The organism is Streptomyces sp. NPDC001222, assembly GCF_042896945.1.
Classification (GTDB): Bacteria; Actinomycetota; Actinomycetes; order Streptomycetales; family Streptomycetaceae; genus Streptomyces; species Streptomyces gibsoniae.
In genome coordinates this window covers 57,672-115,342 of sequence record NZ_JBIAXT010000004.1, presented here as the reverse complement: position 1 = coordinate 115,342, position 57,671 = coordinate 57,672, and the positions used below count along the sequence as shown (strand labels likewise).

41 protein-coding genes and 3 pseudogenes (2 of these 44 cut by a window edge) are annotated in these 57,671 nt (G+C 71.2%); 29 read left to right on the top strand and 15 right to left on the bottom strand.

The window, feature by feature from the left end; translation table 11 throughout:
* Positions 1-1,132: pseudogene (locus ACFY2Z_RS07945) on the top strand (esterase-like activity of phytase family protein) (it extends 205 nt beyond the left edge of the window).
* A gap of 114 nt (positions 1,133-1,246) precedes the next feature.
* On the opposite strand, the gene ACFY2Z_RS07940 reads toward ACFY2Z_RS07945, so the two are convergent.
* Together ACFY2Z_RS07940 and xylA are read right to left on the bottom strand one after the other, a co-directional pair.
* Positions 1,247-1,654 (bottom strand): hypothetical protein, encoded by a 408-nt coding sequence (locus tag ACFY2Z_RS07940; protein ID WP_390743307.1) that lies wholly within the window; start codon positions 1,652-1,654, stop codon positions 1,247-1,249.
* Positions 1,655-1,785: 131 nt separating this feature from the next.
* Entirely contained in the window at positions 1,786-2,952 is a 1,167-nt protein-coding gene (xylA, locus tag ACFY2Z_RS07935) for a xylose isomerase (RefSeq protein WP_390743306.1), read from the bottom strand.
* 197 nt (positions 2,953-3,149) lie between these two features.
* On the opposite strand from xylA, the gene xylB reads away from it, so the two are divergent.
* The 3 genes from xylB to ACFY2Z_RS07920 all read left to right on the top strand — a co-directional run bounded on the left by xylB (position 3,150) and on the right by ACFY2Z_RS07920 (position 6,866).
* The gene (gene xylB / locus ACFY2Z_RS07930) at positions 3,150-4,595 is read left to right on the top strand and encodes a xylulokinase (RefSeq protein ID WP_390743305.1); all 1,446 of its coding nucleotides are present in this window, start codon (positions 3,150-3,152) and stop codon (positions 4,593-4,595) included.
* A 17-nt stretch (positions 4,596-4,612) separates the two neighbouring features.
* The gene (locus ACFY2Z_RS07925) at positions 4,613-5,821 is read left to right on the top strand and encodes an ROK family protein (RefSeq protein ID WP_390743304.1); all 1,209 of its coding nucleotides are present in this window, start codon (positions 4,613-4,615) and stop codon (positions 5,819-5,821) included.
* 475 nt (positions 5,822-6,296) lie between these two features.
* Positions 6,297-6,866, top strand: a complete 570-nt coding sequence (locus ACFY2Z_RS07920; RefSeq protein WP_390743303.1) for an N-acetylmuramoyl-L-alanine amidase — start codon at positions 6,297-6,299, stop codon at positions 6,864-6,866.
* A 75-nt stretch (positions 6,867-6,941) separates the two neighbouring features.
* On the opposite strand, the gene ACFY2Z_RS07915 is transcribed toward ACFY2Z_RS07920, so the two are convergent.
* The gene (locus ACFY2Z_RS07915) at positions 6,942-8,108 is read right to left on the bottom strand and encodes an RNA-guided endonuclease InsQ/TnpB family protein (protein WP_390743302.1); all 1,167 of its coding nucleotides are present in this window, start codon (positions 8,106-8,108) and stop codon (positions 6,942-6,944) included.
* 400 nt (positions 8,109-8,508) lie between these two features.
* Between ACFY2Z_RS07915 and ACFY2Z_RS07910 the strand changes: the two genes are divergently transcribed.
* The 3 genes from ACFY2Z_RS07910 (at position 8,509) to ACFY2Z_RS07900 (ending at position 12,662) form a co-directional block, all read left to right on the top strand.
* Positions 8,509-9,789 (top strand): GAF domain-containing protein, encoded by a 1,281-nt coding sequence (locus ACFY2Z_RS07910; RefSeq protein WP_390743301.1) that lies wholly within the window; start codon positions 8,509-8,511, stop codon positions 9,787-9,789.
* 153 nt (positions 9,790-9,942) lie between these two features.
* Positions 9,943-11,466 carry an aldehyde dehydrogenase family protein gene (locus ACFY2Z_RS07905; protein WP_390743300.1) on the top strand — a complete coding sequence of 508 codons (1,524 nt, stop codon included), beginning with the start codon at positions 9,943-9,945 and terminating at the stop codon, positions 11,464-11,466.
* 605 nt (positions 11,467-12,071) lie between these two features.
* Positions 12,072-12,662, top strand: coding sequence for an AAA family ATPase (locus ACFY2Z_RS07900; protein WP_390743299.1), 591 nt, complete (start codon positions 12,072-12,074; stop codon positions 12,660-12,662).
* 21 nt (positions 12,663-12,683) lie between these two features.
* Here the strand turns inward: ACFY2Z_RS07900 and ACFY2Z_RS07895 are convergent, their stop codons facing one another.
* Positions 12,684-13,976: a phosphatase PAP2 family protein gene (locus ACFY2Z_RS07895; RefSeq protein WP_390743298.1), complete on the bottom strand. Its 1,293-nt coding sequence runs from the start codon at positions 13,974-13,976 to the stop codon at positions 12,684-12,686.
* A gap of 366 nt (positions 13,977-14,342) precedes the next feature.
* On the opposite strand from ACFY2Z_RS07895, the gene ACFY2Z_RS07890 reads away from it, so the two are divergent.
* Together ACFY2Z_RS07890 and ACFY2Z_RS07885 are read left to right on the top strand one after the other, a co-directional pair.
* Positions 14,343-15,389 carry an amidohydrolase family protein gene (locus ACFY2Z_RS07890; protein ID WP_390743297.1) on the top strand — a complete coding sequence of 349 codons (1,047 nt, stop codon included), beginning with the start codon at positions 14,343-14,345 and terminating at the stop codon, positions 15,387-15,389.
* A gap of 210 nt (positions 15,390-15,599) precedes the next feature.
* Positions 15,600-16,331 (top strand): class I SAM-dependent methyltransferase, encoded by a 732-nt coding sequence (locus ACFY2Z_RS07885; RefSeq protein ID WP_390743296.1) that lies wholly within the window; start codon positions 15,600-15,602, stop codon positions 16,329-16,331.
* 39 nt (positions 16,332-16,370) lie between these two features.
* Here ACFY2Z_RS07885 and ACFY2Z_RS07880 read toward each other — a convergent pair.
* From ACFY2Z_RS07880 to ACFY2Z_RS07870, 3 genes and pseudogenes are all read right to left on the bottom strand, one after another.
* Positions 16,371-16,938 (bottom strand): annotated as a pseudogene (locus tag ACFY2Z_RS07880) (hypothetical protein).
* Positions 16,939-17,088: 150 nt separating this feature from the next.
* Positions 17,089-17,457, bottom strand: a complete 369-nt coding sequence (locus ACFY2Z_RS07875) for a VOC family protein (protein ID WP_390743295.1) — start codon at positions 17,455-17,457, stop codon at positions 17,089-17,091.
* 157 nt (positions 17,458-17,614) lie between these two features.
* Entirely contained in the window at positions 17,615-18,256 is a 642-nt protein-coding gene (locus ACFY2Z_RS07870) for a class I SAM-dependent DNA methyltransferase (protein WP_390743294.1), read from the bottom strand.
* 218 nt (positions 18,257-18,474) lie between these two features.
* On the opposite strand from ACFY2Z_RS07870, the gene ACFY2Z_RS07865 reads away from it, so the two are divergent.
* From ACFY2Z_RS07865 to ACFY2Z_RS07855, 3 genes are all read left to right on the top strand, one after another.
* Positions 18,475-18,972, top strand: a complete 498-nt coding sequence (locus tag ACFY2Z_RS07865; RefSeq protein ID WP_390743293.1) for a MarR family winged helix-turn-helix transcriptional regulator — start codon at positions 18,475-18,477, stop codon at positions 18,970-18,972.
* Between the two features lie 151 nt (positions 18,973-19,123).
* On the top strand, positions 19,124-19,921 hold the full coding sequence (locus ACFY2Z_RS07860) for an SDR family NAD(P)-dependent oxidoreductase (RefSeq protein WP_390743292.1): 798 nt from the start codon (positions 19,124-19,126) through the stop codon (positions 19,919-19,921).
* 91 nt (positions 19,922-20,012) lie between these two features.
* A complete protein-coding gene (locus tag ACFY2Z_RS07855) occupies positions 20,013-21,080 on the top strand; it encodes an MBL fold metallo-hydrolase (protein ID WP_390743291.1) in 1,068 nt (355 codons plus the stop codon).
* A gap of 123 nt (positions 21,081-21,203) precedes the next feature.
* On the opposite strand, the gene ACFY2Z_RS07850 is transcribed toward ACFY2Z_RS07855, so the two are convergent.
* The 3 genes from ACFY2Z_RS07850 to ACFY2Z_RS07840 form a co-directional block, all read right to left on the bottom strand.
* On the bottom strand, positions 21,204-22,160 hold the full coding sequence (locus ACFY2Z_RS07850) for an SDR family NAD(P)-dependent oxidoreductase (RefSeq protein ID WP_390743290.1): 957 nt from the start codon (positions 22,158-22,160) through the stop codon (positions 21,204-21,206).
* A 136-nt stretch (positions 22,161-22,296) separates the two neighbouring features.
* Entirely contained in the window at positions 22,297-23,184 is an 888-nt protein-coding gene (locus tag ACFY2Z_RS07845) for an MBL fold metallo-hydrolase (protein ID WP_390743289.1), read from the bottom strand.
* A 91-nt stretch (positions 23,185-23,275) separates the two neighbouring features.
* Positions 23,276-24,259: an aldo/keto reductase gene (locus ACFY2Z_RS07840; protein WP_390743288.1), complete on the bottom strand. Its 984-nt coding sequence runs from the start codon at positions 24,257-24,259 to the stop codon at positions 23,276-23,278.
* Positions 24,260-24,360: 101 nt separating this feature from the next.
* On the opposite strand from ACFY2Z_RS07840, the gene ACFY2Z_RS07835 reads away from it, so the two are divergent.
* Positions 24,361-24,948 (top strand): TetR family transcriptional regulator, encoded by a 588-nt coding sequence (locus ACFY2Z_RS07835; RefSeq protein WP_390743287.1) that lies wholly within the window; start codon positions 24,361-24,363, stop codon positions 24,946-24,948.
* Between the two features lie 335 nt (positions 24,949-25,283).
* Here the strand turns inward: ACFY2Z_RS07835 and ACFY2Z_RS07830 are convergent, their stop codons facing one another.
* A complete protein-coding gene (locus ACFY2Z_RS07830) occupies positions 25,284-25,781 on the bottom strand; it encodes a MarR family winged helix-turn-helix transcriptional regulator (protein WP_390743286.1) in 498 nt (165 codons plus the stop codon).
* 119 nt (positions 25,782-25,900) lie between these two features.
* Between ACFY2Z_RS07830 and ACFY2Z_RS07825 the strand changes: the two genes are divergently transcribed.
* Positions 25,901-26,668, top strand: coding sequence for a pirin family protein (locus tag ACFY2Z_RS07825; RefSeq protein ID WP_390743285.1), 768 nt, complete (start codon positions 25,901-25,903; stop codon positions 26,666-26,668).
* Positions 26,669-26,702: 34 nt separating this feature from the next.
* On the opposite strand, the gene mdlC is transcribed toward ACFY2Z_RS07825, so the two are convergent.
* Together mdlC and ACFY2Z_RS07815 are read right to left on the bottom strand one after the other, a co-directional pair.
* On the bottom strand, positions 26,703-28,313 hold the full coding sequence (gene mdlC, locus ACFY2Z_RS07820) for a benzoylformate decarboxylase (RefSeq protein WP_390743284.1): 1,611 nt from the start codon (positions 28,311-28,313) through the stop codon (positions 26,703-26,705).
* Between the two features lie 32 nt (positions 28,314-28,345).
* Positions 28,346-29,506 carry an alpha-hydroxy-acid oxidizing protein gene (locus tag ACFY2Z_RS07815; RefSeq protein ID WP_390743527.1) on the bottom strand — a complete coding sequence of 387 codons (1,161 nt, stop codon included), beginning with the start codon at positions 29,504-29,506 and terminating at the stop codon, positions 28,346-28,348.
* A 108-nt stretch (positions 29,507-29,614) separates the two neighbouring features.
* Between ACFY2Z_RS07815 and ACFY2Z_RS07810 the strand changes: the two genes are divergently transcribed.
* Positions 29,615-30,652 (top strand): Lrp/AsnC family transcriptional regulator, encoded by a 1,038-nt coding sequence (locus ACFY2Z_RS07810; RefSeq protein ID WP_390743283.1) that lies wholly within the window; start codon positions 29,615-29,617, stop codon positions 30,650-30,652.
* A 125-nt stretch (positions 30,653-30,777) separates the two neighbouring features.
* Here the strand turns inward: ACFY2Z_RS07810 and ACFY2Z_RS07805 are convergent.
* Together ACFY2Z_RS07805 and ACFY2Z_RS07800 are read right to left on the bottom strand one after the other, a co-directional pair.
* Positions 30,778-30,891: pseudogene (locus ACFY2Z_RS07805) on the bottom strand (hypothetical protein); the annotation flags it as partial.
* Between the two features lie 184 nt (positions 30,892-31,075).
* Positions 31,076-31,996, bottom strand: coding sequence for a LysR family transcriptional regulator (locus ACFY2Z_RS07800; RefSeq protein ID WP_390743282.1), 921 nt, complete (start codon positions 31,994-31,996; stop codon positions 31,076-31,078).
* Between the two features lie 232 nt (positions 31,997-32,228).
* On the opposite strand from ACFY2Z_RS07800, the gene ACFY2Z_RS07795 reads away from it, so the two are divergent.
* The 14 genes from ACFY2Z_RS07795 to ACFY2Z_RS07730 all read left to right on the top strand — a co-directional run.
* Positions 32,229-33,128: an SDR family oxidoreductase gene (locus tag ACFY2Z_RS07795; protein ID WP_390743281.1), complete on the top strand. Its 900-nt coding sequence runs from the start codon at positions 32,229-32,231 to the stop codon at positions 33,126-33,128.
* A gap of 232 nt (positions 33,129-33,360) precedes the next feature.
* On the top strand, positions 33,361-34,344 hold the full coding sequence (locus ACFY2Z_RS07790; protein ID WP_390743280.1) for a DUF6891 domain-containing protein: 984 nt from the start codon (positions 33,361-33,363) through the stop codon (positions 34,342-34,344).
* 280 nt (positions 34,345-34,624) lie between these two features.
* On the top strand, positions 34,625-38,614 hold the full coding sequence (gene eccCa, locus ACFY2Z_RS07785; protein ID WP_390743279.1) for a type VII secretion protein EccCa: 3,990 nt from the start codon (positions 34,625-34,627) through the stop codon (positions 38,612-38,614).
* Positions 38,615-38,708: 94 nt separating this feature from the next.
* Positions 38,709-40,103: a type VII secretion integral membrane protein EccD gene (gene eccD, locus ACFY2Z_RS07780; RefSeq protein ID WP_390743278.1), complete on the top strand. Its 1,395-nt coding sequence runs from the start codon at positions 38,709-38,711 to the stop codon at positions 40,101-40,103.
* A gap of 13 nt (positions 40,104-40,116) precedes the next feature.
* On the top strand, positions 40,117-41,610 hold the full coding sequence (gene eccB / locus ACFY2Z_RS07775) for a type VII secretion protein EccB (protein WP_390743277.1): 1,494 nt from the start codon (positions 40,117-40,119) through the stop codon (positions 41,608-41,610).
* Between the two features lie 4 nt (positions 41,611-41,614).
* On the top strand, positions 41,615-45,025 hold the full coding sequence (locus ACFY2Z_RS07770; protein WP_390743276.1) for a hypothetical protein: 3,411 nt from the start codon (positions 41,615-41,617) through the stop codon (positions 45,023-45,025).
* Complete coding sequence (locus tag ACFY2Z_RS07765; protein ID WP_390743275.1) at positions 45,022-48,453, top strand: right-handed parallel beta-helix repeat-containing protein; 3,432 nt, start codon at positions 45,022-45,024, stop codon at positions 48,451-48,453. The genes ACFY2Z_RS07770 and ACFY2Z_RS07765 overlap by 4 nt, the downstream gene beginning before the upstream one ends.
* A gap of 157 nt (positions 48,454-48,610) precedes the next feature.
* On the top strand, positions 48,611-48,952 hold the full coding sequence (locus tag ACFY2Z_RS07760; protein ID WP_311695618.1) for a WXG100 family type VII secretion target: 342 nt from the start codon (positions 48,611-48,613) through the stop codon (positions 48,950-48,952).
* Positions 48,953-49,007: 55 nt separating this feature from the next.
* Complete coding sequence (locus ACFY2Z_RS07755) at positions 49,008-49,295, top strand: WXG100 family type VII secretion target (RefSeq protein WP_311695616.1); 288 nt, start codon at positions 49,008-49,010, stop codon at positions 49,293-49,295.
* A gap of 6 nt (positions 49,296-49,301) precedes the next feature.
* Positions 49,302-49,865 carry a hypothetical protein gene (locus ACFY2Z_RS07750; RefSeq protein WP_390743274.1) on the top strand — a complete coding sequence of 188 codons (564 nt, stop codon included), beginning with the start codon at positions 49,302-49,304 and terminating at the stop codon, positions 49,863-49,865.
* Positions 49,866-49,954: 89 nt separating this feature from the next.
* Positions 49,955-53,140 (top strand): hypothetical protein, encoded by a 3,186-nt coding sequence (locus ACFY2Z_RS07745; protein ID WP_390743273.1) that lies wholly within the window; start codon positions 49,955-49,957, stop codon positions 53,138-53,140.
* A 61-nt stretch (positions 53,141-53,201) separates the two neighbouring features.
* Positions 53,202-53,642 (top strand): YbaB/EbfC family nucleoid-associated protein, encoded by a 441-nt coding sequence (locus ACFY2Z_RS07740; RefSeq protein ID WP_390743272.1) that lies wholly within the window; start codon positions 53,202-53,204, stop codon positions 53,640-53,642.
* 48 nt (positions 53,643-53,690) lie between these two features.
* Positions 53,691-54,056 (top strand): WXG100 family type VII secretion target, encoded by a 366-nt coding sequence (locus tag ACFY2Z_RS07735; RefSeq protein ID WP_390743271.1) that lies wholly within the window; start codon positions 53,691-53,693, stop codon positions 54,054-54,056.
* A protein-coding gene (locus tag ACFY2Z_RS07730) for a hypothetical protein (RefSeq protein WP_390743270.1) crosses the window boundary here: on the top strand, positions 54,053-57,671 show its start. 15,230 nt of this gene lie beyond the right edge of the window; only the first 3,619 of its 18,849 coding nucleotides appear in the window; the start codon lies at positions 54,053-54,055; its stop codon lies beyond the right edge, outside the window. Before ACFY2Z_RS07735 ends, ACFY2Z_RS07730 begins: the two co-directional genes overlap by 4 nt.

The following is a 57,671-nucleotide window of genomic DNA, read 5'->3' as shown; positions in this document are numbered from 1 at the left end:
ACGGCATCGAGCTCGGCGGGACAGGCAGCGACATCTACCCGGCGGGCCGCACGGGTGAGTTCTGGACCGTGACGGACCGGGGGCCCAACGGCCAGATCAAGGTGGACGGCAAGAAGCGCCGGACCTTCCCCGTGCCCGGGTTCGACCCGGCGATCGTGAAGATCCGCGTCTGCGGCGACACCGTGAGGGTGCTCGACGCGATCCCGATCACCACCTCCTCCGGCAAGCCCGTCACCGGGTTGTCCAACCAGCAGGGCCGGGACGAGGCGCCGTACTCCTACGACGCTCAGAAGGCGCTGGCGTACAACCCGAACGGCCTCGACACCGAGGGCATCGTGCGGTCCGGTGACGGCAGCTTCTGGCTCGTCGACGAGTACGGGCCGTCGTTGATCCACGTCTCCGCGCGCGGGAAGGCCTCACGAGGTATGTGCCCAAGGGGCTGAACCTGACCGGCACCGACTACCCGGTCGTCGAGGCCCTGCCGTCCGTTCTGCTGCACCGGACGATCAACCGCGGCTTCGAAGGTCTCGCGCAGCTCCCCGACGGCGACCTGGTGATGGCCCTGCAGAGCCCGCTGTCCCTCCCCGACAGGGACGCGGGGGCCGCCTCGCGCACGACCCGGCAGCTGCGCTTCTCCCCGAAGAAGCGTGCCGTGACCGCGGAGTACGCGTACCGGTTCGACCCGGTGGACGTGGTGGACCCGGGCGAGGACGACACGTCCGAGCTGAAGATCTCGTCCGTGGTGGCCGTCGGGGGCGACCGGCTGCTCGTCGAGGAGCGCACCGACAGGGCGGCTCGACTCCAGCTGGTCCGGCTGACCCGGAGTGCGGACATCCTGGGAGGACGCTACGACGACGACACGACCTCTCCCTCCCTGGAGCAGCTCGACGACCCGGCCGCCTCCGGCGTTCCGGTGCCGGCCAAGCGACTGGTCGTCGATCTCGGCAAGGTGAAGGGAGTGCCCGGGAAGATCGAGGGCATCGCCCGCGTCGATCACCACACGCTCGCGCTCATCAACGACAACGACTTCGGGATGACGGACGGTGCGGGCGCTTTCGACGCGCAGGGCCGGCTCGTCGACAGCGGAATCGGGACGACGGTGGTGTACGTGCGGCTGCCCGAAGGCTTCTGAGTCGCATCGCCGTCCGCCACGCGCGCGTGCTCCGCACCTCGAGGGCACGCGCGCGTGGCGCACACGCATGCGTGGCTGCACCGCGAGCGCGCCGCCCGACCGGCACGCGGTTTCTCACGGCGTCGCCTCGGGGTCCGCGAAGAGCGACTGGATAGCGCTCGGGAACCCGCTCGGCAAGACACTCGGAAAGCCGCTGGGCAGCTCGGTGGGGAAGCCCGAGGGAAGCTTCGTCGGCAGCCGCGAGGGCAGGGCGGTGGGCAGGCCGGAGGGGATGCCCGGCGACGGGACGGCCGGGCTGCTCGTACTCCCGCTGCTCTCGGGGGACGGCTTCTGCTTCGAGGATCCGCCGCCGTTGTTCACCACCAGAACAACGGCGACGATCCCCAGCGCCACGATCACGGCGAGCACGAGGAAGACGGCGGGGCGGCGCGAACCGGGCGCTCCGGGCGGCGGACCGAACCCGCCGTCGTCCCAAGGCGTTGTGTCTCCCGGCGGCCGGGGTGGCATGGGCGGCATGGCCATACCGCCAAGAATCACCTCGGGACCGCCACCGCGCCACCCTCGCACGGCAGTTGATACGGACTCATGTCATGGATGGTCCGATTCCGCAGTATTCCGCGCGGATCCCGGCACGCGCCGACGTGCCGCGATGATCAGCCTCGGGCGCCGAGCAGATGGTCCATGGCCAGCTGGTCCAGGCGCTCGAAGGCCATTCCGCGCGCGGCGGCCGACTCCACGTCGAACTCCTCGAAGGCGCTGCGATCCTCCAGCAGCGACTGCAGGCCGTCCGCGGCGGTCGGCTGCGCCAACTCGTCCAGCCGGGAGGCGCGCAGGGCTTCCTGGACCTCGGGGTCCGCACGGAAGGCGGCCGCACGCTCCTTCATGATGAGGTAGTTGCGCATGCACCCCGCCGCCGATGCCCACACGCCGTCGAGGTCCTCGGTCCGAGGCGGCTTGAAGTCGAAGTGGCGCGGCCCGCGGTAACCGGCGCTCTCCAGGAGGTCGACCAGCCAGAAGGCGGCCCGAAGGTCGCCCGCTCCGAAGCGCAGGTCCTGGTCGTACTTGATGCCGGACTGGCCGTTGAGGTCGATGTGGAAGAGCTTGCCCGCCCACAGGGCCTGGGCGATGCCGTGGGGGAAGTTGAGGCCGGCCATCTGCTCGTGCCCCACCTCGGGGTTGACGCCGTACAGCTCGGGGCGCTCCAGGCGCTCGATGAAGGCGAGAGCATGACCGACCGTCGGCAGCAGGATGTCGCCGCGCGGCTCGTTCGGCTTGGGCTCGATGGCGAAGCGCAGGTCGTACCCCTGGGAGATGACGTACTCCCCGAGGAGGTCGAAGGCCTCCTTCATGCGGTCGAGTGCGACGCGCACGTCCTTGGCCGCTCCGGACTCGGCACCTTCCCGGCCGCCCCAGGCGACGTACGTCTCGGCGCCGAGCTCCGCCGCCAGGTCGATGTTGCGGATGGTCTTGCGCAACGCGTATCGGCGGACGTCACGGTCGTTGGCGGTGAAGGCGCCGTCCTTGAAGACGGGGTGGGTGAAGAGGTTGGTGGTGGCCATCGGCACGGTCATGCCACTCGTGTCGAGCGCCTGGCGGAAGCGCTTGATGTGCTCCTCGCGCTCGCTGTCCGAGGACCCGAAGGGGATGAGGTCGTCGTCGTGGAAGGTCACACCGTAGGCGCCGAGCTCGGCAAGGCGCTGCACCGTCTCGACCGGGTCCAGGGCGCGCCGGGTGGCGTCGCCGAACGGGTCCCTTCCCTGCCAGCCGACGGTCCACAGGCCGAAGGTGAACCTGTCCTCGGGGGTGGGCTGGTAGCTCATGCCGCGGCTCCTTGCTCGCTGAGACTATTTCGTCATGGCGCTTAACAAATTAGTATGCGGGGGCATCTCTGGGAAGAGACCATGCGTCCTCGTGTGGGGACTGCGTACGGTGACAAGGGGCGGCCCCGGGCTGCGCCGGTCCCGGCAGGCCCCGCCAACAGGCCAGATCCCGCGAGCCGCGGAAGAGGGAGAGCCCGATGTCAGCAGCCGAGGGTCCGCTCGTCGTCGGGGTGGACTCATCCACCCAGTCCACCAAGGTCCTGGTCGTCGACGCGTCGACCGGACAGGTGGTGGCCGCCGGCCAGGCACCTCACACCGTCTCGTCGGGAGCGGGCCGCGAGAGCGATCCCCGCCAGTGGTGGGACGCCCTGTGCGAGGCCCTGCACCAGTGCGGTGAGGCGGCCCACGAGGCCGCCGCAGTGTCCATCGGCGGCCAGCAGCACGGTCTGGTCACGCTGGACGCGCACGGCGACCCGGTGCGTCCGGCCCTGCTGTGGAACGACGTGCGCTCCGCGCCGCAGGCCCGCCGGCTGGTCGAGGAGCTGGGCGGCCCCAAGGTCTGGGCGGGGCGCACGGGAAGCGTGCCCGGCCCTTCCTTCACGGTCACGAAGTGGGCCTGGCTGGCCGAGCACGAACCCGAGGCGGTCCGCGCGACGAAGGCCGTGCGGCTGCCCCACGACTATCTGACCGAACGCCTCACCGGGGAGGGCACGACCGACCGTGGTGACGCCTCCGGCACCGGCTGGTGGGCCTCCGCGACCGAGTCGTACGACGAGGAGATCCTCGCCCTCGCGGGCCTGGATCCGGCCCTGCTGCCGCGCGTGGTCCGGCCCGGCGAGGTGGCGGGCACCGTGCGCGACGCCCATGACCTGCCTTTCTCCAAGGGCACCCTGGCCGCTCCGGGCACCGGTGACAACGCCGCGGCCGCGCTCGGCCTCGGGCTGCGGTCCGGGACCGCGGTACTGAGCCTCGGCACCTCCGGCACGGTGTACGCCGTCTCGAAGCGGCGGCCCGCGGATCCGACCGGCACCGTCGCGGGCTTCGCGGATGCGCACGGCGACTGGCTGCCGCTGGCCTGCACCCTGAACTGCACCCTCGCCGTCGACCGGATCGCCACTCTGCTGGGTCTCGACCGTGAGGCGGTCGAGCCGGGTGCGGAGGTGACGCTGCTCCCCTACCTCGACGGTGAGCGCACCCCGGACCTCCCGCACGCGTCGGGTCTGCTCCACGGCCTGCGCCACGACACCACCGCGGGGCAACTGCTGCAGGCCGCGTACGACGGCGCGGTGCACTCACTGCTCGGCGCCCTCGACCTGGTGCTCGACGAGGACGCGGACCGCACCGCCCCGCTGCTGCTCATCGGCGGCGGCGCGCGAGGAACGGCGTGGCAGCAGACCGTACGACGACTGTCCGGGCGCCCCGTGCAGGTGCCCGAGGCCCGGGAACTCGTCGCCCTGGGCGCCGCCGCCCAGGCCGCCGGACTGCTGACCGGTGAGGACCCGGCCTCCGTCGCCCGGCGCTGGGACACCGCCCGTGGCCCGGTGCTGGAGGCCGAGGAACGGGACGAGGCGGCCCTGGCCAGGATCGCCGGGGTACTCTCCGACGCGGCCCCGCTGCTGGAGCGGGAGCCGGACCGGCACTGACGGGATCCGAGGGAGGCATGACCGCACCGCTGCACGAAGCCCATCCGAGCGGCCCCGGCAGTCGGGTGCCCGACACCCAGCAGGGCATGCGGCGCCGCAATCTGGCGCGCGTCATGCACGCCGTCAGCGCCGAGGGGCCCCTCTCGCGCGCCGCGGTCGCCTCACGGATCGGTCTGACCCGGGCGGCGGTATCCACGCTGGTCGACGAACTGATCCGGTCGGGACTCCTCGAAGAGCTGGGGCCGGAGCGTCCCGGCCGGGTGGGGCGCCCGGGGTCCGCCCTGGCCGTCAGCGGGAGCGGTCCGGCGGGGATCGGTGCCGAGATCGGGGTGGACCACCTGGCGGTGTGTGCGGTGGATCTGCGCGGGGAGATACGGGCGCGGGCGGTGCGGCACGGAACGAACCGGGGCCGCCCCGCGCAGCCGGTGCTCGGCGAACTGGCCGAACTGGTACGGCAGGTCGTCGCCGAGGCCGACGAAGAGGGCCTGTGGCCTGCGGGCCTGGCGGTCGCGGTGCCGGGTCTGGTGGCGAGCGACGCCCGGACCGTGGTCCGCGCTCCCAACCTCGACTGGCACGCTGTCGACCTGGGCCCGCTGCTACCGTCCGAACTGCCGTTGACCGTGGACAACGAGGCCAACTTCGGTTCCCTCGCGGAACTCTGGCTGGGCGACGACACGCCACGGGACTTCCTGCATGTCTCGGCGGAGATCGGTATCGGTGGTGCGGTCGTCGTGGACGGGCGGCTGCTGCGGGGCACCCGCGGTTTCGCGGGCGAACTGGGGCATGTGCCGGTACGCCCGGAGGGGCCAAGGTGCGCGTGCGGTGGGCGTGGCTGCCTGGAGCAGTACGCCGGCGAGGAAGCCGTGCTGCGTGCGGCCGGGCTGTCGCCGCGCGAGGACCGAGTGGAACTGCTGGCCGAACGCGCCGCGCAGGGTGACCAGGACGTACGCCATGCCCTGCGCGGCGCCGGGACCGCGCTCGGCATCGCGCTGACCGGCGCGGTGAACCTGCTGGACCCGGGGGCCGTTGTGCTCGGCGGGGCACTGGCCGGTCTCGCGCCCTGGCTGCTGCCGTCCCTGGAACGGGAACTGGCGCGCCGCACGGCCGGCCCCGCGTGTGCCGTGACCGTCTCGCGTCTGGGGTCCGAGGGGCCGCTGCTCGGCGCCGCGCATTCGGTGGTCCGGGCGGTGCTCGACGATCCGGCGGGAGTGGCCGGACAGAGGTGAGGGAACCGCCCGAGCCGCCGCCCGGAACCTCGGCCGGCTCGCCTTCCCTCCGACGGGTGGCGGAGATATCCACAGTTTCGCCCTTGTCCACTGAGGGCGCCGCACCTCCGCTGCGCGACCGTTCGGCACCGTAACGTGATGCACACACGCAGCCGACGAGCGGCGGCTGCACGCCAGTGGAATCGGGGGATTCACATGACGGGTGAGACGGTTCACGGCCATACCGGCCACGGCACGCGCGGAAGTCGCGCTGTGCGAGGCCGCTGCTCGGCGCAGCATCCGGGCGGCCGCGCGCACGACGCTGGGCGGGACGGGCGAGATCCGTTATCGGGTCGCGCGAAACGACAGCCGCGCCGAGGCGTTGAGTACACGAGGCACGAGATCGGTACATTTCGGAACTCCGGCTACGAAAGGCGCTCTCTTCGTGGAAAGAGTCGAGTCACAGCAAACGAACTCATTCACCAGCAGACGGCGGTTGCTGAAGGGCGCGGCCCTGGCCGCAGTGCCCTACGTCCTGCTCCCCTCGGCTCCGGCCCGCGCCCGGCCCCGATCCGTCGACCACCCCTTCGCCGACTGGTTCTCGGCGGCCTCCGCCAACTACACGTCCGCGGACCGGCCCGTGAGCCAGCTGCTGGATCGCATCGTCATCCATGTGACGCAGGCGACCTACACCAACACCCTGGACATCTTCAGGAACCCGAGGAAGAAGGTGTCCGCGCACTACGTCGTCCGCTCGGTGGACGGGCACATCGCGCAGTGCGTCCGCGAGCACGACATCGCCTGGCACGCGGGCAATTGGGAGTACAACACCCGCAGCGTCGGCATCGAGCACGAAGGGTGGGTGGAACAGCCGGGTTACTTCACGAACGCCCTGTACGAGGAGTCGGCCAAGCTCACAGCGGCCGTCTGCATGCGGTACGGCATTCCGAAGGATCGGGCCCACATCATCGGCCACTACGAGGTCCCCGGCACGGACCACACGGATCCCGGGCCGAACTGGGACTGGACGCGTTACATGAGACTCGTGAACCTCGCGTCAACTTGATCCGGCCCTGGAGGGCCGGGTTTGGAGGTGGTGCCCAACTGGCTGCTGGGTTGGCTCCTCCGTCCAGTCACCCCTTTATGGGGTGGCAGGGACGCGTGACTCACGCCCCGCAATCCACACGTCTTCGCCGCGGTGGGCGAGGACGCGGGAAGCATTCCGGTCGGCGTGCGCAACGACGCCGCACGACCGGCATACGAACTTGGCCTGGGAGACGCGGTTGAGCCGGTCCACGTGTCCGCACTCCGCGCACTCCTTCGAGGAGTAGGCAGGGTCAACAAACACGAGCGGGACTCCGGCCCGTCGCGCCTTGTAGACGATGAAGTCTCCGAGCTGGGCGAAGGCCCAGGAATGGAGCGCGACCCGTTGGGGCTTGCGGAGCCGTACCCGGGTGCGGATGCCCTTCAGCTCTTCGAGCGAGAGTCCGCGTCCGGTGCGTTCAGCCTCGGTCACGATCGTCTTGGCGATGATGTGGTTGGTGTTCTTGGCGTGGCGCTGTTCCTTGCGGGAACGCGCCTTCAGCCGTCTGCGGGCGGACTTGGTACCCTTGGCCTGAAGCTTCCTGCGCAAGGCGGCCTGCCGCTTGCGGTACCGGTTGAGCTTGCGCCCGGCGGCCTGGTAGCCGGTGGACGTGGTGGCGATGTTGACGATGCCGAGATCCACCCCAGTGAAGCCGTCCGGCTCGTACTGCTCGGCCTGCGGCACTTCACAGGTGGCGATCAGATAGAACGCCCCATTGCGCTGGATCAGGTCCGACTCGCCCTGCCGATACTCCCGAAGGGTCTTGAGCGCGCCGGCGGAGCAGGTGAAGCGGACGTTCTTGATGCGCTTGGCCGTAGTCCAGATCGACACGGTCTGCGCGTCGTACTGCCAGGAAAGGCAGCGGTCGTCGTAGGGCTGCGCCGCCTCGGGCCGGAAGGCGACCGGCTTCGTCTCGGCCTTGGTCCGCCGCTTGGAGCCCGGCTTTCCCAGGTTCCCGGCGCGGATGTTGGCCTTGAGCGTCGTGTAGGAGTCGCGAACCTTCTTGATCACGTGTTGGGCAGCCTGTGCCCCCAGACCACGGGCCTTGAGTTCAGCGTAGGTGTGCTTGCGCAACTCGTACTCACGCGGCACGCCGTGCGCGAAGGCGAATTCCGACACCCAGTTCGCAGCCTCGTTGACCGTGCGCAGGGTCGCCGACAGCGCGGCGGCCTGCTCGGCCTCCGGCGTCAGCTTCACTTGCACGACAATCTTGATACGGGCCATCGTACTAGTTGATCTGTCACCGCGATGGGAACCAAACCCCAATAATCACGGGCTTGACAGCCGTACGGTCATCCACACCTCTCATTCGCCTGGACGCCTGGCTCATCGGCATACCACTGGGGAAGACCCGCACATCGCACTTCTCCACCCTCGACCTGGCAGCCTGATCACCCAGTCTGGTTTGCAGATTTCCCAACGGAGTCGTTCACCCCCGGGGTTCCGCGCTAGATCAAGCTGAGCCGGAAGGCGGCGCCGTGGGCCGGCAGGGCACATGGACACGGGTTCGGGTGCGGTGCGGCTCCCCCGACCTCGTTCGGGCGGAAGCCTGTCGAGACGGTTGTCGGGGGCCCCGCCGGGAGTGACGATGTCCCCGACCCCATCACCGTCCCGGGAGGCCGCATTGACCGATCCGTGGGTGGCGCTGGAGCCGGGGACCGATCCCGTCGAGCGGGTGCGGGAGCTGCGTCGCGCACACGAGACGTTCACCGCGGCGGGCACGGTCGCGCGGAAGGTGCGTCCTGTGGTGGCCGATTCGTGGCGGCGTTCTGCTCGGGCGGGTGTGGGGCCGGACGGCACCGCGCCCGTGGAACTGGTGGGCGGCGACCTCGGCTCCTACCGGGCGGAACACCCGCTGGCACGTGTGATGCCGCTGATCCGCGAGCTGATGGGCCCGTTCGCATCGGACGGCGAACATCTGCTGGCGGTGTGCGACGCACAGGGCAGGCTGCTCTGGGTCGAGGGCGACCCGGCGACACGGCGGCGGGCGGACCGGATGAACTTCGTGCCGGGAGCGCGCTGGGCGGAGTCGGCGGTCGGGACGAACGCGCCGGGGACGGCCGTCGCGGTGGACCGGCCGGTGCAGGTGTTCGCGGCCGAGCACTTCATCCGCCGGGTCCAGCCCTGGACCTGCGCGGCGGCGCCGGTGCACGATCCGCGCACCGGCCGGGTGCTCGGCGCGCTGGACATCACCGGCGGGGACGGGCTCGCGCACCCGCACAGCCTGGGGTTCGTGCAGGCGGTGGCGCGGGCCGCCGAGTCCCAGCTGGCACTGCTCTCGCCGCCCGAGGCTCCGGCGGACACGGTGGAGCTGACCGCCCTGGGGCGCGACGAGGCGCGGCTGCGCACACGCGGCCGGCAGATCCGGCTCAGTCGCCGTCACAGCGAGATCGTGGTGCTGCTGGCCCGGCATCCGGAGGGACTGAGCGGCGACGAACTGTTGTGCGCGCTGTACGAGGACGAGTCGGTGACACCGGTGACGCTGCGCGCCGAGCTGGCACGGCTGCGCCGAATACTCGGGCCCGGCCTGCTGGCCTCTCGTCCGTATCGGCTGACGGCTCCGGTCGAGTCCGATGTCGCGGTCGTGGAACGCCGGTTGGCGGCGGGCGCGCTCGCGGAGGCCGCGGGCGCGTACCCGGGACCGTTGCTGCCGGGCTCGCTGGCACCGGCGGTGGCGCTGCTGCGGCGCAGGCTGGCCGACGGGCTGCGGACGGCGCTCATCGCCCGCCGCGACCCCGACCTGCTGGCCGGCTGGGCTCACGCACCGTGGGGGGAGGACGACCTCGACGTCTGGCGGGCGCTCGCGGCGGTTCGGCCGGCAGCGGCCGTACGGGCGCGCCTCGACGAGCTGGAGTCGGAGCTGGCGGCACCCGTGGGCTGGGCACGTCCGGCGGCACCTCGCTGAGGCGCCGGGCGGCCGAACGCCCGGCAGCGTGCCTCGCGCCCGCACACGCAACGGCCGCGACCGGGACGCAACGTACTCGCAACGTGCGCGTGCCTAGCCTCGCGCCGAGAGCTGCCCAACGGCGGGCAGCGCTTTCCCGGGAGGCAGACCCGTATGACCCGTTACGCAGCGCCCGGCACCGAGGGTGCGATCGTCTCCTACCAGGCGCGGTACGACCACTTCATCGGTGGTGAGTATGTGCCGCCGGCCCGCGGCCAGTACTTCGAGAATCCGACTCCGGTCAACGGGCAGCCGTTCACGGAGATCGCTCGGGGGACCGTGGAGGACGTGGAGCGCGCGCTGGACGCGGCGCACGCCGCCGCGCCCGCTTGGGGCCGTACGTCGGCGACCGAGCGCTCCGACATCCTCCGGAAGATCGCCGACCGGATGGAGGCCAATCTGGAGAAGCTCGCGGTCGCCGAGAGCTGGGAGAACGGGAAGCCGGTCCGGGAGACGCTGGCTGCGGACATCCCGCTCGCCATCGACCACTTCCGCTACTTCGCGGGGGCCGTCCGGGCCCAGGAGGGTTCGCTGGGCGAGCTCGACGACGACACGGTGGCGTACCACTTCCACGAGCCGCTCGGCGTGGTCGCGCAGATCATCCCCTGGAACTTCCCCATCCTCATGGCCACGTGGAAGCTCGCACCGGCCCTGGCGGCCGGCAACGCGGTGGTCCTCAAGCCGGCCGAGCAGACCCCGGCCTCCATCCACTACTGGCTGAGCCTGGTGGCCGACCTGCTGCCGCCGGGCGTGCTGAACATCGTGAACGGCTTCGGTGTGGAGGCGGGCAAGCCGCTGGCCTCCAGCCCGCGCGTCGCCAAGGTCGCGTTCACGGGCGAGACCACGACGGGGCGGCTCATCATGCAGTACGCCTCGGAGAACATCACCCCGGTGACCCTGGAGCTCGGTGGCAAGTCCCCGAACATCTTCTTCGAGGACGTATGGTCGGCGAACGACGACTTCCGCGACAAGGCGCTGGAAGGCTTCACGATGTTCGCGCTCAACCAGGGCGAGGTCTGTACGTGCCCGTCGCGGGCGCTGGTGCAGCGGGGCCACTACGCCGAGTTCATGGAGGCGGCCGTCGCCCGTACGGAGCTGATCAAGGCCGGGCACCCGCTGGACACCGAGACGATGATCGGCGCGCAGGCGTCGAACGACCAGCTTGAGAAGATCCTCTCGTACCTGGACATCGGCCGTCAGGAGGGCGCGAAGGTCCTCACGGGTGGCGAGCGCATCGAGCACGACGGCGAGTTGAAGGGCGGGTACTACGTCCAGCCGACGATCTTCGAGGGCGACAACCGGATGCGGATCTTCCAGGAGGAGATCTTCGGGCCTGTGGTGTCGGTGACGTCGTTCCACGACTTCGACGACGCCATCAAGATCGCCAACGACACGCTGTACGGGCTCGGGGCCGGCGTCTGGACGCGGGACGTCAACACCGCGTACCGCGCGGGCCGCGCCATCCAGGCGGGCCGTGTGTGGACCAACTGCTACCACGCGTACCCGGCACACGCCGCGTTCGGCGGGTACAAGGGCTCGGGCATCGGCCGCGAGACCCACAAGATGATGCTGGAGCACTACCAGCAGACGAAGAACCTTCTGGTGTCGTACTCGCCGAAGAAGCTGGGCTTCTTCTAGACACCGAACAAGGGCGCCTGACCAGGGAAGAGCCGGGCAGGCGCCCTTCTCGGGCTCGGTCTGGGCCGCGAACGGACTGTCAGACGGTGAATCGTCGGGATCGGCGGCCTTCCAATCCGCCGCCCAGGACTCCGGCGGCTCGATCGCGTCCGGGCCGCCGCTGCGGACCCGGGGCTCCTCAGCCGGCACCACGCATGGCCTGATCGACGATTCGAAGTAGTCGAAGCCTTCGGCGTAGACGTTCCGCTCGGTGCCGAACGCAAGCTCCGCTCCGCGTCCCTTGGCGAGGGCGGATCAGGCAGGCGATCACAGCCGGCGCCGGGCTCCCGTTCGTAGGACTCCGTGCGTTCATCCTGTGCCTTCGACCAGCACCAGGACCACGACCGGCTTGCTCACCGCTGGGACGAATCCTCCCAGCCCGCTGCGGCGCCGCCAAGATCACAGCATGCGACCACGCCGCCCCCTATGCTCGAAGTGACGGTCCCCGTCGTACGCATTTCACTCCCGGTCGCCGTCCCCGCGAGACCGGATTCACCGCCCTCCGCCTCGCCCTGACAGGACGACGCCACGAACGGGAGCCCCATGTTGACGTCCGGGCAGGCGCCATGAGCACGACGACCCTGATCGTCGTGAGCGGCGGCCCCGGGACGGGGAAGACCACGCTCGCGCACGAACTCGCGCGTGCCCTCGGCTGCCCCGCCGTCATCCGCGACGAGATCAAGCAGGGCATGGTCATGTCCCACCCCGGCTACCGCGGTGGCGGCGACGACCCGCTCAACCGTCCCACCCTCGGCGCCTTCTTCGCCACGCTGAAGGTGCTTCTGGAGGCCGGGGTCACGCTGGTCGCCGAAGCGGCCTTCCAGGACCGGCTGTGGCGGCCCGGCCTTGAGCCGCTCACCGGCCTCGCGCACCTCCGCGTCATCCGGTGCACCACCGCCGCCGACGTCGCTCACGACCGTATCGTCCGGCGCACCCGGGAAGACGCTCACCGTGCCGCTCACGGCGACCACGATCTGCTCGAGGCCATCGCCGCCGGAGAGCACTCGCTCCAGTCCTTCGTGCCGATCTCCCTGGACGTCCCCACCCTGACCGTGGACACCTCGAACGGATACCGGCCGAGCCTCCGGGACATCGCCGCCTTCGCTCGCGCGTCCACCCGCGACGGTCCGCCACCCGAACACGAGACGGAAAACTGACGCAGGCCAAGAGTCACATCATTACTGGACAGCTCGTAGTTCGGGTTGCGGCTCCGACGGCAGCGCCGGCACAGCCTTCGGCTCCCACAGTTTGATGGTCCGTATGTAGCCGTTGACCACGGAGGTCATCGCCAGGGTGAGAAGTGGTCCGAACACCCAGGGATGTCCGGCCAGCTCCACCGGCAGATAGCGATATGACACCAGGAGCGCGGTGAAGACCGTTGCGCCATAGGCGACAAGCTGGATTCCCGGGCGATCCCAGCCACGCTCGGTCGAGCGCAGCCCTGCCTCGATCGTGACCGCGAACACCACACCGGCAACGATGTCGGCGCCGTAGTGGTAGCCGAATCCCAGCGTTGCGCCGAGCGTGGCGATCAGCCAGAAGGCGCCTGCGAACCGCAGAAACCGTGGGCCCTTGCGGGAATGAATGAAAATCGCGGTGGCCCACGCCGTGTGCAGGCTGGGCATGCAGTTGCGTGGGGTGATCCCGTCGAACGGCATGTGGTGCGGGCTGCCGATGTGCGGCGGCGTGCGCGGCCATACGTCGGCCACCGCCCAGTGTCCGCCGTCGGCGCCGTAGGCGAAGACCGGTCCGACCACCGGGAAGATCATGTAGATGCCCGGCCCGAGGAGACCGATGACCAGAAAGGTGCGCACCAGGTGATGGCGCGGAAAGCGGCGTTCGACCGCCACGTTGCGCAGCTGGAACACCGCGACGGCGACCGCGGCCACCGCGAGCTGGCCGTAGACGAAGTCGAGAAGGTGGGCGCCGATCGGGCCGGTGGCCGCGACCATCCGGCCCACCACCCACGACGGGTTGCCCAGCGCGTGATCGGCGGTTGCCACATACTGGTCGAGCACCGCCGGGCGGGTCTTCGACGTGATGAGGAGCCAGATGTCGCCGGTCTTACGGCCCGCCACCAGCAGCAGGCCCAGCCCGACGCCCTTCAGCAGCAGGACACGTTCCTGGCCGGTGCGACGCGTGACGGCGATGACCGCACAGCCCAACATCACCCACAGCGCGCCGTTGCCGAACGGGTGGCCTTCGGTCACCTCGATGCCGGCCACCCATCGCACCAGCAGGATGACGACGTCGATGCCGACCGCGACACCTGCCGCGATGAACCGCTGCCGCCAGGTGAGCGCCACCATCATCAACGCCAGACTGCCGTACAGCAGAAAGCCGGATTTGGGCGGGAACACCACCTCTCGCACCTGGCTGGCGATCGGTCCCGGCAGGCCGTAGTTACGCGCTGCGATCTCCAGCGCGATCAGGAACCCGAGGGTCACCACACCTGCCGCGGTCCACAGCATGACCCGTGGTTGACGCCACGCGGCGAACGCAGTTCTGAAATTTATTCGCGAAAACACCCGCGATGCTCTAGGTATCAATTGTTTGGCCGATTTGTTAGTTGTCAGTTGATTAGGTCACTCTTCGTGCCGTATAGCCTGGTTTTCCGGTGAAGGACGGGTGATGAGGGCGCTCATCGTGATCCGATCATGCTATCGGAGCGATGCGGGTGGGTTTCGGCCGTCATGGGCAGGGCAAAGTCAGCCGGCCCAGCTCGCAGCCGATCCAGCGCTGGGCTGCCAACACGCCGAATGCGGGGATCAGTTCCGCTCTGGCGACGCACCAGTACGATCAGTGAATCGGCTCATCGGGATGCGGGGGGCTCGCGGGTGGGACTCCAGGTGCGCGGCATCGTGTTGCCGGAGCGGGAAGAGCGCTCCTTCTGGATCGACGGCGACCGGCTACGGACCGAACCGGTCCCCGGCGCGGATCTCGTCGTCGACGGCGGGTGGCTGCTGCCCGGCCTGGTGGACGTGCACACGCACCCGGGCACCGAGGACCTGGACGACCCGTTCAGCGATGAGACGCTCCGCCGGCATCTGACCGACCATCGCGACGCCGGCGTACTGCTGGTGCGGACGCCCGGGTCCGCCGCGCGCATACCGAGTTGGGTGAACGAGGATGCGGGGATGCCGCGGGTTCGCTCAGCCGGCCGTTGGCTGGCCACGCCCGGCCGTTTCTTCCCCGGTTTCGGGCGTGATGTGAGCGAAGCGGACCTGGTGCAGGCGGCCGTCGAGGAGGCGAAGGCGTCCTCCGGCTGGTGCAAGGTCATCGCGGACTGGAAGCACGACGAACCGCCATTGCCTCAGGACGTTCTCACCGCCGTCGTGCAAGCGGTGCACGCGGCCGGCGGTCGCGTGGCCGCTCACTGCCAGACCGCCGAGGGCAGTCGCCATGCCGTCGAGGCAGGCGTCGACAGCCTGGAGCACGGCATGCACCTCGCTCCTGAGCTGATCGACCGGATGGCTTCCCAGGGCACCGTCTTCGTACCGACGCTCAGCGTCTTCGGTGCCGGAGCCGAACGAAGGCGCGCCGAGGAGCCGAGCGCCCGTCGCGACTGGTGGTTGAGCGGTTGGGAGGGCATGCTGCCGAATGTAAGGGCCGCCTACGAGGCCGGAGTCACGGTGCTCGCGGGCACCGACAGCTTCCCGTGCGGCAGGGTCACGTCGGAGGTCGAATGGCTTGTTCGCGCCGGCCTGCCGGTCGAGACTGCGCTGGGGGCGGCGTCATGGGCGGCCAGAGCCTGGCTGGGGCTGCCTGGACTGGTCGACGGAGGCCCCGCCGACCTCGTCGCCTATGACACCGACCCGACTCTCGACGGCTCGGTGCCGGCCCACCCCAGTCGCATCATCCTGCGCGGCCGAGTGATCAGCTGATTCAAGAAAGTCCCCTCGGCCACGCGGAGACTGGCCCTCTGACGGCTTTCCGCGGGGTCTGTGCGCGCCCGCCCCCGGTCCCCCCAAAGGAGTGTCGCCCTCCCATTCCGGAGCTCGTTGTACAGCCACCACGCGCCCTGCCCTCATGCCGTCTGATCTGGTCTTTCGCGTCGCGCCTGCCTAAGCTTCCGTCTCTGGAAAGGGGGCGGAATGCACCGCGACATTCGCACCGTGGACGACGTCTTGAGGCTCCTGGACGGCCTGTTCGCACCGGAGGCCGACCGCTGGACGACGGACGCGGCCTCCTGGTGGGACGACTTCTACAACGACCGCTCGAAGTCTGTGCCGTTCTTCGTGGCGAAGCCGGACGAGAACCTGGTGTCGTACCTCCACCGTGGCCTGATCACTCCGGGCCGTGCCCTCGACCTGGGCTGCGGTCCGGGCCGCAACGCCCTCCGTCTCGCTTCCCTGGGCTTCGAGGTGGACGCCGTCGACCTCTCTCCGACGGCCATCGCCTGGGCCGAGGAACGCGCCCGCGAGGTGGGGGCCGACGTCCGCTTCCGCTGCGGCGACGCCTTCGACCTCACGGCGGACGGTCTTGGCGGCCCCTACGACCTGATCTACGACTCCGGCTGCTTCCACCACCTGCCGCCGCACCGCCGCGTCAGCTATCTCGCCCTCCTCGATCGCACGCTGGCCCCCGGCGGCCATTTCGTGCTCACCTGCTTCGCCTCCGGAGAGATGGGCTCCGAACTCCCCGACGCGGCCTTCTATCGCGAGTCCCGCCTCCACGGCGGCCTCGCCTACACGCCGGAGTCCCTGCGCTGGATCTTCTCCGATCTGACCGAGCTCGAGCTGCGCCGCATGCACGACGAACCACCCGAGTCCCCGTGCTTCGGAGAACCCTTCCTCTGGACGGCCCTGTTCCGCCGCCCCGCCTGAAGGCTGTCCCTACGCCGAGCCATGCGGGCAGGCCTGGGCTCACGAGGTAGCGGCGGGATCGCTGAGGGCGGCGGCGACGTCGGCCAGGGCGGTGAAGTCTCCTGCCGTAGGCCCGTGCGTGGGTGGACGTGGTGGAGTACGGCCCGGGCGCGATGAGTGGCGGTGATCTGGTCCGCATCGGTCTGCTCGTCGTCCACCCAGGCGAAGGGCCGACCGTCGGCGTAGGCGACAAGCGGTGCGGACTTCCCATGAACTCCGTCTGGGCGCTCTCGCATCAGGGCGTCGCCGAAGCCGACGAAACGGCAAGGGCGGAAGGCCGAGGACCGGGCCGATCCACCGGCGGGCCGATCCACCGGTTCGCGTCGCTCATCCAGGCGCCGGCCCAGCACGGCTCGAACCCGAGGGCCGGCAGAGCCCGGCCGTGGGCGGGATTGAGCCACACCACCTCCGGGCGCACGGAGAACCGCGGGACTCCGACCGCGCCGGAGGGGCGTGCCTCGGTCGGGACGTGGACGATGACGTAGTCCTCGGGACACCTACCGGGCGGCGTCGCGTTCGGGTTGCGCGGCCCGTCGACGTCCAGGAACAGCAATGGTCGTCGGCTCACGAAGTCCCCTGCGCAGATGGCCGCCTCATCGCAGCCCAACCCCACCGGCCGGAGTGGCCTCGGCTGTGATGATCTTCGCTTGGGCAACGCGATCACTTGACGAGGGCCCACCAGCAGCCGCATGCAGGGGCGTACGGAGTCGGTGTCGCGTCATTCTCTGACGAGGCAGAAGGGATGTCCGGCCGGATCCGTGAGGACCCGCCATCTGGCCTCGTTCGGCTGGTGCTCCGGTTTGCCCGCGCCCAGTTCCAGCAGCCGGGCCTCCGCCTCGTCCAGGTCGTCGACCGCGAAGTCGAGATGGATCTGCTGGGGCACGGTCTGATCCGGCCAGCGGGGAGCGCGGTAGTCGTCGACTCGCTGGAATCCGATGAAGAACCCGTCCCCACGGTCGAGCCAGGCGAAGTCGTCGCCTGATTTCGGGTGCGGTTCAAGGCCGGTGGCCTGCTGGTAGAACGCCGCCAGAGCCGACGGATCGGCGCAGTCGAGCGTGATCGTGCACAACCTCATCCGCAGGGTCATGGCACCTCCGGGCCGATCAGTGGACCTTCGCGATGCACACCTTAGAGAGCTCCGCCCGCTCACCGCACCACCATTCACGGCTCAGGAGTCGCCGCTCCCACGGTGCGGAGTCCGCCGCACTCCTGGCCATCGATGGCGGCATCCGAGATCACCTGAGTTACTTCTCCAGGCGCATCAGCAGATGACCACGGCGGAACCGTTCCCCCTCACCTGGTTCACGCAGCATCCGGCCGACCTCGATGAAGCCGGCTTCGCCGGCCAGCCCCGCGAGGTTGTCGATCGGCCACCGGTAGGCCGTCGTCACCTTGTGGTCGAACGCCGTGGCCGGCTCACCTTCCGACTCGAAGAAAGCGAGCAGGAGCCGACCATCGGGCGCGAGCACCCGCCTGAACTCGGCGAAGTACGGGGGCAGGCTCTGCGGTGGGGTGTGAATGACCGAATACCAGGACACAATTCCTTGCAGCCGGTCATCAGCCAACTCCAGAGCGTCCATGGAACCGACCTCGAACCGCAGGTCCGGGTACCTCTCGCGGGCAAGATCAATCATCACGGGCGACAGGTCGACACCGAAGACGTCCAGCCCCAGATCCCGCAGGTGTGCAGTCGTACTTCCAGGGCCGCAGCCCAGTTCGGCGACCGGCCCGGGGCCGGCTGCGCGCACGGTTTCGGCGAACGCGGCGAGCACCGCGCGATCCAACGGAAGATCGTCGAGCGCATTGCGGAACAATTCCGCGTAGCGCACGGCGACGGCATCGTAGGCATCAGCTGTCGCACGATGATGCGATGAAAGCTCAGTCACAAGCGAGGACACTAGAGCGTTCCCCGCGCCGACGACTGACTATCGGACAGACCCTGGTGGGGCACACTCCAGCAGACGCTCAGCGGCGGTACGCTCCGTCGACGGGGCGATGCGCCGGGGCGCCCCGTTCACCTGTCCGAATGTACGTCCCTTCACGGCGGTCGGCAGCGGCGAGTGCTGCCCGCCCGCCGGGTGTGCGGCACTGATACGCTCGCGAAATGAGCTCCTCGGACACGTCACCGCCCGCTGGCGAACACGCCGACCCGTGGTTGGCCCCCGCGGAGTTGTCGTCGTGGATGTCCCTGGTCCGGCTGATCACGCGCCTCCCTTGGGCGATCGACGCCCAGCTGCAACGGGAGGCGGAGCTGAGCATGGTCGAGTACATGACGCTCGCCATGCTCGCCGACGCACCCGAGTGGACCTTGCGGATGAGCACCCTCGCGGAGCACACCAGCACCTCCCTGTCCCGGCTGTCGCACCTGGTGAAGCGGCTCGAAGGCCGCGGGTACGTACGACGTGAGCCGGACCCTACGGACGGCCGCTTCACCAATGCGATCCTTCTGCCCGCCGGGATGAGCAAACTGGAGTCGGCCGCCCCGGGCCATGTGGCGTATGTGCGCCATCTGGTCGTCGACAACCTCTCCGGCGAACGGCTGCGCCGACTGGGGCAGGACGCCGAGCGCATCCTCGGACGTATCGACTCCCCCGCCCGCTGAACGGAGTGGCCGTAGCGGTCCGCATATCCGGCCATTGGCGAGTCAGCCCGGCCGATTGACTTGAATATTCAAGTCCATGCGGTCTAGGGTTCGACTTGAAGATTCAACTGGCTGGCATGCGCCGTCGCCTGCCGTCCCGAGGAGAACTCACATGTCAGAAGAATCAGTTGCGGCTGGGACCGCTCCGTGGGCCACCCATCTGGGACGTGTCGCGGTGGTCACCGGCGCGGCGCGCGGTCTGGGAGCGGCCATCGCCCGTGGGTTGGCACGCCGGGGCGCGACCGTCGTCGCGGTGGACCTGACCGCGGCCGAGCGGACAAGACAGGAGATCGAGGAGGCCGGCGGCAGCTGCGTGCCGTTGACCGCCGACGTCTCCGATCCGGCCGCGGTCCGCGCGCTGCACGAGGCGGTGCTGTCCGCCTGCGGGCCGACCGACATCCTGGTGAACAACGCCGGCATCGCCGGGATGGCGAAGCTGGAGGACGTCGACTTCGCCCGGTGGCGCCGCGTCCTGTCTACCAACCTCGACTCCCATTTCCTGATGTCCAGCGCGTTCGCGGCGGACATGCGCGAGCGCGAGTGGGGGCGGATCGTCAACATGAGTTCCTCGGCGATCTACACCAACACCCGGGACATGACCCCGTACCTCGCGAGCAAGGCGGGGATCCTCGGACTCACCAGCGGACTGGCCAACGACCTGGCCTCCTACGGCATCACGGTCAACGCCGTCTCGCCCGCGTTCACCCGCACTCCCCTGATCGACGAGACCGTCGCCGACGGCAGCATGCCGCCCGGCATCGACGCGCTGCTCGCAGACGAGCAGGCGATCAAACGCGTCGCCACGCCCGAGGACATCGTCGGGACGGTGCTGTTCCTCACCGGCGACGACTCCGCGTTCGTCACCGCGAAGTTCATCGCCGCCGACGGCGGCTACACCCGCATCTACTGATCCGGCCCGCCCGAAGGGTCCACGGCCCCCGGCTCATTGGAACCGCACGACCGACCGGCCCACCCACGCCGCACGAAAGGCAGTCACGACCATGTCCGTGCTCGACTCCTCCCCGAACCGCCGTTCGGTCCTGTCCCGCTCCGCGGCGGTCGCAGCCGTCCCGGCGCTCTCCGCCCTTGTGGGCGGCGCCTCGGCCGCACCGGCCTCCGCCGACTCACCCGACCTGCCGGACTACGCCCCGATCCCGCCCTCGGCCATCGGCCCCGCGGTCAACGCGCAGGGCTACCACGTCGGGCTGATCGAACGGAACCTCTACTGGATCACCGACGGCACCTATCAGGCCGCGTTTCTGAGCACCAGGGACGGTGTCGTGCTCTTCGACGCGCCACCGACCATCGGCGGCAATCTGCAGCGCGCCATCGACGAGGTCGCCGCCGCCAACGGCCTGCCCCGCAAGGTCACCCACATCGTGTACTCGCACCACCACGCCGACCACCTCGGCGCCTCGTCCCTCTTCGGCCGCGACGTGGAGCGGATCGGTCATGTCGAGACCCGTCGGCTGCTGCTGCGCGACAACGACCCCACGCGCCCGGCGCCGGACGTCGTCTTCAGGGACCGCAAGACCCTGCACATAGGCGGGGAGCGCATCGAACTCGCCTACCAGGGCACCAACCACACCCCGGACAACATCTACATCCACTTCCCGGACCACGACACGCTCATGCTCGTCGACATCAGCCTGCCCGGCTGGGTGCCGTTCAACAGCTTCAACCTCAACGAGGACGTCCCCGGCTCCATCGCCGCCCCGGCCAAGGCCCTGTCCTACCCGTGGCGCCACCACATCGCCGGGCACATGGGCAGACTCGGCTCCCGCCACGACATGGCCGTCCACCAGCAGTACGTCACCGACATCGTCGACAACGTCAAGGCCGCGATGAACACCGTCGACCCGACCCCGTACTTCACCAGGTACGGCAACAACACCTGGGCCGCCGTGAAGACCTACCAGGACGCGATCGTCGACTACGCCAGCGGCCCGGTCGTCAAGAAGTACACCGGCGTGCTGGCCGCCGCCGACGTCTACACGGCCAGCAACGCCTTTGTGATCCTCGAATCCGTCCGCCTCGACCTCGGCTACGGCTCCCAGGTCCACTCCTGACGGGGAGCCGGGGTGGGGCGTTCCACCGTACAGACACCCTCCCTGCGTGACTTGAAGGCTCAAGCACCATGGCCTCCCGCGCCGAGGTTCGAGCGGGAGGCCATGGCGTGGTGTCGTAGTACGTCAGCCGATGAGCTGCTCGGACAAGGACCACAGCCGGTCGGCGTTCTCACGGTCCAGGGCGTAGGGCGCGACGCCGGCGATGGCACCATCGCGTCCGGCGACCGGCTCGGCCTGCGCACAGTCCTCGTAATAGCGGCCGGTGACGCCCTCCACCGTCGGCGATGCGGCCAACAGCACCGAGGTCGCGGCGCCCTGCTCGACCGACTTCTGAGGCGGCAGTGCGAGTCCCGTCGTCTCGATGAAGTCGGCCAGCTGCTCCGGCCCCATGTACCGGGCGAGGGACGTGTCGCCGATGTTGCCCGGCATCAGCGCGTTGGCGGTGATGCCGTCGCCGGCCCATCGCTCGGCGGCACCGACGGCGAACAGGATGTTGGCGGTCTTCGACTGCCCGTAGGAGGTCCACGGGTCGTAGGGACGGAAGCGATAGTCCAGGTCGTCGAAGACTACCGGTGAGAAGAGGTGGCCGATCGAACTCACCGAGACGATCCGCGCGCCGTCCGCCGCCGCGAGGGCCGGGCGGAGGCCGACGGCGAGGGCGAAGTGACCCAGGTGGTTGACGGCGAACTGCGTCTCCCGGCCGTCAGGCGTGCGGGTGACTTCAGGCAGGGCCATCACTCCGGCGTTGCCGACCAGGATGTGCAACGGTCCGTGCCAGGCGGCCACGAACGCCGCGACCGTCGACCGGTCGGCCAGATCGAGCCGCCCCACGGTCAACTTGCCCGAGGTGGCCGGCAGTTCCGCCGCCAGGCGGGCCGCCACGCGGGCGCCCGCCTCGGTGTCGCGCACGGCCAGGGTGACGTCGGCGCCCGCCGCGGCGAGCGCCCGGGCCGTCTCCACGCCGATTCCGGAACTGGCTCCGGTCACCACGGCCCGGCGGCCGTGCAGGTCGACGCCGTCGATCACCTCGGCGGCGGTGGTGCTTGCCCCGAACGTGTGGGGCGTCTGAGGCACGGACATGAGGCTGTCTCCTGACTTGAGGACGCCGGGGCCTCAACGCGTGTGGCTCGCTTGCCGATTGCGTTCGGCGCCCCGGCGAGGGGGGTTGGTCGAAAGGGCGCGGTCGGACCGCGCCTGGGCCGGGTTGTCCGGTCGGTCACCGGGACGAGGGCGAGGCGTCGACGGGAGCCCACGCGTGCGTGTCGCCCACCGTCGTGACACGGCCGAACACGTCGTCCGTGAAGTGCCCGGCGGCGATCACGGTGTCCGGCCGCCGGAGCACGTGGTCGCGCACCGCTCGGGCCTGATCCGGAGCGACGTCGGAGGAGAACACCAGAGCGGGGTCACCGACCTGCGCCGGGGAGTGAAGGATGTCTCCCACGATGTAGACCGATCCGGCGCTGCCACCGGACGGATCCCGCACGATGATCGCCAGGTGTCCGGGGGTGTGCCCAGGTGTGGCCTCTACGGTCACGCCGGGTGCGATGGTCTCGCCGCTCCTGACGAACTCGACGACGCCGTCGAGCGGCTTGAGCACTGCCTCGGCGTCCGGCCCACCCATGGTCGCCGTCCGCGTCGACCAGTACCGCCACTCGTCCTCCGACATGAGATGGCGTGCCCGGGCGAAGGTGAGGCCGCTGGGAGCGTGCGCTGCGGGCGCGTTCGGGAGTGGTGCGACATCGCTGGTCCAGCCGACGTGGTCGAGGTGCAGATGGGTGTACACCACGGTGTCGATGTCGTCAGGAGTCAGGCCTTCCGCGGCGAGGTTCCGCAGCAGCGAACCGCCCTTGAGCCGGGCGACGCCCGGCACGTCCACGTCGATCTTCCCTACGGCCAGGTCCACCAGAATCCGCTGGTCCCCGGCGTGTACCAGGAAGGATCCGAACGAGAGGACGAGCTGCCCGTCCTCGAGGTGGCCGGGGCGGATCGTCCAGTCCACGCCGGGGAACAGGACGTCGGGATTGTGCGCGCCGAAACCGTCGGGCAGATAGGTGATGGTCGTTGCGCCGATGGTGACGCGGGATCGTACGGCCGGCTGAGGCATGGGGGGACCTTTCGGGGCGTGTGGACTCGGGGCCGTGTGTGTGGGGCCCCGCACGGGGATCTTTGGGATCTTCTGAGTCGCCGGCTGGGTCTCAGCCGTTGAGCGTCCCCATCAGTTCGGGTGCGTAGCGGTCGCCGGTGACCGCGCCGTGCGGGGCGACCGCCTCGATCGCGGCGATGTCCTCCGGGGCGAGGGTCACCTCGGTCGCGGCGACGTTCTCCTCCAGGTGGCGGCGGCGCTTGGTGCCGGGGATGGCGACGGCGCCCTGGTGCAGGACCCAGGCGAGCGCCAGCTGGGAGGGGGTGGTGTCCTTGCCGGACGCGATCCGGCGGACCTCGCGGACGACGTCCAGGTTGCGGTCGAAGTTCTCGCCCTGGAAGCGGGGGTCGGTCCGGCGCCAGTCGTCCTCGGCGAAGTCGTCGGGGCTGGTGATCGCGCCGGACAGGAAGCCGCGCCCCAGCGGGGAGTAGGCGACCAGGCCGATCCCCAGTTCCTCCAGCGTGTCGCGCACCCCGTCCTGTTCGATGCCGCGCTCGAAGAGCGAGTACTCGGTCTGGACCGCGGTGAGCGGGTGGACGGCGTGGGCGCGCCGGATGGTCCGCGCGGAGGCCTCGCACAGGCCGATGTGGCGGATCTTGCCCTTGGAGACCAGCTCGGACAGGGCGCCGACGGTCTCCTCGACGGGCACCTTGGGGTCGATGCGGTGCAGGTAGTACAGGTCGACGTGGTCGGTGCCCAGGTGCCGCAGCGAGCGTTCGAGGGCCCGGCGGACATACTCGGGCCGGCCGTTGAGGTCGAGCATCCGGCCGTCGTCGGTGATCTCGATGCCGGTCTTGGTGGCCAGCACGGCGCTCTCGCGGCGGCCTGCCAGCGCCTTGCCGAGGAGCTGCTCGTTGACGAAGGGGCCGTAGCTCTCGGCGGTGTCCAGCAGGGTGACCCCGAGCTCCAGCGCGCGGTCGATGGTGGCGAGCGACTCGGTCTCGTCGGTGGCGCCGTAGAACGCGCTCATACCCATGCAGCCCAGGCCCTGGTCGCTGACGGTCAGGCCCTGGCTGCCCAGTGCGCGGTGTTCCATAAGGGTTCCTCTGTCATGTAACTAACTGGATAGATACCTGACCGTAAGCCCGTGGGTCAGCGATGTCAATAACTAGATAGTTACTTGCTAGGGTGAGGGACATGTCACGGGACTCCAACGCCACCAAGACCCGGCTGCTCGACGCCGCCTTCACCGAGTTCGCCGCCTACGGCATCGCCGGTGCCCGCGTGGACCGGATCGCCGAGACGGCGGGAGTGAACAAACGGCTGATCTACGTCTACTTCGGCAACAAGGAGCAGCTGTTCGACGAGGTGCTGCAGCGTGCACTGACGGCGGGTGCCGAGTCGGTGCCGTTCGACGTCGACGACCTGCCCGGCTACGCCGGCGCGATCTTCGACCACCTGGTCGCCAGGCCGGATCTCATGCGCCTACGGCTGTGGAAGCTGCTGGAGCGCCCCTCCGCCACGGGCCTTGAGCCGGACGCCTTCCGGCTCAAGGCCTCCGAGGTGGCCGAGGCGCAGCAGCGTGGCGATGTCACCCGGGCAATGGAGTCAACCGATCTCCTGACCATGGTCCTCGCCGTGGCGCAGGCGTGGTTCTGGGCCGCTGAAGGTGCCGACGCGGCGGCGGCCGGCCAGTCCTGGTCGCCGGAGCGGCTGGCCCTGCACCGCTCGGCAGTCGTCGAGGCCGCGCGCCGGATCAGCGAGCCGGAGACCGCGGACGAATAGCGGTTCGGCGGACAGCAGACGCCGGGCCGTGCGGTGGCGGTGCGGCGAGGGGCCGTGACAGCCCGCGCCCTCCCCCGTGCCGACCGCACCGCACTCACCCGAACACGACCTCCGTCGGACGGGACACACACCGACCGTGAACCCGCTCAGGCCAGACCGAGCCACTTGGCGATGACGGAGCCCTCCGCATGGCAGTCGAAGCGCCTGATCTTGCCGTCGACCAGCTCGAACCCAGGCAGTAACTTTAACATTCAAGTTGCTGGAGGGCGCGAGACCGTCAGTGGAGATCAGTCGATCGGCTTGGGGCCCTTTACGAGGCGCGCACCCTGGCGCGCTCAGCGCACGGGCGAGTCGATGCGCTGCAGGATGCGCTCGGCGTCCTGGCCGAGTCGGCGCAGGCGCTCCCCGGACAGGTTGTCCACCATGAGGTGACGGACGTAGGCCACATGGCCGGGCGCGGCCGACTCAAGCTTCCTCATGCCCCCGGACAGGAGGATGGCGTTGGTGAAACGCCCGTCGCCCGGGTCCGGTTCGCGCCGGACGTAGCCACGGCTTTCCAGGCGTCTCACCAGGTGCGACAGCCGGGACAGTGACGAACTGGTGCGCTCGGCCAGCTCACTCATGCGCAAGGTCCACTCGGGGGCCTCGGCCAGCATGGCCATGGCCATGTACTCGATCATGCTCAGACCGGCGTCACGCTGGAGCTGGGCGTCGATGGCCCAGGGGAGCCGGGTGACGAGGCGGACCACCGACAGCCAGGACGCCTGTTCGGCCGGCGTGAGCCACAAGTCGGCATGCGTGTGCGCCTGCGGGGACTTGTCAGGGATGGCCATTTTGAGAGCGTATCAGCAGCGCCGTCACGGACGGAGATCGAGGATCGCCCCATGGCCCCGGGCTCGCCGGACCCTCTCCATCACTTGAACATTCATGTGACGCGGGCATAGTATGAACCATGAACACACTGCTGACACCCAAGATGGACGTGCGCCGGGCCGGCCGGCGGGCGACGAGCCGGCTGTCCTGGCTCTACTCCCGGCACTCGTTCTCCCTCGGCACCCACCGCCCGGATCCCGCCAACACGCACCACGGTCTGCTGCTGGTCAACAACGAGGACCTGGTGCAGCCGGGTACGGGGTTCGACACGCACCCGCACCAGGACATGGAGATCGTCACCTGGGTGCTTCAGGGCTCACTGGTACACCAGGACTCGACCGGCCACTCCGGGGTGATCCATCCCGGTCTGGCCCAGCGGATGAGCGCCGGCACCGGCATCCTGCACTCGGAGAAGAACGACTCCTACCGGTCGACCGACGAACCTCCCACCGACCCGGTGCACTTCGTCCAGATGTGGGTCCTGCCGGACGAGGCCGGCATCACGCCGGGATACGAACAGCTGGAGATCGACGGTGAGTTGCTCTCCGGAGGACTGGTCACGGTGGCGTCCGGCATGGACCGGCACAAAGACGCCACCGCCATCCGGATCCATAACCGGCATGCCGCGCTGTACGCGGCACGGCTGCGGCCCGGACAGCCTGTGGTCCTGCCCGAGGCCCCGTACCTGCATGTGTTCGTCGCTCGCGGCTCGGTGGACCTCGAGGACGCCGGGGAACTCGGCGAGGGCGACGCTGCGCGTTTCACCGCTACGGGCGGGCACCGGGTCAGCGCCACCGAGTCCGCCGAGATCCTCGTGTGGGAGATGCACGCCACCCTCGCCGTATAGCCGGTCACCGGGTTCCCTCGGTGGGCCGGACGGACTACAACATCGCCTTCTTGGGTTGCGTGGACACCACGATGACGGTGGCGGTGCCGACGGTCAGGGCCGCCGCGAACTCGCGCTCCAGGTCCTCGGTGGTCTCCACGTCGACCGCACGGCATCCGAAGCCGCGGGCCACGGAAGCGATGTCGATCCCCGGCAGGTCCAGTCCGGGAACGCCCGGTGTCTCCTCCAGTTCCGCGAAGGACTTGAGGATGGAGTACTCCCGGTTGCGCATGACCACGTAGACGATCGGAAGGCCGTGCTGGGCCGCCGTCCAGAGGGCCTGCACGGAGTACTGGAAGGAGCCGTCGCCGATCAGGCCGACCACCGGCCGTTCGACGCCCCTGTCCCGGTCGCCGAGCGCGACACCGACCGCGGCGGGGACACCCCAGCCGATTCCTCCGCTGGCCGTGGCGAAGAACGATCCGGTCCTGACCGTGGGAAGCCACTCGAACTGCTGGGCCATCGTGGAGGTCGACTCGTTGACGATGACCGCGTCCGGCGGCCGGACCCTGCTCAGAGAGGCATAGACCTCCGGTGGGGTGAGCGGACTGTTCGGCTGCAGCGGCAGCTCATGGGGGCGCGCCATCGGCTCCGGAGCGGTCCGCGTCGAACCCTCGTCGACCATGTCCACGAGCAGTTCGATCGCCGTCCTGGGATCACCCAGGAGGCTGTCGCCCACACGTGCCGCCGCGGCGACCTCCGGATCGCCGGTGATCTGGAGGAGGTCGGTGCCTTCGGGGAGGTAGTCCCCCGGCACGTAGGGGTAGTACCGGAACACCTCCGCACCGATCACGACCACCAGGTCGTGTCCGGCCAGCCGGTCGCTGACGGTCTTCACGGACATCCCGAGCGGGCCGCCGAACAGGGGGTGGTCCTCGGGGAAGGAGGCCCGGTCCAGCAGCGGGGCGCCGTAGACGGAGGCGCGCAGCCTCTCCGCCAGCGCGACGGCCGCGTCCCAGCCGCCGCCGCGGTCGACCTCCGGCCCGAACACCAGCGCGGGACGACGGCTCGCGGAGATGCGCTCGGCGAAACCGCGCAGCCGCTCCGTGTCAGGGGCGACGCGAACGCTCACCGTCCGCACCCGGGTGAAGCCGGACAGGGGCCGCTTCCAGTCGTCCATGGGAATCGACAGATAGACGGGGCCCGCCGGCGGCTGCAACGCCTCCGCGTAGGCCCGCATAAAGGCCTCGGGAACGTCCTCGGCGCGCGCCGGCTCGTAGGACCACTTCACCCACGGCTTCGGCAGGGTGGTGGCCTCACGGTTGCCGAGGTACGGCTCCCCGATCACCAGTTCCCGATGCTGCTGTCCGGAGGTGACGATCAGGGGCGTGTTTCCGTGGTAGGCCGCGACCAGGTTGCCCATGGCGTTGCCCATTCCGGCCGAGGAGTGCAGGTTGACCACCGCGGGACGGCCGGTCACCTGGGCAAAGGTGTCGGCCATCGCGATGACGGACGCCTCCTGCAGCGCCAGGACATAGGTGAAATCCTCGGGGAAGTCCTGCAGGAAGGGCTGTTCCGTGGAGCCGGGATTACCGAAGACCGTGGTGAGTCCCAGGCTCCGCAGCAGGTCGTAGGTCACGCTACGGACGGTGGATCGCTCGGTCATTGCTGCCCTCGATTCTTGTACTGGAGCCGGAGTCAGGCGACGCGCCGAAGGGTCTGAGGGGTGAGCTCGACGAGGGTGGGGTAGCCGTCGACCGCCATGATCAGGTCGGCTTCGGCGAGCAGGGCCCGCAGGACATGGACGATGCCGGCTTCACCGCCGTGGGCGAGACCGTAGGCGTAGGGGCGGCCGACACCGACGGCGGTGGCGCCCAGCGCGACGGCCTTGACGATGTCGGCTCCCGTGCGGACACCGGAGTCGAACAGGACGGGCAGACCGTCCGCCGCCTCGACCACGACGGGCAGCGCGTCGAGGGCGGGCAGGCCGCCGTTGGCCTGGCGTCCGCCGTGGTTGGAGCAGTAGAGGGCGTCCACTCCGGCGTCCTTGGCGCGGCGGACGTCGTCGGGATGGCAGATGCCCTTGACGATCAGCGGCAGATCGGTGATCGAGCGCAGCCAGGGCAGGTCGTCCCAGGTGAGCGGGTTGCCGAAGATCCGCGCCCACAGGGCGACCGCGGCCCGGGGGTCGTCCTCCGGGCTACGGTCGAGGCGGGAGCGGAAGACGGGATCGCTGGTGTAGTTGGCCAGGCAGTTCCCGCGAAGCTGGGGGAAGTTGCTGGTGCTCAGGTCGCGGGGGCGCCAGCCGGTGATCCAGGTGTCCAGGGTGACCACGATGCCCTTGAACCCGGCCTGCTCGGCACGGTGGACCAGGCTCTCGGCCAGCTCCCGGTCGGTAGGGGTGTAGAGCTGGAAGAAGCCCGGGGTGTCACCGAACTCCGCGGCGACCTGCTCCAGCGGATCGACGGTCAGCGTGGAGGCGATCATCGGAACCCCGGTGCGGGCGGCGGCGCGGGCGGTGGCGAGATCGCCGTGGCCGTCCTGCGCGCACAGCCCGATCACGCCGACCGGGGCCATGAACAGCGGCGAGGGCAGGCGCATCCCGAACAGGTCGACGGACAGGTCCCGGTCTGTGGCTCCCACGAACATGCGCGGGACGAGACCCCAGCGTTCGAACGCGGTGACGTTGGCCCGCTGGGTGTGCTCGTCGCCGGCGCCGCCCGCGACGTAGGAGCGGACCGAGGCGGGCATCGCCGCCTGAGCCAGCGGCTCCAGCTCGTCGTAGGTCATCGGGAAGCGCGGCACCACCCCGCGCAGCCCGTCAAGGTAGATCTCGTCCTGGTAGTCGCCGAATGCCATCAGCCGGTCCTCCTCCACACCCGCCGGGTACGGGCTCTTGAGATCCACCATGGGAGAATGGCGCGCGGAAACCGTGTAACGCAGGATTCTGTCTTGTGAGGACGGACCATGCAGGATGACGCACCCGGGCTGCTGAGAGAGGACGAGCTGGCTCTGATCAGTGCCCTGCAGCTACGGCCGCGGGCCTCCTGGACCGAGCTGGGGCGCGTCCTGGGCGTCGACCCGGTCACGGTCGCCCGCCGCTTCAGCCGGCTGTCCGACGAGGGTGCCGCCTGGGTGGAGTTCTCCCCCGGCCCCCGTCTGTTCGAGCGGATCTGTGTGGCCTTCGTCGTGATCAACTGTGCTCCGGGAGCCACCGCCCAGGTCGCCCGGACACTGAGTGCCCACCCCCACATGGTCACGATCGACCGCGCGGCCGCCAGCCACGACATCCTCGCCACCGTCGCCACCCGCGACCTGCCGGCCCTGTCCCGCTACACCCTCGACCTCCTCCCGCACCTGCCTGGCATCGCCACCGTGCAGGCCCGGATCGTCACCCACATGTTCACCGAGGGCGGCCGCTGGCGTATCGCCGCCCTGGCCCCCGACCAGCGCGCCCAGCTGACCGGCCGGCCCCCGGAGCGGCCCGCGGCCGTCGACGCCGGCGAGATGACTCCCTTCGACCGCGCTCTCGTCACCCGGCTCGCGCACGACGGCCGCGCCCCTTACCAGAAGCTGGCCGACGACCTCGGCGTCAGCCTCTCCACCGCCAAACGCCGCATCGAACAGCTCACCCGCCGCGGCCTCCTGCGGTTCCGCTGCGACTTCGCCCGCCCCCTCGGCGGCTGGCCCGTCGCCGTCACCCTCTGGGCCAAGGTCCCGCCCACCGACCTCCCCGCTATCGGCCACGCCCTCATCCGGCTGCCCGAAACCCGCAACTGCGCCGCCGTCAGCGGACCCCACAACCTGATTCTCCAGGCCAGCCTGCACTCCGTCAGCGACGTGCTGCGCCTGGAGACCCAGCTCGCCACCGCTCACCCGAGCCTCGACATCGTCGACCGCGTGATCACCCTGCGCCAGGACAAGCTGCTCGGGCGACTCCTGGACCCGCACGGCCGGTCCGTCGGCGTCATCCCGCCCGACCTCTGGGCGGAACCGGCGGTGTGACGCCCACGAGACCGACCACTGCGGAGGGGCGGGCGGATACGCGGTGCCCGGCGGCGTCGCCAGCTGCCGCGCACGTCCACCGCTTGGCCGCCGGCGCGTAAGTCGGGGGCGCGCTCGACGACGGTGACACGGAAGCCGTAGCGCTCCAGCCGATAGGCGAGAGCGCACCCGGCGATGCCCGCGCCGGAGATCAGGACCGAGGTGGTGCGCGAGTGGTGCGGTCGGATGGTGTCGGCCATGGTGGACCTCCGGGATCGGTGCCGTGCGGCCATCCTTGCCGGGGGCGCCGACGGGACACCGACACCACTCCTACAGGACGCCGACACCGCTCCTACAGGCCGAACCGATGGGCGCCACGTCGCTTGTGCGACACGGATTTTGACGAGTTGTCAGCAGCTGTCAGCACAGGAGCCGGACCCAGTCCTAGGCACTGTCCGGCGCGCCGGCCGGGAGCGGGCCGGTGAGCAGGGCCCGGGCGCAGGTGCTGAAGTCCGCCACCAGGCGGCTGCGCTCGTCCGCGCGGGTCGCCAGCACCACATGGCTCGGCTCGACGCCCTCCAGTGGGATCGCGAGAAGATCGGGGCGCAGGCGGTTGATGCCGCCGCCGGCCGAGATGGCCACGGCTTCCCCCGCCGCGACGACCTCGAACTTGTCCTCCATGGCCTCGATGAAGGGACCGCCGGGCGCCGGCCGGCCGTCCGGCCGGGGATCGATGCGCCAGTACGCGCTCCACGCCGGGTCGGAGCCCCGCACCTGCGGCAGGGGTTCGTCGGCGACGTCGTCCAGGGTCACCGACTCCTTGCCCGCCAGACGGTGGTCACGCGGCACCACGAGCACCCGGGGCTCGGAGTACAGGACCGTGATGTGCAGCCCCTCGGTCGGGAACGGCAGCCGGGCCACCACCGCGTCCACCCGGTGGTCGAGCAGTGCCGCGCGCGCGTCGTTCCACTCCAGGTGCACGGTCTGTACGTCGGCCTCCTGATGGCGGCGCCGCAGCTCGCGCACGGCCGGGGTGACGATCAGTTGCGTGAGGTAGCCGACGGTGATCCGGCTGGGCTCGGCGGCGGCCCGGGTGCGCGCCGCCGCCTGCGCGGCGGACCGCAGCAGCGACCTGGCGAGCGGCAGAAAGACCTCCCCCGCGCCGGTCAGCCGGGTGCCCTGCGGGGTACGGTCCAGCAGCTGCGCGCCCAGCTGCTGCTCCAGGCGCCGGATCTGACGGCTCAGTGACGGCTGGGTGATGTGCAGCGCCTGGGCGGCCCGGCCGAAGTGCCGGTGCTCCGCTACGGCCGCGAAGTACCGGACCAGCCGCAGGTCGAGGTCAGCTGCCGTGGTGGGTTCCGCCATGCCTGAAGCGTACCTCCGGCGGACTGGCAGTACCGCCGGAAAAGGCCTGCTCACCTGTGGTGATGCCTGGATCGCATCGCTCCATGTGAAACAGGCTTTGGACCTGCCCCGCCTTCCGCTCGGAGGATGGAAGCACCGGCCCGGGCCCCCGGCGCTGCTCCGCTTCGCGCGGCGTCGGCGCGGGCACCGGACCGTCCGTCTCCTCTCGGCTCTTCTCAACGCTGGAGTCACCATGCATGTCTTCGTCACCGGCGCCACCGGATTCATCGGCTCCGCCGTCGTCCGGGATCTCCTCGACGCCGGACACCAGGTCGTCGGGCTCGCCCGCTCGGACCAGGGCGCCACGGCCCTGACGGCAGCCGGGGCCGAGGTGCACCGCGGCGATCTCGACAACCCGGACAGCCTGCGCGGCCCCGCTGCCGCCTCGGACGGCGTCATCCACCTCGCGTATCGGCACGACCTTCTCCACAGCGGGGACCTCACCACCGCCGGCGCCGTCGACCTGCGCGCCATCGAGACCCTCGCCGCCGCTCTCGACGGCTCCGGCAAGCCCTTCGTCTACGCCTCCGGCACGGCGCTCGTCCAGCCCTCCGGCCGTCCTTCCACGGAGGAGGACACACCCGTCGAGGAGACTCACCGGAGCCCGGCGGAGAATGCGGTGGTCGCCCTGGCCGAGCGCGGAATCCGCGCCAGCGTCGTCCGTCTTCCCCCAACCGTGCACGGCCAGGGCGACCACGGCTTCGTCCCGGCCGTCATCGGCTTCGCCCGCACGCATGGCGTGTCGGCCTACGTCGGCGACGGCGCCCACCGCTGGCCCGCCGTGCACCGGTGGGACGCGGCCCCCTTGTTCCGGCTGGCTCTGGAGTCCGCGCCCGCCGGCACCCGTCTGCACGCCGTCGCAGACGAGGGCGTCCCCTTCCGTGACATCGCCGCCGTCATCGGCCGCCACCTCGGCCTCCCGGTCACCAGCCTCTCCGGCGACGAGGTCGCCGCCCACTTCGGCTGGCTCACCCCGTTCGCCGGTCTCGACGTCCCCGCGTCCAGCACCCTGACGCGGAAGCTGCTGGACTGGCACCCCAGCCACCCCGGTCTGCTTGCGGACCTCGACGAGGGCCACTACTTCACGGCCTGAGGTCGTGTCACTCCCAGTTCAGGGGGGTGAAAGTCCAGGCTGGCGCCGGGCGGTCGTCATACCGGCGCCGTAGGGCCCAGAGGCGCCGTCGCGACAGGTCCGGCGGCGCCTCGGTCGTCGCAGAGCGAACGGAGGGCGGTTCTCGGGCCGGCGACAGCGGCCGATGGGCATCGTCCGAGTGCGGCTTGGACCCCGTGGGAGGGCTGTCAGCGGGGGGTGTCAGGGTCTGGGCATGCTCGAGATCGTGGTGAAGACGGAGAACCGGCAGCGGCATGTACGGGTGTCCGCCGACGAACTGGCCGCGCTGGTGCGGCGCTTCGGCGATGAGAACGACCGGTTCATGGTCGTCCAGCGGGTCCCCGACCTGCCCGAGGTCTTCGCTCAGGTCTGGCACGAGGACGGCGGGGACTACACGCTGGAGCACCGCGCCGGTGCCGCCGACCGGCATTTCCGGACCATGGCCGACGCTCCCGAGGCGGTGATCGACGCGCTGACCGGCTGGGCACGTCAGGAGGACGGTTGGGACGCCGGTCATGCCTGGTCGCCGCTGGACATGGGCCCCACCCAGGAGGTGCCCCCGCTCGATCTGGACGAAGACGACCGCCGGGAATCGGAGCGGCGTCTTCGCGAGGTGCTGGTCGGTGGCTATGCCTCGCGGGACGAACTGGCCGAGCTCGCCGAGGAATACCTGGTCACCGCCGGCCGCCGGCCCGTCTCGCGCGAGCAGGCCTCGGCGCCGGCCGACCGGATGTGGCTGGAGCGCGTGGCGGAACAGGCGACATGGCAGGGCGAGACCGACCCCGAGCGGCTCACCCGCGCGTTCACCGCACTGCAAGGGGCCGGTATCACCGCCCGCGAGAACTTCACCTGTTGCCGCGCCTGCGGCCAGGCCTACATCGGCGGCGAAGGCGGTCCCGACGCCCGCGGCTTCGTCTACTTCCACTCCCAGTGCACCGACTCGGCCGCGTCCGGTCACGGACTGATGCTCCTCTACGGCGGCTTCGACGACTCACCCGAGACCACCAAGGCCGTCGGGCGCGAGATCGTGGCGGCCCTCCAATCGGTGGGCCTCGGCACCGAATGGGACCATGACCCCGGTCGGGCCATCACCGTGACGCCCCTCGACTGGCGCTGCCGTCTGGTCGGTCAGGAGCGCAATTCGTCCGGTGGCTGGTTCACGCGTCTGGAGCACTGTGTCGCCCCGGTGACCGACTGAGGAACTCACCCGGCGCTCAGTCCGAGTTGGGCGGATTTCACCAGCCACATTTCAGCCAACTCCCCCAACTCGTCGCGACCACAAAGGATCAAAAAACAAAGCAAAATTTCCCCAGAAGGCGTTCATGGCATCAAGGAACGTTCACCGGACAACGATTTTCTGGGCTTAAGATCAGACCAACGGGGGCCGCCACCTCCATCTGTTGAACCGACCAACACCTGTCGAAACAGCTGGGATTGCCCGGGATCGATGGGCATGCACGCGCCAGAGAGGTCACATATTGAGCACCGTGGTGGCCAAGCGATCCCCGCGCGCCGAGGGTCCGCAGCTGCCCGAGGGGCAGGTCGAGCTGGCAGAGCCACCTGTTCTGGGGGAGCCGGCCAGCGCCGACTTCGGGTCGGCGCTGATGTACCTGCCGATGGGACTGGGCACGGGTGCCATGGTCCTGATGTTCTCCATGCGCAGTGCCGGGCCGACGACGTACCTGATGTCCGGAATGATGGGCGTCGCCATGATCAGCATGACGCTGACTCAGATCGGCCGCTCCAGTGCCGAGCGCCGACGCAGAATGCGCGCGGAACGCCGTGACTATCTGCGTTATCTGGCGCAGAAGCGTCGTCAGGCCCGTCAGGCCGCCGCCCAGCAGCGGTCCGCCCTGTTGTGGGACAACCCCGATCCGGGACAGCTGTGGGCACTGGCGATGGGCGCCCGGCTGTGGGAACGCCGTCCGGCTCATGAGGACTTCGCCCGTATCCGCATCGGACAGGGCATCCGGCGGGCGGCGTTGGAGTTCCTGCCCCCGCAGACCAAACCGGTGGAGGATCTGGAGCCGCTGACGGCCATCTCGTTGCGGCGGTTCACCAAGGCGCACCAGACGGTGCCGCGACTGCCGATCCCGGTCGCGCTGCGCCGCTTCACCAGCGTGGAGCTCGCGGGTGAACCGGAACCCGCGCTCGCACTGCTTCGCGCGATGATAGGGCAGCTTGCGGTGTTCCACTCCCCCGACGAGTTGCGGATCGCCATGCTGGGCGGTGAGTCCGCGCGGGACGAGTGGGACTGGCTCAAGTGGCTTCCGCACAACGCCCATCCGAACGAGGCGGACGACGCGGGCCCGGTCCGGCTGGCGGCCGAGGATCACGACACGCTGCTGGATCTGCTCGGCACGGACGTCCGCGACCGTCCCGACCATGACCCGGACGCCTCGCCCAGCGTGGCGGAACCGTTCGTGGTGATCGTGGCGCAAGGGGTGCCGCTGCCGGAGACCTCGCGGCTGCTGCACGGTGGGCTGCGCAATGTGGTTCTGCTGGACGCGACCGGCGCGATGACCGGTGGCCCGAAGGTGCTGCGGCTCACGACGCACGGCACCAGCGTCGCCTTCCCGTCCGGTGACGACACGGTCACCGCCGAGGCCGACGCGCTCAGCCGTACCCAGGCCGACAGTCTGGCCCGCACCCTGGCGCCGATGCGCACCAGCGGCAGCGTCGACCTGACGGACCAGGCGCTGGACTCGGACTTCGACCTGACCGCCCTGCTGGGCATCCGCGACCCGCGCACCTTCGACGTGGCCGCCAAGTGGCGCCCGCGGCAGGCCCAGTCGGCACGCCTGCTGGTGCCGCTGGGTGTCACCGAGGAGGGCGAGGTCGTCGAGCTGGACATCAAGGAGTCGGCGCAGGGCGGCATGGGCCCGCACGGCCTGCTCATCGGCGCGACCGGTTCCGGCAAGAGCGAGCTGCTGCGCACGCTGGTGATGGGTCTGGTCGCCACTCACTCCTCCCAGGTCCTCAACCTGGTGCTGGTCGACTTCAAGGGCGGCGCGACGTTCCTGGGGATGGACCGGCTGCCGCACACCTCGGCGGTGATCACCAACCTCGCCGACGAGATCCATCTCGTGGACCGGATGCGTGACTCCATCAACGGCGAGATGATCCGCCGTCAGGAGCTGCTGCGCGAATCCGGGTACTCCTCGCTGTTCGACTACGAGAAGGCGCGCGGCGCCGGGGCGAACCTCACCCCGCTGCCGTCACTGCTGATCATCGTCGACGAGTTCTCCGAACTCCTGGCCAGCAAACCTGAGTTCGTGGACCTCTTCGTCTCCATCGGCCGTCTCGGACGCAGCCTCGGTGTGCATCTGCTCCTTGCCTCCCAGCGCCTGGACGAAAGCCGCATCCACAAGGTGGAGGGCCATCTGTCCTACCGGATCGCCCTGCGTACGTTCTCCTCGATGGAGTCGCGCAGTGTCATCGGCGTCTCCAGCGCCTATGAGCTGCCGTCGGCACCCGGCAACGGCTATCTGAAGGTGGACACGACCAACCTGGTGCGCTTCAAGGCCGCGTATGTGTCCGGCCCCGCGCCGGAGCCGGTGAGCGAGGCGGAGCAGAGCGCCGAACAGGCCAGGGCCGCCCAGGAGATCACCGTGTTCGGCCTGGAGCAGCAGGGCACGCTGCTGTCGGAACGTACCGAGGAGCACCTCGCCGAGCTGCGGCCGCTGCGGGCCGCCGAGCGCGAGGAGGCCGCCGGGCCGTCCTCGGGCACCGAGCAGAGCGAGGAGAGCCTGCTGGAGGTGCTGATCGGCAGGCTGGAGGAGAGCGGCCCGCCGGCGCGCCAGGTGTGGCTGCCTCCGCTGACCGAGTCCCCGAGCCTCGACCAGCTGCTGCCCGGTATCGTCCCCGACCCGGTGCGCGGCATGAGCGCGGCGGACTATCCGTCGCTCGGCTCGCTGCGTGTGCCGCTGGGCATCGTCGACCGGCCCTTCGAGCAGTTGCGTGAGCTGCTGGTCGCCGACCTGTCCGGCGCCGACGGCCACATCGGTCTGGTCGGCGCCCCGCAGACCGGCAAGTCGACCATGCTGCGCACGCTGATGATGTCCCTCGCGCTGACCCACACCCCGGAGGAAGTGCAGTTCTACTGCCTCGACTTCGGCGGCGGCGGCCTGGTCTCCACGGCCGGTCTGCCCCATGTCGGCTCGGTCGCCACCCGTCTGGAGCGCGACCGCGTCCTGCGTACGGTGGCGGAGCTGACGCAGCTGCTGGAGAAGCGCGAGGAGGAGTTCACCTCGCGCGGCCTGGAGTCGATGGCGGCCTACCGCGCACTCAGAGCCACGGGAGAGATCGACGATCCCTACGGTGATGTGTTCCTGGTGGTCGACGGCTGGGGCACCCTGCGCCAGGACTACGAGGACCTGGAGCCGCGTGTCATCGACATGGCCGCTCGCGGACTGTCGTTCGGTCTGCATGTGATCGGCTCCGCCGTGCGCTGGTCGGAGATCCGTCCTCGCCTGCGTGACCTGCTGGGCACCAAGCTCGAACTGCGCCTCGGTGACTCCATGGAGTCGGAGGTCGGCTCCCGCACCGCCGCGACCGTCCCGCACCAGCCGGGCCGCGGTCTGACCGCGGGCGGTCACCACTTCCTGTCCGCCCTGCCCCGGCTGGACAGCTCCGGCGAGACCGCCGACCTCACGGCCGCCACCAAGGCGGCGGTGGCGGAGATCGACACCTTCTGGACCGGCCGCTCCGCACCCGGCGTGCGCCTGCTGCCGACCCGCCTTCCGGTGAACCAGCTCCCGGCGGCGGAGGGCGATCTGCGGGTCTGCCTGGGCTGGGACGAACAGCGGCTGGAGCCGGTCTGGCACGACTTCTCGGCCACCCCGCATCTGATGGTGTTCGGCGACGGGGAGACCGGCAAGACCAACGCGCTGCGTCTGATGATCCGTTCCATCACCTCCCGCTACACCCCCGACCAGGCCCGCATCATGGTCGCGGACCCCGGCCGTGGACTGCTCTCCTCGGTGCCCGAGGAGTACCGGGTCGGCTACGTCGTCGACGGTGACGCCCTCGCCCAACTCGCCAACAGCGCCTCGGTCTCGGTGGGCAAGCGGGTGCCGGGACCTGACATCAGCCCCGAGCAGCTGGCCCGCCGCGACTGGTGGGAGGGGCCCCGGCTGTTCGTCCTCCTCGACGACTACGACCTCTTCTCCGGCACCCCGGGCGCACCCTCGCCCATGACACCGCTGGTGCCCCTGCTCGCGCAGGGCCTGCACATCGGCATGCACCTGGTGGTCGCCCGCAGCACCTCCGGCGCCGTCCGCGCCATGATGGACCCGGTGCTGCGCCGGCTGTGGGAACTGGGCAACCCCGCCCTGCTGTTCTCGTATCCCAAGGAGGAGGGCAAGTTCCTCGGCGAGGCCAAGCCGCGCACCCTCCCCTCGGGCCGGGCCCAGCTCGTCACTCGCCGCTCGGTCAAGCTCGTACAGACCGGACTGGTGACCCCGTGACCCGACACCCCGGACCGCGCCGGTCCCCCTCCGCCCCGCACGGCCTCTCGCCGCTTCCGCCCGTCCCCCACCACCGCACCCCAGGAGCAGCACCATGACCTCACCGCATGCGGTCACCGCACCGGCCTCGGAGGTCTGCCGGGTGACGGTGGTGGGCCCCACCGGCCAGTCCGACCTGGCGATCCCGCTCACCACGCCGGTCTCCGCGCTGCTGCCGGTGCTGGTGCGCCATGTCACGAAGGACACCGCCGACCGGGGCACGCCCTGGGTGCTGCAACGGCTCGGCGAGGAACCTCTCGACGTCGACGGCACCCCGGCCACGCTGGGCCTGCGCCACGGCGACATCCTCCATCTGCGGCCCGCCGAGGAGCCGTTGCCCGCGCTGCACTTCGACGACGTGGCCGACGGTGTGGCGCAGGCGGTGGACGCGATGCCGGGCCGCTGGCGCCCGGAGCTGACCCGGGGGCTCGCGCTGGCCATGGCGGTGCTGGCGCTGCCCGCGCTGGCCGCCGCCCTGTTCGGGCTGGGGCCGGGTGTGCCGACCGCGGTCGGCACGGGGGTGATCGCCGTGCTGCTGGCCGCCGGATGCGTGGCCGCCGCCCGGCTCGGCGCCGACCGGGGCACCGTGCTGGTGGCGGGCCTCAGCTCGATGGCGTTCGGCGCGCTCGCCGGACTGGCGGTCCGTCAGGGGCCGCACGGTGGCTACGCGCCGGGGATGCCCGGGGTGCTGGCCGCGGCGGCGTGTGTGGTGGTGCTGGCCGTCAGCCTGCTGGCGCTGCGTCCGCTGCCGCTGGTGGTCCCCGGCACCGTGCTGCTGACCGCGCTCGCCGCCGCCGTGGGCATCGGGCTGATGCGGGCGGCCGACTGGCACGGCGCCCAGGCGGTGTCCGTGGTGGCGGTCGCGATGTTCGTGCTGGGCCATTTCGGGCCCCGGCTGACCCTGCGCATGGCCCGGCTGCGCGTCCCCCGGCTGCCGCACAACGCGGAGGAGTTGCAGGAGGACATCGAGCCGGAGCCGCAGGAACGGGTGGAGAGCCGGGTCAAGCTGGCCAGCGCCTACCTCGACACCCTCAGCCTGTCCTCCGCGTTGGTCTACGCCGGTGCCTTCTGGTACATGACGCGCGGCGACGGCTGGATCGGATGGCTGCTGCCGTTGGTGTTCGCCGGTGCGGTGCTGCTGCGGTCGCGCGGCCTGAACCGGTCCGCACAGCGGGTGCCGATGGTGGTGGCGGGAGCGCTCGGACTGATCACGGTGCTGCTGACCCGGTTCGCCCCGGCGGGCACCGGATCCCGGGTGACCGTGGTGGCCGTGCTGCTCGCGGCGGTCGCCGCCCTGCTGACGGCGGCCTGGCGGCTGCCGCGCGGACGGCTGCTCCCGGTGTGGGGCCACAGCGGCGACCTGCTGGAGACGATCACTGCGATCGCGTTGCTGCCGCTGCTGCTCCAGGCCCTGCACGCGTACTCCTACTTCCGCTCCCTGGCGAGCTGAGAGGGGCCGGAGCGTGCAGACACGACGCGATCACATGCAGGCGTACCAGTTCGCCATGGGCCGCCTCGCCACCGCCCTCGTCAGCGGCGACCCCGGCCGCGGCGACAGCCCCACCAAACGTGCCGCGCTCGGCACCTTCTTCGGCGCCGGCATCGTGGTCCTGCTGTGCGCGGGATTCCTCATCTACGGGAAGCTGTCGCCGGTGACCACGGAGGCGTGGCGGGAGCCGGGCTCCATCGTCGTGGAGAAGGAGACCGGAAACCGCTACCTCTACCTGGACGGACAGCTGCGCCCCGTACGCAACTACGCGTCCGCCCTGCTGCTGACCGGCCACGGCACCGTGCGCACCGTGCAGGCCGAGGCGCTCGCCGACGTGGCGCACGGCGCGCCGGTCGGCATCGGCGGCGCCCCCGACTCCCTGCCCACCCCGGCGACCCTGCTCCCGTCGACCTGGACCGACTGCCTGCGGCCGGATCTGACGTCCGGCCGGGTCATCGACTTCGCGCCGGGCGACCGGGCCGCCGCCTTCCCCTCCGGCCGTCAGCTGCTGCTGAAGGGGCTGGACGGCAAGCGGTACGTGCTGTGGCGGGGCACCAAGTACCCGGTGCCGTCGGACGCGACGCTCATCGCGCTCGGACTCGACGGCGACCGCCCCATCGCCGCGCCCGCCGCCTGGCTGGCCGCCGTGCCGACCGGAGCCGTACTCGCCCCGGCGAAGATCGACGGGGCGGGCAAGGCCGGCGGGAAGGTCGCCGGGCAGCCGGCCGCCGTGGGCCAGTTGTTCACCACGTCCGCGGCGGGCGCCAAGCGCTCGTACGTGATGACGGGTGACGGCGTGGCCCCGGTGAGCGCCACGGAGGCCGCGCTGCTCGCGGCGCAGCACGGCGCTCCCGCGCCGCGTGAGGTGTCGGCGACCGACATCGCCGCCGCCCATGTGTCCGCCGACCAGGCGCTCACCAACGCGCTGCCGGACGTCCTCAACGCCCCGGCGGCCGACACCTCCGCGCAGGCGGTGTGTCTGCGTGAGACGACCCGGGGCAACCAGCTGAAGGCCACCGTGGTGGTCGAGGGCGGTGCTGCGGCGAACGGCAGCCGGCAGGTGCTGGTGCCGCCGTCGCACGGTGTGTACGCGGTCGACCAGCAGCAGGTGGCGGCGCGCGCGCCGCATCCGCTGACCTACCTCGTCACCGACCGGGGTATCGCCTATCCGCTGGGCGACTCCGCCGCCGCGCAGGACCTCGGCATCGGCGGCGCGAGCGCGGTGCCCCTGCCGGAGACTCTGCTGGCCGTGCTGCCGCGCGGACCCGAGCTGGGCCGTACGGTGGCGGCGCTGACGGTGAAGGCGGCACAGGAGGGGACTTCGGCGGACTCGCCGTCGTCCGTGGGCGGTTCCGGCAGCGCGCAGGGCTCGCCGGCGAAGGGCGTCGGACACGCTACGGGCACCGCTCCTGTTCCCTCGGTGAGCGCGGACCCGCCACCCTCCGGCCACTCGGCGCGGGTGGGGTGAGCGGATGCGTATCCGACTGGGCGCCGTGCGGGCGGCGGGGACAGCTCTGCAGTGCCGTGCCGTGGGGCACGCGCTGCTGATCCATCCCAAGGGCGAACCCGATCCGCAGGCCGCCGCGTTCGCCGCGGGGCTGGCGCCGGACCCCCAGCACACCGTGGCAGTGGTGGACCTGCCGTTCGGCACGCTGGAGGACTCGGCGGACGCGGTGGCACGCCTGCTGGCCCATCGTGGCCACAGCCTGCGCCTGGTCTTCGGTCGCGCCACGCCGCAGGAGTCGCAGCGCACCGCCCAGCGGATCGCGGACCGGCTGGACCGGCTGGTGCTGGCCCCGGACGGCGAGGTGCTGCCGACCGACGGCGGCGGCCTGTTCGTCCCCAGCGAGCACGGCGCGGGCTGGCTGCGCTTCCGTCCGGGCCGCGCGGCGGAGCGCGACTCACGGCGCTTCCCCAAGCCCCGCTGGGAGTTCTCCACCTTCGACCGCCCCTGGGCGACCAGCGGCCATGGCCTCGTCGAACCCGTCCCCAGCGGGGTGTGGGTGCGCAGCCCGCACCTCCCCGACTCCCCGGACAGCGGCCAGCGGCTGGTGGACCGCCTGCCGAGTCACCCCGAGATCCTCACCGTGGTCCTCGGCAGCCCCGGCGGACCGCCCGTCACGCTGTCGGACGTGGCCCGGCTGTGGGACACCGTCCTGCCGTCCGCGCGCTCCTGGGTGCGTTTTCTGCACCTCGGGCCGGTCGCGCTGCCCGAGGGCGCCGAAGCACTGGGCCAGGAACTCGCCGACGCCCTCGGCCAGCAGGTGGTGCTGTACACGGGCGTGCCCGTCAAGGCGCGGGTAGGTCTCGACTCCCCCGAGGTGGCCTCGCTGCGGCCGGACGGCACGCTGGGCCACCGCCCGTTCGTGAGCGAGTTGATGTACTTCCCGCGTACGGGCGACACCCCTGCCCCGCCCGCCCTCTTCGGCCTGCGCCGGCCGCTCGTCGAGGTGCCGGAGATCTCCACCGGTGTCTACGAGTACGCGCACGACGCGGTGCTGGAGGTCGTGCAGAGCGGGCTGTGGATGCGCCCCTCCGTCGAACCCGTGGGCAGTGACGCGGTACGGCGGATACCTGCGGCGCCCGGCTATGCGGCCATCCTCTACGACCGCAGCACCCCCGGCGCGGAGGAACGCATGCGCGCGCTCGCCGAGGACATGCTGTGGAAGCTCGACCCGGACCGTCGCGAGGGCTTCACGGTCGTACCTGCCGACGAGCCGGGCGTCGCGGCCGGGGTGCCGGACGACGCCTATCTGTGGTCGCCGCAGGACCCCGCGGCCTATGGCCCGCAGATGGTCGCGCCGCCCCTGACCAGGCAGCGCCGCCCGGCCGATATCGCGCCCTGGGCCCCGGCGTCCGGGGGCCGGCCGCAGGAGGGACGGGAGCCCGCCGCTGTGCCGGCCGGCGTTCCCGGACGGGCGTCCGCGCTGAACCAGCTCGATCCGGACGAGTCACCGTCCGTTCGCGTCGCCGGCAGGAACGACGCGGCCTCGGCGGTCGCCCCTGCCCCGGCGCCCCAAGCCGCCCGTACCGAATCCGACGTCCCGTCAGCCGCGCTGCCCCGCACGGAGTCCGACGCCGGTCGGTCCGCGCCGGACGAAACCGAGGCGAGCGGTGAGGCCGCCGTCCGCGTGGCGACGACGGCCACGGAGGCCGGGAGCATCGCACCCGGCGGGCGTCCGGACGCCCCGCACGGCGGACCGGCCGTCCCGTACGGCGGGCCGAACGCCGCGCCCGAGCCGCCGCCCACCGGCGAGCCGCTCCCGATGCCCCCACCCGCGCCGGACGCCGCGCGGGGTCCGGTGCCGCCTGCGCCTGCCCCGAACGGTCCGGTCGCGCCGGGCCGCCCCAAGCTGCCCGACCTGCCCACCGTGTCCGAGCCGACGCCCGCGGGTGAGCCGCAGGCTTCGGTCCAGCCGCCGCGGACCGACCCGCGCCCCGCCCCCGCGCACGATCGTGCCGACACGGACGGCTCCGGCGAGCAGCGGACGCCCGTCCTCCCGCCGGAACCGCCTGCTCCCGCCCCGGAGTCCGGTCCGGCTTCCGCACCCGCGAACACCCCGGAGACCGCACCGGACACCCCCGCCGCCCCGGCCGCCCCGGCCGCCCCGGCCGCCCCGGCCGCCGAGCAGGGTGCCCCTCAGGCACCGGACGCACCCGACAAGCAGCCCCAACCGACTCCGCAGGCCCCGCCGCCGGCCCCGGACGGGGCGGAAGCCGCCATGCCTGAGGTCCCGGAAGCGCCGCAGACGCCGCCGCCCTCGGCTCCCCAGGCTTCCGAAGCACCCGTGCCCGCCGCACCCAAGCCGGCGGCCAGGGCCGTCCCGGCTCCGGCACGGATGATCCGGCTGGAGTCCGACGCCCCGGCAGCCGCTCCCACCGAGCCCCCCGGCCCCGCGCCGGTGCCCGACGGCTCCGACGGTCCGGTCACGCCCTCGCTCACACCGGCCGCCTCCGACGGCTCCGGGAGCGCCGTGACGCCCGCCGCCCCGGCGGCCGGAGCGGGGGTACGGGTCCAACCTGTGCCCAAGGGCTCGGCCTGCGCCGTGCTGCCGGAACGCGGCACGAGCAAGGAACGTGACTGGGTGCGGCGCACCTTCAGCACGCAGTACAACGCGGTCGCGGGCACGGTCTCACGGGTGATGTCGGAGTCCCCGGGGCTGCGCGGCGGCAGTCGAGGGGAGGCGGCCGACGCCCTCACCGATCTGGTCGCCGTACGGCTCTACCTGTCCGGCGACAGCCGGCAGGTGGACGACGCGGTGCGCTCCGCACAGGTCGGCCCGCACGTCCCCCTGGCCCGCTGCGTGGCGGCCGGGCTGCGCAGGCTGCCGTCCTACCGTGGCGCGGCGCTGCTGCGAGCACCCGCCACGGCCATGGAGCGCGCGTGGTACCGGGAGGGCCGGCTGACGACCGAGTGGGCGTTCTGCACCGGGTACAGCGCGCCGCATCCCGGTCCCGAGAACGGCACCGACTTCCTCATCTGGTCGATGACGGCCCGCCGTACCAGCCTGATCGACCCGTCCGAGCCGTACCGGGTGGTGTTCCTGCCCGGCACCACGTTCAAGGTGCTGCGTCCCTCGGACGGTGAAGGGCCGGTCCTCATGCGGGAGTTGTCACCGTCGGAGATCGCCTCCGACGGCAAGGTGGACGTCCAGCGCGTGCCGCTGGACGAGATCGCCCTCGACGGGCTGGAGCGTGCGGCGGGCGCGTTGAGTGCGAACGACGCGGGCGGCTCCGCATCGGCCGGCGGCGGCGATCAGGGCGGCGCCCGGCCGGAGGAACGCTTCGGAACGCCCCCGGGCCTGATCGGTGCAGCGCAGCCGCAGCGTCCGCGCGGCAACGGCGGCGACATGAGTGCGTCTGACAAGGGAGCGAAGCTGTGACCCGGCCCGTGCTACTGGTGTCCCCGGACCGTCCTGGTGCCTACCGTGCCATCGCCGAAGCCCTGGCGGACGCCACCGACGGCGCGCTCATCACCGTCTCCCCCGGCCGGTACGACGAGACGCTCTACATCACCCGCGCGGTGACACTGGCCGCCGAGGGCACGGGCGGCACGGTGGAGATCTCCTCGGCCTCGGGCAGCACCGTGGTGCTGGAGGCGGAGGCCGTGCAGCTCACCGGTCTGAAGCTGTCCGGCACCGACCGGGAGGCCCCGGTCCTCGACGTACGGCGCGGGCAGGCCGCGCTCGACGGGTGCCAGATCTCCGGCGAGGCATGGGCGGCCGTGCTGGCCTGGCAGGACGGCGTGGTCGCCCTGCGCGACTGCCACATCACCAACGCCCAGGGCGCGGGCATCGTGGTCACCTCGGGCGGCGGAAACGTCGTGGAGCGCTCGCGTATCCAGGAGGTCGGTTCGTCCGCGGTCGTGGTGGCCGAGCACGGCCGTCTGACGCTGCGTGAGTGCCAGTTGGAGCGGGCCCGCGGCAACGGCGTCTGCGTGAACGGACAGGCCACGGCGGTGGTGGAGGCCACCCGGATCGCCGGCAGCGGCAAGCCAGCGCTGGCCGTGGAGCAGAACGCCCGCGCCGACCTGACCGAGGTCGAGGTCACCGGCAGCGCGGCGCTGGACGCGTATCTGACGAGCACGGCCGAAGTGGTGCTCACACGCTGCTCGTTCTCCGGTTCGGGGGGACAGGCGGTACACGTCGGCGGCGGCAGTGGACCGGTGCTGCGCGGCTGTGTGATCTCCGGTGCCGGGCGCGAAGGCGTCCACGTGGCACCCGGCGGCCGTCCCCGGCTGGAGGGCTGCCGTATCAGCGGTACGCCGACCGGTCTGCTGGTGGAGGCCGACGGTCGCGCCGAGGGCGCCGATCTGACCGTGGAGGGCGCCGGGACGGTTGCCGTGCACGCGCAGGGCGGTGAGGTGCTGCTGGAGCGGCTGAAGACCGACGGAGGCAGTGGGGCCGCGCTGCGCGCGGCAGGCCCCAAGGCCCGGCTGACCGTGCGGGACGCCGACCTGGCCGTCGGCGGACCCGTCGCCGTCGAGCTGGGGGAGAGCGCTTCCGCGGCGCTGTCCGCGGTGCGGCTGCGCTCCGGCGGCGGCACGGGGCTCGCCCTCGCCTCGGGCTCGCGCGCCGAGGTGGACGGCTCGGCCTTCTCCGGCTGCACCACGGTCATCGGCGCCGAGGCCGAACTGACTGTCCGCGACAGCGAGTTCACCGGCTCCGACAGCGACGGCCTGCGGGTCACCGGGGGCGGCGCGGTCACCGCGGTGGGCTGCCGTATCAACGGCGCACGTGGCCATGGCGTCCACGTCCAGGCCTCCTCACGTGCCGAGTTGACCAACTGTGCCGTCTTCGACAACGGCGGCGACGGTGTGCGCTGCAACACCGACGAGCCGGTACGGGTGCACGACTGCGAGGTCCGCGACAACGGCGGCGTGCCGGTGCACCAGCTCAAGTCCGGCCAGGTGTCGGTGGAGCGGGTGGACACCGGCGGTGCCCCGTCCGGCCGCACGGTCACCAGCGCGGACGCCCTCGGCGGTGCGAGCGGCCCGGAGAGCGGTCGGCAGCCGCAGGGGGCCCGTCACACCGGCACCGGACCGCTCGCGGAGTTGGAGGCGCTGGTCGGTCTGGAGAGCGTGAAGCGCGAGGTCACCGGCCTGATCAACCTGAACAAGATGACGCAGCGCCGCCAGGAGATGGGCCTGCCGATGCCGCCCATGAGCCGGCATCTGGTCTTCGCGGGGCCGCCCGGCACCGGCAAGACGACCGTGGCCCGTCTCTACGGTGCGGTCCTCGCGGAACTGGGCATCCTCAGCCAGGGCCACATCGTGGAGGTGGCCCGCGCCGACCTGGTGGCGCAGATCATCGGCGGTACCGCCATCAAGACGACCGAGGTCTTCAACAAGGCACTCGGCGGTGTGCTGTTCATCGACGAGGCGTACACGCTGACCAACCAGTCCCGTGGCACCGGCCCGGACTTCGGTCAGGAAGCCGTCGAGACGCTGATGAAGCTGATGGAGGACCACCGCGACGAGGTCGTCGTGATCGTCGCCGGATACTCCGCCCAGATGGACCAGTTCCTCGCCTCGAACCCCGGTATGGCCTCCCGGTTCGCGCGCACCGTGGAGTTCCCCAACTACAGCCCCGAGGAACTGGTCACCATCGTCCGGGGGTTGTGCGCCAAGCACTACTACGAGCTGTCGGAATCGGCGCTGGAGGCGCTCGACCGCTACTTCGAGGACGTACCGAAGAGCGACACCTTCGGCAACGGGCGTGTCGCCCGGCAGGTCTTCGAGGAGATGATCAGCAAGCAGGCGTCCCGCCTCGCCTCCGAACCGCCTGAGGACGACAGCGAGTTGTCCAGGCTGACCGGTGCCGACGTGATCACGGTGCCCGCCGACCAGGCCGGCGCGAAGGGCGCCACGGGCGCCTCGTCCCCACGTACCGGGGAGGCCGTCGCCCCGACGCGGCAGCCGGGCCCCGCCGGCCCGGCCGGCCCGGCCGTGGGGCTGCGGAAGCTGGCGGCGATGACCGGTCTGGACACGGCCCGGGCCGCGCTGCGCACCCGCCTGGAGGCGCTCGCCGAGGCGCAGACGCAGCCGGGCCGGCCGATCTCGGCACAGGCCAATGTGGTGCTGGAGGGCCCGCTGGGCAGCGGACGACGGGCGCTGGCCCGGGTCTACGGGCGATGCCTCACGGAGGCCGGGCTGCTGACGACGGGCACCGTCCACGAGGTGCGGCTGTCGGCCCTCCCGGCGCGCTGGCCGGAGCAGCCCGCCTACCGGCTGGCGACGGCCCTGGAGGAGGCGGAGGGCGGACTGCTCGTGCTGAACCTCGACGACGCCTTCGGCCGCCGCCCCCAGGCCGAGCGTGCGGCGGTGCTCGACGGGCTGGCCCGGCTGGCCGCCGCCCCTGGTGGCACGGTGCTGGCGCTGTGCGGCTCGCCCGCCGAGCTGCGGGAGCTGACCCGCGAGCGTGGCGAGATCGTCCACGAGTTCGCCGAGTACCTCAGGCTCGATCCCTACACCGCCGACCAGGCCATTGGGTTGATGAGACGTCAACTGCACGGGTTCGGCTTCAAGTTGTCCGACGAGGCGGCCAAGGTGCTGGCCGCCTCCTTCGAGGCCTCGCCGCCGCGCGGGGGCGCCTGGGAGGCGCACCGCCTGGCGGAGCGGCTCGCGGCGTCCGCCCGTACCCGTACCGTCTCCGCCTCGGATCTCCCCCAGCCTCCGGCGGCGCCCGACGCGGCGCCCGGCCAGGTGCCCGCCGCCCCGGCGCCGCCCGCCTCCACCACGGAAGTGGCGAAGCCGGCACCGGAACAGGCGGAACCACCGCATCAGCAAACGGAGTCTCTGGTGCGGACATGAGAAACGTCCGCCACTGCCGTGTCGCGCGATCCTTCCGCGCGATGCGGCGGCCGGCGGGTGAACCCCCCACCATCCGGCGCGGATGCGCCCCCGACATGGGAGCGACATCGCTGTCATCGGCTCCGGCCGGCGCCGCAGGACGAGAGAGGACCACACCATGGCACTGACGTCAGTCGAACTACAGGGAATGACCGCTGCCCAGGGCAGCTTCCAGACCGCCCTGGACGAGACCACCAGCTCCTACGCGCAGATGGACGGCCAGATCGAGGGTCTGCGGGCGAGCTGGAGCGGCGACGCCGCGAACATCTACCACAACGCCATGCAGGAGTGGCTGAACGACTTCGACAAGGTGAACCAGGCGCTGCGCACCATGCTGGAGAAGCTGGCGCAGAACACCAACGTCTACGCCAACACCCACGAGAACACCCAGCAGCAGGCGCAGCAGGTCGCGCAGCAGATGGGCTCCGGCAACATCGGCCTGCCGGGCTTCCCCTCCTGACGTAGCGTCACCGACCGACATACCAGCCCGCCCCCACGAAGGAGCCGGACAGAAGATGGCCACGTACACCGTCCAGATGGAGCAGGTCGACTACATCGTCGGCGAGATGAACTCCATCACCCAGCGCATCAACCAGACCCTCGCCGACCTCGACAACCAGGCGAAGGTGCACCTGAGCGAGTGGACCAGCGACGCCCAGCAGACCTACGCGCAGGTGAAGGCGCAGTGGGACGCGGCCGCCGCGGACATGACCCAGAAGGCCGCCGCGGCCACCCAGATGCTCGGCACCATCAACGAGTACTACTCGAACGGTGAGCGCCAGGGCGTTCAGCTCTGGGGCTGATCTGAGATGGCAGACCGCCCAGCGTACGACCCCAGCACTGATGACCACAATCAGCCGTCGCCCACTCCGACAGCCCAGCACTACGACGGCGGCACGACGATCACGGCAGGGCACGGCACCGTGCCCCCGGCCTCGACCTTCAACCCGCCGAACGTGCCCGGTGGTTCGGGCAACCCGGGCAGCGGCACCAGCGTGGACACGCCGTCGATGCTGTTGTTCGCCGACAACATCGACAAGCTGATCCAGCCGACGCGGGACGCCGCCAGCGTCCTGCAGAAGGTGCAGGTCGAACCCGGCGCGTTCTACCACGCGAACCAGATCCGGACGAAGGTCAACGGTCCGAACGCCGACGCCGGACTGAAGGAGCAGTACATCAAGGTCTTCCAGGACCTCGCCCAGGGCCTGGGCGATCTGCGCGACGGCGTGAAGGCGCTGGCGCAGCAGTACACCACTCTGGAAGACGCCGGGCGGATGAAGGCCACGGATCTGCAGAACGCCATGCAGACCACGACCAGTGACTTCACCAGCCTGGTGACCGACGCCGGCGGGTCCGGCGGCGGAGCAAGTTGACCGGCGGTCCTCCCGTCCCCTGGTGCCGTCAGGCACCGGGGGACGGCGGGGGCCACTGACAGAGGCGTGAGCAGGAGACTGGGGAACACATGGGCAGCCCGGATTACAACACCGGCGGGTTCAATGACAGCGGCGACGGCATCTTCGGCGATCCCGGAACCGATCCGGGCTCGATCAACGACTACAACTCGTGGGACTGGAAGCAGATCATGGCGGCCATCAACGGCATGGCCGCCGGAACCGGTTCCGACTCGAACGAGGAACGCGCGAAGGGCATCTCCGACCCCCAGTCCCTGATGGACGCGGCGGGCCACTTCCTGAACGCGCAGGTGGTGCTCTCCGGCATCGCCAAGGCCATCGCCGAGCAGGCGAAGGCGCTGGCCGGGGACAACGGCCCCTGGAAGGGCGACGCCGCGGACGCCTTCCTCGACATGATCAACACCTTCTCCCGCCAGGTGAAGGCGACGTCCGACGTGCTGTCCGGCGGTGAGGCGGGCAACTCCGTTCCCCAGCAGCTCGCGGACAACTCGGTCAACCTGTACAACGCCCAGGTCAAGATCTCCGACATCGACTCCTGGTACGCCAACCAGGCCGTGCGGATGGGCGTCAAGCCCATGAGCAACGGCCTGATCCCGATCCACGAGAAGCCCGAGCTGGTCGAGATGATGACCAGCGACATGCGCGCGGTCCTCAAGAGCCTGGCGGGCGAGTACCAGGTCACCATCGACTCGGTGCACACCCCGCCGCCGGTCACCAGCCCCACGAACAACCCCAACGTGCCGGACAACATCCCGGACGTCGGCAACCCCGACCTGAAGGACCCCGGCAACCTGCCCAACGTCAATCCGCTGGACCCGCAGCAGTTCTCCGCCCCCGACACCTCGGGCACCGAGACACCCACCATGCCCGGCCTGAATCCGATGGAGGCGCTCGCCACCCCCGCCCCGTTCGCCGGTGGCACCGGAGTCGACGGCAACGCGCCCGGGCTGGGCGGTCTCGGAGACGGCGGCCCGGGCAACAGCACCCTCGATCCCAGCGCGCTGGACCAGGCGCTCAACCCGACCGCGTTCCCGGGCGGCCTCGGCCTCGGCGGCGGCCCCGGCCTCGGCCTCGGCGGCGGCCCCGGCCTTGCGAACTTCGCGGCCAGCCCCTTCCCCGGCGGCCTGAACACCGGCGCGGGGAGCAAACTGCCGCTGGGCAGCAAGCTCGCCGAGGACCCCTCCAGCTGGGCCGACGGCGCGACTCCCGAAGGGTTCCCCGGCGACACGGGCGTCGGCGGCGCCGGCGGCCTGGGCGCGGGCGACGGCCTCGGCGCGGTCTCCCCCGAGGCGTTCCCCGGCGGCCTCGGTACGGAGTCGGGCCTGCCGGGCGGGCTCAACATGCCGTCGCTGAACAACGCCTTGGAGTCGCCGAACCTCGCCGGAGCCTCGGAGGGCCTCCCCGCCGTCGGCGCGGGCGGTATGCCGATGATGCCCGGCATGGGCGCCGGCGGCATGCCTCACGGCAACGGCACCGTCGACCCCAGCGACGCCAGCGGCCTCCTCGACGCCGACGCCAAACCCTGGACCGGCGACCCCAGCGTGGCCGACGAGATCGGTGGCAAGGGCGCCGAAGCAGGCGGCGACGGGCTCGGGCTGCCCCTCGACGAACACGCCGAGGCGTTCCCCGGCGGCCTCGGCACCGACGAGGGCGTCGGTACGGGACTGGGCACCGGCGGTATGCCGATGATGCCCGGCATGGGCGCCGGCGGTATGCCTCAGGGCAACGGCACCGTCGATCCCAGCGACGCCAGCGGCCTCCTCGACGCCGAGGCCGAACCCTGGACCGGCGACCCCGGGACCTCCGAGGAGATCGGCGGCCGCGGGGCACTGGCGGGCGGCGAGGGACTGGGACTGCCTCTCGACGCGGAGGCCGAGGCGCTCCCCGGCGCACTGGGCGCCGCGGAGGGCGAGACCCTCGGCGCGGGCGGTATGCCGATGATGCCGGGCATGGCGGGGGGCAACCCCGCTGCCGACGCCGGGACCACCGACCCGAGCGACGCCTCCGGACTGCTCGAACCCGACGCCGAACCGTGGACCGGCGAGCCCGACGTCCCCGACGAGATCGACGGCGGTGCCGAGGCGGGCGGCGAGGGCCTCGTGGTGCCGGGCGCGGTCGCGGCGCAGGCGTTCCCCGAGGGCGTGATGATCGGCTCGGACGGGCTGCCCATCACACCGCAGTCGGCGGCCGACCCGGTGGCGCCCGCCGCCACGGTCGAGGAGCCGGCCGCCCCCGCGGTGGGCGAACCCGCCGTGCCCGGCACGATGCCGGCCACGGCCGCCGCCTCCCCCGGCCCGCAGCAGGAGCGGTCCGACGCCTCGGGCCTGCTCGCTCCCGACGCGCTGCCCTGGTCGCCGGAGGCGGACCCCCACGGTGACCGTCTGGTCGTCGGCGCCCACGACGGTCTGGGCGAGACCGCGTTGCCCGGCGCGCTGCCGGGCGCGGCGACAGTTGCGGCGGGCGCCACCGGGTCCGCCGTCGGCACGAGCTCGGCGGACTCCGGTGGAGGGCCCGCCGAGCGGCGGCACCGGCACCGGGACGACGACGAGGCCGCCGTGATCCTGCTGCCGCTGGGCGGCGGCCGGGGCCAGGCGTCGGCCGCGTCCGCGGACTCCGGCCCCGAGGGCCCGGCGGACGGGGACGGCGACGGGGAGGCGACGGAGCCCCTGCCGCCGCAGCCGACGGACGAGGACGGTAACGAGGAGGCGAGGGGTCCGGTACCTCTGCGGCGGCTGGTCTCCGAGGACCCCTACCAGCAGGAGCTGCCGGACGACCATGTGGCGCCGGCACCGTCCGGCGACCCGGAGTCGGAGGACACCGAGGCGTGGGACAGCGCGGGGTCGTCGTTCGTACCGCTGCTGTGGTCCGTGCCGACCGAGGAGGAGAAGGAGGTCCAGGCGCCCGGCTACGCCACGGAGGACGAACAGACCTGGACCGGCCAGGCGGCCGCCCCGTTGGAGGAGGAGGCGGACGGCCCCCGGCTGTCCACCTGGCGACCCAACCGGTCGGCGGCCACCGCCCCCGGGGAGACCGTCGTCCCCGCCGTGCCGCTGCGCTCGTTCTCCGGTGACCCCTCGGAACTCACCGCAGAACTGCCCGCGCAGGAGCCGGTGGAGGACGAGACGGAGGCCGAGGAGGAGCAGGAGCAGCCGAGCCGCGGCATCGCGGACCTGCTGGTCCAGGACGGTGACACCTGGGGTTCGGCGGCCTCGGACGGGGCCGGAGCGGTCCTGTGACGCCGCCCGTCCCGTGGCGCCCGTACGCCTGCGCACCATCGCCGCACGCAAGGAGACTCAAGTGACCAGTCCCTACGACGAGGAAATCGAGGACCTGCTCGCGCTGTACCGCAAGCAGCGCGCGGAGGCCGTCGAGGCCCGGCGCCGGATCAACGAGGTGACCGGTACGGCGACCGCCCCCCGGCAGACCGTCAAGGCGACCGTGAACGCGCAGGGCGAGGTCACCGCTATCGAGTTCCCCACCGGCGCGTACCACCGTATGACGCCGAAGGAGCTGTCCGAGGCGCTGCTGGCGACCATTCGGCAGGCCCGCGCAAACGCGCTGGAGGCGGTCGCGGAGGTCAGCTCGCTCGGGCTGCCGGCCGGCGTGAAGATCACCGACCTGGTGGAGGGCAGGGTCGACGCCACGGCGGTGCTGGAGGACGAGCCGGGTATGCCCGAGTCGGTGCGCGAGTACATCGCGGGCGGGCGCCCGGACGTACGGCGCGACGGCGCCCGGTGACCCCGGGCGGCACACCCCGACACGACCACACGACCTCGGGAGGAACACATGGCTGACGGCGAGTTCTACGTCGACACCGACGGGCTGCGCAACCAGCTGCCGTATGTGCAGCAGCTGGCGGCGCGGTTCCGTGACATCGGCAAGAGCCTGGAGGGCCGGCTCGGCGAACTGGGCGACTGCTGGGGCGACGACGCCTCCGGGCGGCAGTTCTACGAGCAGTACGCCACGCCCAGGAAGCAGATCATCGACAGCACCGGGCAGATGGGCGAGCTGGTCGACAGCATGCACGACGGCATCCGGACGATGGCCGTCAACCTCGAACGCATGGAGGACCAGAACATCGAGGCGACCAGGCGCCTGGGAGCCTCCGAGGTTCACCCCGCCGAGCCCCGGGTGAAGAACACCAAGTCATGAGCATCAACCTGCCCCCGGAACTCGGCTGGGTCGCCAAGCTGGCCGTCGGCCAGGACTGGCCCAAGGGCGACGAGGACAAGCTGCGCAGCCTCGGTGAGGCGTGGGAGGACGCTGCCCGGCAGCTGACCGCCATCAGTCGCGAGATCGACCCCGCGACCAGTGGTGTGCTGCACAGCATCGGCGGAGAGGTCGCCGACGAGTTCTCCAACTTCACGCAGCAGCTGAAGTCCAATCTGCCCGACATGGCCGATGCGGCCGGTCAGCTGGGCCGGCTGGGCAAGAACACCGGGCTGCAGGTTGAGTATGCGAAGTACATGATCCTGGCGCAGCTGGTCTGGCTGGCGGTCGAGATCGCCGAACTCGCCTTCTGGGCACCCGAGGTGATCCCGGCGCTGGTCACCGGTGTGCGGGCGATCGTCAAGATGCTGCTGAAGCGGCTGCTGATCTCGATCGCCACCGGTGTCGGGTTCATGGTCGGCATGGACGCGGTGATCCAGGGGATCCAGTTCCTCAAAGGCGACCGCACCAAGTGGGACACCGCGGCCACGCTGCAGGCCGTGGAGGGCGGTGCGATCGGCGGTGCGATCGGTGGCATCTTCTCCGGTGCCGGCTCGGCGTTCGCGCCGAAGTTCGCGGCCTCACTGATCGGCAAGGGCATCATCGGCGGCGCCTCCAGCGTCGTCACCACCGAGGTCATGGAACAGATCTTCGGCGGCGAGAACGACATGGGCGCCGCCGTGACCTCGGGCATCATCGGCGCGATGGGCGGCGGCGGAGGCCGTCGCAGGTTCGGCGGCGGCGAGCACAACGAGATCCACACCCCCGACATCCATCTGCCCTCCACGCCCGACATCCACCTGCCGAAGGTCCCCTCCGAGAGCGGGTCCGGCTTCCCCGGGGCGGAGAACTTCGACACCGGCGGCCTGGGCAAGGGCGACGGTCTCGGCAAGGGCAACGGTCCCGGCACGACCGGCCTCGACAAGGGCCTGGGTACGGACGGGCCGCACAGTCCGGCCACGGGCGGTACGCGAGGAACCGGGACCGGTGGCACGGGCGCGGTCGACACGGGCACCGTCAACACGAGTACGGGCGGTAGGCGTACGGGAGGGACCCGAGGGGACACCGGGGCCGGTTCGGGCCGCGGCACCTCCGGGAGCAACGGCTCACCGCGCGGGACCACCGGCACGACCGGCAGCACCACCGGCGGCAACCGCGGCGGGACGACCGAACACGGGACCACCCGGCCGACGACCGAGTCGAGAGGCCCCGGCGCGACCGACGGCGCCACGCGCGGCACAGGCGACACCACCCCGCGCATCCCCACCTCCGGGTCCGAGGGGCCCGTCACCGGGGGCAGCCGGGAGACCACCTCGACACCGCACACCCCCACCGAGTCCGCGCCGGCGCCGCACACGTCCTCCGGCGTCCCGGAGCAGACAGGGCGCTCCGGCGGGCTGCCCGGTTTCGAGACCACGCTCAACGGACACGGCGGGGCCGACCACACCGTCACGGCGCCCGAAGAGGGAGCACCCGCACCCGTCCACGGCGGCAGGCCCGACAGCATGACGCCCGTACAACACGAGAACTCGCCCACACAGCACGAGAACACACCCACGCAGCACACGAACACACCCACGCAGCACACGAACACGCCCACCACCGTGCCGAGCCGCCCGCAGGAACCGGGCACCGGCATGAACGAGCCCCTGGCCCCGGGCAACGCGACACACCACACGCCGACGTCCGACACGATGTCCCAAGGACACCAGGGCTCAGGGTCTGTGACTGACCATCAGCAAGCACCGAGCAGTTCGGGGACGGGTCGTCAGCAACCCCCTGTCTCCGTGGTCGACCAGTCGCAGCCCCCGACCACCGTGGCCGACCGTCCGCAGACCCCCGGCAACGCGACGGACACCCAGCGGGCTCCCGGCCCCGTGTCCGGCCGGCCGGACACGCCGACCACCGGAACCAACCGGCCGCAGACACCGACCACCGGCACCAACCAGCCACAGGCCCCGCTGACGGGGACGGACCGTCCGTCCACCGAGTCCGGGGGCACCCCGCGTCCCTCCGTGAGCGTGGAGTCGTCGTCCGCCCCGCGTCCTGGGACGGAGTCCGCACCCCACCCGGAGTCCACAGCGGCCACACAGCCGCGTCCGTCCACCGCCACCAGCCACTCCCCCGCCACGAACAACGGCACGCGCGGGGACGAGGTCGCGCCCCGGGCGCCCCGCCCGCGCCCGGACACCGAGAGCGGGACGGCCACCCCGCAGCACCAGCCGTCGACGCCTCCGGTGCGGCACTCCACCGGCGACGGACACACGCCCGCCCTGCCGGACGTCCCGCAGCACGAGCCCGGTACGGCACCGCACCCGCAGGACCACCAGGACGGCACCCCCGGCGACCACTCCCAGGGCACCACGGACGAGCAGCTCCGGCAGCTCGACACCCTCGTCGTGCCCACGCACGACCCGGACCCGCCGACCCCGTTGCACCAGGCCCCGGCCCCGCCGACGACCCGGCCCGTCTCGCCCGACGCCGGGATCAGGCAGCGCACCGCCGATCTCGACCGCGCCGCGCGTACCGCCGGGATGTCCAAGGACGACCGTGACGCGTACACCCGCGCCATCCAGGAGGCCACCGCGTCCGGCGACTGGGATCGCGCCGGACAGCACCTCGCGGACTTCCGGACCCATGTCGAGACGCGCACCACCCACCAGCGCTACGAGGCGTTCCACACGCACGCGCAGGGCGGTTTCGAGCGTCTGACCAACCTCACCGGCTCCAAGGAGGAATGGCAGAGCAAGGTCGACTCCGTCGAGCAGGCACGGCGCTCCGGCGACCCGGACCTGCTCGACAGCAGGCTCAACGAGTACTCCGCCTACGTCGAGAGCCACGTCCCCTCCGGAACGCTGACCGGTCAGGACACGCCGCGCCCGTTCCACCAGGACGTCGAGGACGTACGGCAGCGCCTCGCCATGACCACCGACGGGCCCACCGCCGACCGACTGCGCTCTCAGCTGGACGACCTCCAAAGGGACGCCGAACTGCACGACCGGCTCGCCCGGTTGCGTTCCTCCGCCGAGTCCGATCCCGAGACCGCGGCGCTGCACGAGCGGCTCGACAACGCCAGGACGCCGGACGAGGCCGACCGTGCGCTGCGGGACCTGGAGGAACACCGGGAGCTGCAGGAGTTGCAGCAGCGCCTCGATCACCTCAAGTCGGACGAGCCGACGCCGGAGCGCACCCCGGTACGGGGCAGCGACGAGGACCTGCGCCGCCGCCTGGACGCCCTCAACGAGGGTGCGGACGACCGCGAGCGCGAACTGCGCGAGCAGGTGGACCGGGCCGCCACCGCCGACGAGGCCGACCGCGCGCTGCGCGAGCTCCACGACCACCGCGAGGAGCAGCGGCTCCAGCAGCGGCTGGACCGGCTCAAGTCGGACACCTCCGAGGACCACCCCACCGAGCGGGAGCTGCGCGACCGCCTCGCCGCGCTCCACGACGGGGAGGGGGATCCCCGCGCCGCCGAGCTGCGCCGTCAGGCGCAGGAGGCGACCACCGAGCGGGAGGCCAAGGACGCCCTCGACAAGCTGGATCAGCACCTGAGCGGGC

Coding starts and splice junctions, on each gene's coding strand:
- ACFY2Z_RS07940 (WP_390743307.1), bottom strand. CDS start 1,654: ATGGCCATGCCGCCCATGCCACCCCGGCCGCCGGGAGACACAACGCCT.
- xylA (WP_390743306.1), bottom strand. CDS start 2,952: ATGAGCTACCAGCCCACCCCCGAGGACAGGTTCACCTTCGGCCTGTGG.
- xylB (WP_390743305.1), top strand. CDS start 3,150: ATGTCAGCAGCCGAGGGTCCGCTCGTCGTCGGGGTGGACTCATCCACC.
- ACFY2Z_RS07925 (WP_390743304.1), top strand. CDS start 4,613: ATGACCGCACCGCTGCACGAAGCCCATCCGAGCGGCCCCGGCAGTCGG.
- ACFY2Z_RS07915 (WP_390743302.1), bottom strand. CDS start 8,108: ATGGCCCGTATCAAGATTGTCGTGCAAGTGAAGCTGACGCCGGAGGCC.
- ACFY2Z_RS07905 (WP_390743300.1), top strand. CDS start 9,943: ATGACCCGTTACGCAGCGCCCGGCACCGAGGGTGCGATCGTCTCCTAC.
- ACFY2Z_RS07900 (WP_390743299.1), top strand. CDS start 12,072: ATGAGCACGACGACCCTGATCGTCGTGAGCGGCGGCCCCGGGACGGGG.
- ACFY2Z_RS07895 (WP_390743298.1), bottom strand. CDS start 13,976: ATGCTGTGGACCGCGGCAGGTGTGGTGACCCTCGGGTTCCTGATCGCG.
- ACFY2Z_RS07885 (WP_390743296.1), top strand. CDS start 15,600: ATGCACCGCGACATTCGCACCGTGGACGACGTCTTGAGGCTCCTGGAC.
- ACFY2Z_RS07875 (WP_390743295.1), bottom strand. CDS start 17,457: ATGACCCTGCGGATGAGGTTGTGCACGATCACGCTCGACTGCGCCGAT.
- ACFY2Z_RS07865 (WP_390743293.1), top strand. CDS start 18,475: ATGAGCTCCTCGGACACGTCACCGCCCGCTGGCGAACACGCCGACCCG.
- ACFY2Z_RS07860 (WP_390743292.1), top strand. CDS start 19,124: ATGTCAGAAGAATCAGTTGCGGCTGGGACCGCTCCGTGGGCCACCCAT.
- ACFY2Z_RS07855 (WP_390743291.1), top strand. CDS start 20,013: ATGTCCGTGCTCGACTCCTCCCCGAACCGCCGTTCGGTCCTGTCCCGC.
- ACFY2Z_RS07850 (WP_390743290.1), bottom strand. CDS start 22,160: ATGTCCGTGCCTCAGACGCCCCACACGTTCGGGGCAAGCACCACCGCC.
- ACFY2Z_RS07845 (WP_390743289.1), bottom strand. CDS start 23,184: ATGCCTCAGCCGGCCGTACGATCCCGCGTCACCATCGGCGCAACGACC.
- ACFY2Z_RS07840 (WP_390743288.1), bottom strand. CDS start 24,259: ATGGAACACCGCGCACTGGGCAGCCAGGGCCTGACCGTCAGCGACCAG.
- ACFY2Z_RS07835 (WP_390743287.1), top strand. CDS start 24,361: ATGTCACGGGACTCCAACGCCACCAAGACCCGGCTGCTCGACGCCGCC.
- ACFY2Z_RS07830 (WP_390743286.1), bottom strand. CDS start 25,781: ATGGCCATCCCTGACAAGTCCCCGCAGGCGCACACGCATGCCGACTTG.
- ACFY2Z_RS07825 (WP_390743285.1), top strand. CDS start 25,901: ATGAACACACTGCTGACACCCAAGATGGACGTGCGCCGGGCCGGCCGG.
- mdlC (WP_390743284.1), bottom strand. CDS start 28,313: ATGACCGAGCGATCCACCGTCCGTAGCGTGACCTACGACCTGCTGCGG.
- ACFY2Z_RS07815 (WP_390743527.1), bottom strand. CDS start 29,506: ATGGCATTCGGCGACTACCAGGACGAGATCTACCTTGACGGGCTGCGC.
- ACFY2Z_RS07810 (WP_390743283.1), top strand. CDS start 29,615: ATGCAGGATGACGCACCCGGGCTGCTGAGAGAGGACGAGCTGGCTCTG.
- ACFY2Z_RS07800 (WP_390743282.1), bottom strand. CDS start 31,996: ATGGCGGAACCCACCACGGCAGCTGACCTCGACCTGCGGCTGGTCCGG.
- ACFY2Z_RS07795 (WP_390743281.1), top strand. CDS start 32,229: ATGCATGTCTTCGTCACCGGCGCCACCGGATTCATCGGCTCCGCCGTC.
- ACFY2Z_RS07790 (WP_390743280.1), top strand. CDS start 33,361: ATGCTCGAGATCGTGGTGAAGACGGAGAACCGGCAGCGGCATGTACGG.
- eccD (WP_390743278.1), top strand. CDS start 38,709: ATGACCTCACCGCATGCGGTCACCGCACCGGCCTCGGAGGTCTGCCGG.
- ACFY2Z_RS07770 (WP_390743276.1), top strand. CDS start 41,615: ATGCGTATCCGACTGGGCGCCGTGCGGGCGGCGGGGACAGCTCTGCAG.
- ACFY2Z_RS07760 (WP_311695618.1), top strand. CDS start 48,611: ATGGCACTGACGTCAGTCGAACTACAGGGAATGACCGCTGCCCAGGGC.
- ACFY2Z_RS07755 (WP_311695616.1), top strand. CDS start 49,008: ATGGCCACGTACACCGTCCAGATGGAGCAGGTCGACTACATCGTCGGC.
- ACFY2Z_RS07750 (WP_390743274.1), top strand. CDS start 49,302: ATGGCAGACCGCCCAGCGTACGACCCCAGCACTGATGACCACAATCAG.
- ACFY2Z_RS07745 (WP_390743273.1), top strand. CDS start 49,955: ATGGGCAGCCCGGATTACAACACCGGCGGGTTCAATGACAGCGGCGAC.
- ACFY2Z_RS07735 (WP_390743271.1), top strand. CDS start 53,691: ATGGCTGACGGCGAGTTCTACGTCGACACCGACGGGCTGCGCAACCAG.